Consider the following 57,671-nt stretch of genomic DNA (forward strand, 5'->3'; position numbering starts at 1 on the left):
CAAGGATGTATCAGGAAGTCCATGAAGAACGCTTTTCTTTTCTTGATTCATGGCCAGGATGAACGGAGACGCAAGCACCAGAGTGAGGAGCCAGATAATTCTGTTTCCTCTTAACAGGGCTTTTAACGGAAAAACAAACGGGAAAAGGAAATTCCGGCAATATATAGACATTATCGTAAGCCCCGGAATTCCAGCCATTATTCAGCCCTTCTTCTTTCTCAGGACAGGTTAAAATAGACTGTCACGGAGTATTTGAAAGAAATATCTTTCTGATCCCTGTTATTAATACTGACCACTCTGTTTCTGGGCAGGGGAAATTAATTGAAGGGAGGGAATCTGATTCAAGGCAGGTCGTTTCAATCTGCTGCTCCTGTTTTGGTAAGAAAAGATGGAAAGGGAAGAACATCATGTTAGGAAAAACAGCAGACAAAAGCTTAATCAGCTTTGATACCCATGTTGATACCCATACCCTGTTATCCCGGGAAGCCCGCAAGCTGACCGGTTGCCGTAAGGTTGATGCACTCAGGCTTATAAAAAAAGGCTGGAAAATACCTCCTTTGTCTTTACAGCCTCCCCATGAAGCCCCCAGCCTGAGAACCCGGCGTATTTACCAGCTGTCAGAAACGATGTCATCCAGAGACAGAACCATAGCGGAGCAGGGGCTGGAAGACCTGGTGTTAAATCACCTCAAGGTTTTCTATCTCTCAGGGCAGTATAAAAAAGCCCATGTGCTGGCTCAGGCTCTTAAGCTGATGGCAGATGCTGAACCTGCGCCCCTGTGGAAGAACCTTTTCAGGATGCGCTGTCTGGATGTTGGCAGGGAACTGGGTTGGCTGGGGGTGATGGCCCGTACCGAAATACCTGCCGATGAATTGCTTGCGTCCCTGTTCAGCCTGCTGGGAGGCGTAGAAAACATAAAACACTTCCGTTCCCTGTGGCTGCCAGTAGTACGGAAGATGTTCAAAGCAGGGCTCACCTATCCCCCCGGAATGGAACAGATCTTCAAGCTGCGGTCCGGTGAGATGTATAAAAACCTGACGGCAATCTGCCTGTTTCCCGTGACCTCAGATATGACCAGCGATCAGGCTCGTACCTTTTTCAGGGAATTAATAGCCTGTGCAGGGGAGTGGAGCGATTCGGGGCTGTTGAAGGAAAGTGTTATTACAGACGCGCTGGAAGTTATGGAGGCTGCATATTCCGATGATGAGAGCCGCGCTTTGACCATGGAATTGTATCAGGATGATTTAACCGAACAGCGTATAGCGGAGGGAAGAGGCAGTAGTCGCACATCTCTGGGGACGATATCGCACTTTATTGAACGTAAAAACGGAGCCGCTGCTGCCGGGCTTTTGATTGAGTCTGCCGGGCAACAGCACTTTACCAGTGTTGGAGCTGCCTATCCGGGAGAGTTCAATATACTGTTTCAAAAGGGCGTGAAACTGCTTTTGGAGCAGGCGGATGAGAAGCGACTGGAGCATCTGTGTGAAGAGGTTCTATTTCATTGTCTCCATTGCATGCATCATATGTCACTGCCGAAGATTCTTATGACGATTCGTGCAGCCCGTGGTCAGGAGTGGGCGCATTCCTGTCTGGGGTGGGTGCTGGCAAGGTTAACGCCAGAACATGGAAAACGTCTGGGCGCGCAACAAGCCAGATGGCTGACAGGTCAGAGTCATACCGATGCGAAACTGGACAGCTCCACGCTCCGTCTGCTGGCGGACAGCAGAGCTTATAAAACAACCCTGGCCCGCCCGATGGAGAAGAGCAGGGTTGATCAACAGGCTCGAGAAATTGAAGGTCTTCTTAACGACCTTCTCCGGAACATGGCGATGGGCCATCCAATGCCTCCCCGGGATATTCGGTTGATTAACAGACTTGTGGGTATGGCCTGCCAGCTTCCGGAAGACAAATCTGAAAAAAAAGAATCTGAAAGGCTCAGGATAAAGGCTGAGGAGGATTACATTCTCCAGATGCATCGCAGCAGAACTAAGAAAGCCAGCCCGAAGAAGCCTGTCCCAAAAACACCAGAGCAATTGGTAAAGCAGGTTTCTTCGGATTCCTGTACGACTGGAGAGATGCTCCATGCCTTTTCTGTACAGGCTGAGGGACTCTCCCGGAAAAAAGCCCGGGAGCTTATGTGCCAATGCCTGGAGGCTATGGCAGAGCACAGGGGTAAATTATTCAGCCTGGGGAAAAGGCTGGTGAGAGCTGGTTATCGTCCCGGTCCCCTGGACTTGATTCCGGATGTGCACTTTCCTCCGATTGCCCCTGTGCAGACGAAACACAGGTTGCGCAAGTAAAGAGGATTCGGTATACACCATCAGGTATTTGTGTTCAGGGATGGCTTTATGTCTGCAGGGACGTCTGCCTGGTTTTTGTATCTGATTCGCTGTGCCGACAGCTCCCTTTATTGTGGAATAACTACCGATGTTCCGCGGCGCTTGAAAGAGCATGGGTCCGGTGGACCGAAATCCGCCCGTTACCTGCGGGGACGAGGGCCACTGCAACTGGCGTTTTCTGAAAAGGTTGGGGAGAGATCTACAGCCTTAAAACTGGAATACCGGGTCAAACAGCAGAGCCGGCGCGCCAAGGAAAAGCTGGTGGCCGGTGATATTCTGCTGCCTTCATTGATGGATTATTGATTCAGGGAGCGTTCCAGCTCAGCCACACCCGCCGGTACATCCATCACCGCACCCAGGGACTGCATGCTTGAGCCCAGGGCATGGACGGTACGGAACAGGTGGTGGGAACGGCACTGTTCCCCCATCTGGCCAATACGGACAATATTCGCTCCGAAGGAGCCGGAAATCTCTACCCGGTGCCCTGTAGAAATATACTCCAGCAGCTGCTTGCCAATCACGCCATCCGGGAGATGTATACCAATCACGGAAGGAAGGCGGGCTTCGGGGGGAACAAACAGTTTCAGCCCCATGGCCTCAATGGCATTCTGCAAAGCCCGGGAGCAGGTTGTATGGCGCAGAATACGGTGCTCCAGGGTTTCCTCGCAGATCAGGTGCAGGGCTTCATGGAGGGCCAGCAGTCCGGAAACAGGGGCCGTATAGTGGTAGCCTTTTTCGTTCCAGAACTGCACCGCCAGCCGGGCATCCAGGCACCAGTGGGGCATGGGTTCCGTGCGGGCGGTAATGCGCTCCCAGGCATTGTCAGAAAAGGCAATCAGTGAGACCCCGGGAATGGAAGAGAGGCCTTTCTGTCCGCCGGTAATCACCGCGTCAACGCCCCATTTATCCATTTCCAGGAGCATGGTACTCAGGGTACAAACCGCGTCCACAATCACCAGAGTGCCCTGTTCCCGGGCAATATGACAGATTTCTTCCAGCTCACGGTTCCAGACAGTATTGGAGGTTTCCCCCTGAACTAACGTCAACACATCATAGTGTTGGGTTTTCAGGGCCGTTTCCACGGCAGAGGGGTCGACAGAGTGGCCGTCTTCCACAGGAATGCGGGTGACATCCCCGCCCACTCGTTCTGCCATTTCCGCCAGACGTCCGCTGAAGAAACCGTTCTCCACGCTTAATACCCGGGTACCGGGCCACACCAGATTGGTGATCGCCATCTCCATGGCGGCAGAACCGGGACCGGCCACACCCATAAGATGCTGGCTGCTGGTCTGGAACACATAGCGGGCCATGCTCTTTACCTGTTCCAGCACCTTGCCCATGGTGGGGCCAAGATGGTTGATCACCACGGAGTTGGCCGCCGCCACCCGTGCCGGAACGGGAACCGGGCCGGCTCCCATCAGCAACAGGGGTTCATCGGGCAGAATGCGGTCAAGGCTGGTGACAGTGGGAACAGCTACAGAGGTCATGATTGTCCGGTGCTTGTGATTGTTCTGAGATGTCGAGCATTGTTTCCAGGGATCATACCTTTTCTCTGGGGGGATGGGCCAGCGGCTTAGGGTTTTATAACGTTTTTGCGGCGTTTTGGGGTCCAGGCCCAGGTCATTTCCACTTTGATGGGTTCATTGCCACTGCCATCGGTCACTGTGCAGGGGACAACCACTTCCCCTTTTTCTGTATTACGGATCTGTTCAATCTGCTCGGGAGTCAAATGGGCTTTGGCGGTGATATCGCCTGAGGAGCGTTTTACAAATTCTACATGCATGGTCTTGATTACCGGCAACCGGGTATCCGGCACATTCATGGCAACGATATAGCCGGTGGCGGATTCCGCGCTCAGGGCCATGGCGCAGGCATGGACACTGCCAATATGGTTGCGGTTGCGCTTCAGGTTGCGCATCTTGATCTGGCTTTCACGGTTGGTGAGCTTCTCAATACGCATTTTTGTGGTTCCGGTCAGGCGGACCGCTCGCCCGATAAAAAAGCTGAGCAGAGGGCTGCGCAGGTTTTCCGGGACGCGGTTGCAGAGGTTGATAAGGCGACTCATGCGGTTGGCCATCGGGACTCCTTATGATTGTTATAGGCGGCGTTGGCAGAGTAGCGGGGATGTGGAATATGGGCAACCGTTACAGAGGAGCGATGGAGCTGTCAGATGGGTCAATAACGGACTTTGCCGATGCTCTTTGACTGTTCGCTGGTGGTGTTTTTGGTAAGGGGTGTTGAGGTGTTTTACGAAGCCCGGGTCTGGTTCAATTTGCGGGGGAATGCGTCGATAGGCCTATAGGGCCTGTTGAGATTCGGGCTTGGCCAGGGAGGGGGTTCGATGTTTCGGTTTTTTATACTGCTGTTTATTATTGCGCAAATCACGGTGCTCAGGGCACAACCCCGCAGCATGGATGATATCCGTGATCGGGCGCTGAATATGGCCATGTCCTGTGTCGTGACAGAGCAGCCCCATGAGTGGATGCCGGCGGACAGGTTTACCGGCCCGAAGGATGCCCACCCCGGCTTTTACGGCTGTTTTGACTGGCATTCCTCAGTACACAGTCACTGGCTGATGGTCAGGGTGCTGCGGCTGTGGCCGGATCATCCCCGCCGTAATGAGATGATTCACTTGCTTGATCGCCATCTGAGCGAAGAACTTATCGCTCGGGAAGTTGAGACATTCCGCACCTGGTATCGACATGGTCGGGTAGAGCTGCCTTACGGCCTGGCATGGTTGCTGACCCTGACAGCTGAGTTAAAACTGCTATCGGATGAGAAGGGGCAGCGCTGGTATAAGGCTCTCCGCCCCCTTGAACAGTACGCATCCGACAGCCTGTTAAAATGGATTCAAGAGCTGAAGGAACCCGATACTCAAGGGTTCCACTACTCCACAGCTTTTTCCCTGGCCTTGATGTTGGACTGGAGCCGGATATCTGGTGATGTAAAAACAGAGAATTTATTGAAGAAAGAGGCTGTCAGGCTATTCGGCGAACAGAGTGACTGTCGGGTGGGCTGGAAGCATACGGAGTTCTCCTTTCTTTCCCCCTGCCTGGTGATGGCGGATATGATGCGCCGGGTGTTATCCGGTCAGGAATACTCCCATTGGTTGAACAGCTTTATGCCCCGGATTCCTTTTGATCCGCAAACGGAGTGGTTGCCGATTGTCCCTCCCCGTGATGTCCACCATTACGGTATTGCCCTGAGCCGCGCCTGGATGTTGCTGGGGGTGGCCAATGCCCTGCCGGATTCAGACCGGCGGCTATCGGCTTTATGGGTGGCATCGGATCACCATACCAAGGCCGGAATCGATATGTTCTATGAAGAAATGAATTATGAAATGAGCCACTGGCTGGGGACTTATATGATTACCCTTTTAACCACGCAGCTGTTTTCTGACAATTAAGCAGAAATCTGCTTGCTGGTGGCTAGGCGACTGTCCAGGTACTTATATCCTGCTTTAATTTAGCTGAGCTGTTTTTGTCTTGTTGTTTTTACTAACTCCCGTGTTAATGAACCTTTCAGGAGAGGTGTGTCTATATGCAGGGTCTTATTGTGGCTCTTAAAGTATTCTTTAGCATTATGAGGTTAGTGAAAATGAAACTTATAAAACAAGCTGTTTTTGGATTGTCAATGCTGGTTCTGGCAAGTCAGTCATTCGCAGAATCACCTGCGGGATGTACTCCATTGCCTGGTAATGAAGCAAATGCAAACATAACCGATCCTATGTATTTTGTAATTAAATGTAGAACAGTAGACGGAATAAACCGTGCCGTTGGGGACTCTTTGACTCATGGTTGGGTACCGGCTAATGGTGTAATTGTTTCCAGTTTTGAAACCCCTTATTTCGTCCAGACTTTGGTAAAAAATCTGGATAACGATTTCTCTTATCGTAGAGAAAAATAAGTACAGGCCCTGGCTTGAAAAATACTGGCATGACCTTTAGGACGTCCGGCTTTTTGCCGGACGTTTTTCATATGAGCACTGGTTCTCAAGATCGGCAATAGATCTATTATATGACCTTGAAATACACGTAATTGTCATTAAAGGTCAATGATTGAGCGTTACTTCTATTCAAGGATGGAGCGGCAGTTCTGCTGCTTCGTACCAATACAAGAACAATAACCCTGGACGGATAGCAATAATGTTCAATTATAAGTTTCACACCTTTACCTGTGCCTCTTTGTTTTTAGGGGCTTTGCTGGCTGGCCCAGCCCAGGCTGCTAATGCCCCGGATCAGAACCCTAATCCCATGCCGGATGTTCCGGAAACGGTCGGCAGTTGCCCGGACTATCGTGGTGTATTGAATCTGTCGTCGTTTAATGGCCCGGACCAGAAACGCTTCCGTCGTTGGCAGAGCCGTTACTGGAGCCGTCATCATTCTCCTTACCATATGGTGCATGATGAGATCGTGAATCCAGGGCAATCTGTAACCGTTACCGGTAAGTTTGATTACAGCCGCACCTTTCATAAAGACCTGGAGCATGAGGATGTGCACGCCTATCTGACCGGCACAGGTATGGATAACTGGCAGTACCTTGGCAAGTTCCGCACTGATTCTGATGGTAAAGTCTATGTGCCGGTATCTGGCAAGCCTGCGGGTGAATATATTGTCCGGATGGTGGTGGAAGGGGATCTGACCCAGGCAGATGGTTTTGTTTCCGTTGTGCCAAAAGGCCAGCAAACGGTTCTGTTTGATATAGACGGCACTTTGACCCTGAATGACTTTGAGCAGGTGGGCGATTATCTAGGGGTGTCTACGGCTCAGGCCTACTGGTTTGCGAAAGAGACGGTGCAGGCTTATCTGGACAAAGGCTACCGGGTGATTTTTGTAACTGGTCGTCCTTACTGGATTGCCAGGGACAGTCGGGAATGGTTTATCGACAGTATTGACCTGCCCCAGTGGCATCTGCGCACTAATGGCGACGGCGGCAGCCCTCTTTCCTATGAAACGGAAAAGCATAAGGTTGAGTATCTGAGTGGTTTGATTCAGGACAAAGGCCTGAATATTGTTCAAGCCTACGGTAATGCCACAACAGATATTACCGCTTACGCAGATGCGGGTATTGCCAAGAATAATACCTGGATTATCGGGCCCAATGCCGGACAGCAGGGTACTCGTTCTATTGAAGGTGATTATCGGAACCACTATTTTAATGTGGTGGTTAATGCACCGGAATCTGCCTGCAGAAGTCATTAACCAAAAGAAGCTATTAACCAAAAGAAGCCGGGCAGTCATGTTGCCTGGCTTCTTTGATTCAGGAAACTCATTAATCTGTTGGCAGTCAGGGTGACAGACTGGCCAGTCGTTTCTGTTATTTCATGGGGGGGGCGGGCACATAAAAATGAACCTGGCCCCATGACTCTTCTCTTTCTTTTGTCTGCCTCAGAATGAAGCCGTAACAGTATAAAACCGGATGCCACAGATACCATCAGTCGGTTCAGCCTTGCCCCTTATCAGTCGGGCATACCCCTTTTCACCCCAGCCAGCGCTCCAGGAGTTCTTGATGATCCAGTAAGGGAGGCCGGTGCTCTGGTCTGTATCATAACCAACGACCAGAACCGTATGATTGAGGGCGGACGGTTCTGCAGAGCAGTGGTGTTGAATAATACCGGACTGATATTCCTGTAGCATGAGGCCATTTATCGTAACGGCTACGGGCCCTTTTGACACAGTTGCCATTAACTGTTCATCCGTCAGATGCCAGGCCTCATTAATAGACTTTACAGCGCTACCCGGCACTGGCTTGCAATTGCTGCTTTGGCAAGGGGGGGTAGCAGCGGCATAACTATAGTCCTTTTCAGAACACAGTCCTGTTCTTTGGGACCAGTGCAGGGCCGTGTATGGATCGCCTCCACTACATGTGAATCCGTCGCAGGATAACAGCATCTGCTCGGAGAAACTCACGAGTTTCCCATAGTGAATGGCAAAAGCGCCTTCCAGCACCCCTGTTGCGGCAAAAGCCCAGCAGGCTCCACACTGGCCCTGATCTTTTACCGGCGTCACCATACCTTGCTCAACCCAGTTAACGCGCGCCGGCAGGGTTTCTGTGCTCACCGATAGTGGTAAATGCTTAGCCCCCTCCGGGAAAGTGGGCATACCAGCGACAGACGGGCGCTGGAGTTTGAGTCCAAGTCGTTTTTTAAACTCTTCTTCCGTCAAAGTGGAAAAAGGGCCATCGCCAAACACTGCTCCAGTCTGAGCGCTGAGCTGGACGGAGCGGTCTGTGTTGTGGGCGTATGTGAGTAAACGGTCATAATAATTCTGGGTGTCGGGGAGAGGGCCATATTTTGTCAGCCAGTGGTCAAATTTTGAGATGTAAACTGTTGGTGAATACAGCCAGTGAACCCCGCTGTTTTCCAGGGTGTGCCGGGCTTTTGTATAATCGACAGGCTCATGGGCGACTGCGCTGCTTCCAGGGGGAAAACATAGACAGAGGACTGTCAGCACTGCAGCGGAAGAAGAGACACGAAAGACTTTCAGAAACGATGGGTAGACGTTGAATTTCATTTTGCAGTTACCGGTTTTGCAGAGATGCCTGTCGGGTCAAATCCAATCTGTGAATGCTTCCTTCCACATTTTCTTCCACGCTTCTGGGTATCTATTGGTATTGATATTGGTATGCGTATGCAGCACATTCTGTCCTGATCCTGACAGTGTCGTATAGTATTGTGGCATATTGATTTGTCGTCCAGGTCTGGCTGCCTTTTCTCAATCGACCCATGACCTTTTGAAAAGCTGGCTGATAAACCCCCGCAAAACGGCCGTTCAATAAAAAAAGCCGGACAGCCATGCTGTCCGGCTTTTTACAAAAAGCACTTTTACAAAAAGCGCTACGGATTAGCCGGCTTTAGCGATAATCGCGTCAGCAGCCTTCTGGTAGCTCTCAACTTTGTCAAAGTTCAGGTAGCGGTAAACGTCACCGGACATGCTGTCCAGGTTCTGGGCATATTCCATGTACTCGGAGGCAGTCGGGATCTTGCCCAGGATAGCGCCAACAGCGGCCAGCTCTGCGGAGCAGAGGTAAACGTTGGCCCCATCACCCAGACGGTTGGGGAAGTTACGGGTGGAGGTGGACAGTACAGTCGCGCCTGCGTTCACCCGTGCCTGGTTACCCATGCACAGGGAGCAGCCAGGAACTTCGGTACGCACACCGGCCTTGCCGTAGATGTTGTAGAAGCCTTCTTCCATCAGCTGGTCTTTGTCCATCTTGGTGGGAGGACTCATCCAGAAACGGGTCTTTAGCGGTTCTTTGTTCTGCTCCAGCAGACGACCGGCGGCACGGAAGTGACCGATGTTGGTCATACAGGAACCCAGGAACACTTCATCAACCTTGTCACCGGCCACGTCGGACAGGGTACGGGCGTCGTCAGGATCGTTCGGGGCACACAGGATGGGCTCTTTGATCTCAGCCAGATCAATCTCGATGATTTCAGCGTACTCGGCATCCGGGTCAGCACGCAGCTGCTGGGGGTTAGCCAGCCACTCTTCCATCTTCTGGGCACGACGTTCCAGAGTCCGGGGATCACCGTAACCTTCACTGATCATCCAGCGCAGCATGGTCACGTTGGAGGTCAGGTATTCGGCGACAGACTCATCAGACAGGGTGATGGTACAACCAGCTGCGGAACGTTCGGCTGAAGCATCGGAGAGTTCAAAGGCCTGTTCGGCTGTCAGGCTTTCCAGACCTTCGATTTCCAGTACACGACCGGAGAACGCATTCTTCTTGCCAGCTTTTTCAACGGTCAGCAGGCCCTGCTTGATACCGTACAGGGGAATGGCATGAACCAGGTCACGCAGGGTGATACCGGGCTGCATTTCGCCTTTAAAGCGCACCAGGATGGACTCTGGCATATCCAGTGGCATAACGCCGGTTGCAGCAGCAAAAGCGACCAGACCAGAACCCGCCGGGAAGGAAATACCCAGGGGGAAACGGGTGTGGGAGTCACCACCGGTACCCACGGTATCAGGCAGCAGCATACGGTTCAGCCAGCTGTGGATAATGCCGTCGCCGGGGCGCAGGGCTACACCGCCACGGTTCATGATGAAGTCCGGCAGGGTGTGCTGCATTTCCACGTCAACAGGCTTGGGGTAAGCCGCTGTGTGACAGAAGGACTGCATCACCAGATCGGCAGAGAAACCCAGACAGGCCAGGTCTTTCAGCTCGTCACGGGTCATCGGGCCAGTGGTGTCCTGGGAACCAACGGTGGTCATCTTGGGTTCGCAGTACTGACCGGCACGTACGCCGTCAACGCCACAGGCCTTACCAACCATTTTCTGGGCCAGGGTGTAACCCTTGCCGGAATCGTTGGGAGCCACCGGACGACGGAAGACGTCAGTGGCGGGCAAATCCAGAGACTCACGGGCTTTCTCGGTAAGACCACGACCGATGATCAGGTTGATACGGCCACCGGCCTGGACTTCGTCGAGGATTACGTCGGACTTGTAGCTGAACTCGGAGATGGTTTCACCGGCTTCGTTCAGCACCTTGCCTTCATAAGGACGGATGTCGATGACATCGCCCATGTTCATCTTGTCAACGGGGGCTTCGAAAACCAGAGCGCCGGCATCTTCCATGGTATTGAAGAAGATAGGAGCAACCTTGCCACCGATGCAGACACCGCCGGAGCGCTTGTTGGGTACCCCGGGCATATCGTCGCCGAAGAACCACAGCACAGAGTTAGTGGCGGACTTACGGGAAGAGCCGGTACCGACAACGTCTCCGACAAAGGCAACGGGCAGACCCTTGGCCTTGATCTCTTCGATCTGGCTCATGGGGCCGACTTCACCGTGAACTTCGGGAGTCAGGCCGTCGCGGGTCATCTTGTAGGCGGCGCGGGCGTGCAGGGGAATGTCCGGACGGGACCAGGCATCGGGAGCCGGAGACAGGTCGTCGGTGTTGGTTTCACCAGTGACCTTGAAGACGGTCATCTTGATGCTGTCGGCCACCTTGTTACGCTTGGTGAACCACTCGGCGTCGGCCCAGGATTGGATAACAGCCTTGGCATTGGCATTGCCGGCTTTGGCCTTCTCTTCCACATCGTGGAAGGCATCAAACATCAGCAGGGTGCCTTTCAGCTCGGCAGCAGCCAGTTCGCTCAGCTTGCTGTCGTCCAGCAGCTCAACCAGGGTAGAAATGTTGTAACCACCGTGCATATTGCCCAGCAGTTGAACGGCTTTCTCGGTGTTGACCAGGGAAGAGGTAGCTTCGCCGGATACGATGGCGGCCAGGAAACCGGCTTTTACGTAGGCCGCTTCATCAACACCGGGGGGGATACGGTTTTCCAGCAGATCGAGGATGTACTCTTCTTCGCCGGCGGGAGAGTTCTTCAAAAGTTCAACCAGCCCGGTGACCTGCTCGGCACTCAGGGGTTTGGGCGGCACTCCTTCGGCCGCACGCTCTTCAACGTGTTTACGATACGCTTCTAGCACTTTCTATTCCCTCATCAAATGACCTGCGGACGGGACTGCCTGGCTTGGGAGGGCGCTGCAATGACTATCCGGGTCGTGACAATGATCCGGTCTGCTGCCCTCGGTGGAAACGATGAGTTTGTCTGGCAATCCAGCCGGCAGAGCCACATTACTGAATTTGTCTTGTTCTCGGCGCGCCGAGTATACCCAAGGACCTGATGCAAGTTAAGTAAATGGCGAAATGGCGGGTATATTTTCTGTGAATGAAGAGGGAAAGGGTGTTGTGTGGAGGAATGGGAAGGTTTAGGGCGAGTAGGGCGAGAGTGTAAATGGTTGTGGACCCGGCCTGGATGTTCGTTTTCCCAGGCCGGGCATTGGGTTCGGTTAACCCTCTTCAGAATCGTTCTCTTCTTCGGTCTCGCCTTCTTCCTCAAAGGCATCGACTTCCTCGGTCAGTTGGGTAAATCGTGCCGCGATATTTTTCGCATCCCGGGCTGATTTCGCTATCTGTTTCAACAGGGTTTCATTCAAATATCTTCTCTCTTCGGCTACGGATGAAAGTAGCTGGCGGGCCAGCTCGGTGTTCTTTTCAAGGGTTGAGATAAGGGCTGAGAACAGCCTGTAGGTCATCTGTGAATCCTGGGTGAGGATATCAGGGGCTTTACGCAGATATTCAATAACATGCTGTATATACCCGGCGTCGGGTAACAGCAGCTCTTCGGTATAGGGCGCGCCCTGGGCACAGAGCTCCAGTACAAGGGTGACAGCGGATAGATCCCTGTTTAAAGGCCCGTTAATATGTGCATTAGGCCAGAAAGTTTTCTGTACCTGGCCGGCATAGTGTTGTTCATGGCTTCTGAGTTCAGGGGGGAGAGACGATTCTGATTTCTGCAGGTCGGGCAGCAGTTGTGCCAGCTGTTGTTTTTTCAGCTGGGAGAAGTCGGGGAGTTTTCCAACCCCTGGTCGGCTGGCGTTGACCAGCAGAGATGTTTCCAGATGGGGGCTGGCTGTTTCTTTGGCAACGGCCGCGAACATGGCATTCACGGTGTCCGCAGTTTCTTGAAGGCTATGGCTGACTGGAAATTCTGATGTCTTTGACAGGATATTCGGGTCAAAAACCATAAAACTCTGATCTTCCAGGCGCAAAACCGAGAGGGCGTGGCTGTTGTTATGGATCAGAAAGGCGGCGGGGATATTTGCAGGTATTTGGTCTGACATGGCCTGCAGCACGTTTTTCAGTTGTGCGGGCGTATGGTAAAGGGTGCGATTGTAAACCGTCTCCTTATCCGGGCCTAAGTCAATGTGCATATCAGCGGCTGCCAGGCGTCGGCCCGTCATGTAACTTCTGAAGGGCTCTTTGCTGGTTTGGGTATCTTGGCCACTTCTGCCAACAGCTCTGGTTTTCATGACCCGTGGGTTGAGGTCTGGGTATTGCATCATCAGCAGGTGTTCAGCAAATTCAGTGGCTTTGCTGAGGTAACTGTTTATGGTGGATGAGGTTGATGAGTTAAAACTGCGACTCCAAAGTTGAAGATCCCTGAGGAATCCATGGAACCCCCGTTTATCTGCCGGTGGGGTCAAGGTCGCCGGCATTCTCATATCATCGGAACTGGACATCGGCCCATGGAGATGGGCCAATATGGCCTTGGCAGACAGACCATGGCACAGCCCATTGACAAAAGGAGGCAGCTGTTGCTTCAGACCTTGCCTTTGAGCATATGTCTGAAGGTTATGGTGCAGGTTGTGATAGTTGAGGAAGTAAGTCTGGCCTTCTGTGGCAATATGCTGTTCTTCAAAATAGGGCTGCCAGGTTTTGGGTGGAACGGCCTTTTGGGAGAGTTCCAGGAGGGACGCAGCAGGGTGTTTTTTAGCGCTGTCGTAAAGTTTTATCAGGTCGTTTTTGGAGTGTGCACTGATTTGCGCTTGATAGGAGGCGATAAAGGGCTCCATCATGGCTTCAAACAGTTGTCGTTCTTTTGAACCAGTGGGGATAATGCCACGGGCCAGCGCGGGTTGTTTCTGCAGTAACTCCAGCAGGGGAATAAGAATGGACTCCTGCAATATCGGGTCGTTTTGCCAGAGGCTTTTCTGGATCTGAATTTGCTGCATAACATTGAATCGGCAGCGTGAGTCACCTGCCAGCAGGAAACCGGCAAGATCAGCATTCTCTTTGTAAATCCTTAATAACAGTGGTAACAGTGACGGGTCATCTGCCGCGATTTCGGTACCATTCGAGATCAGGTCAGCATGGCAATAAAGCTGTTCTGTCTCGCGCAGACCGTTTAAGAAATGGAGCATCCGTTCTTTCTTCAACTCAGACAGGTCCGGCAGAAAGTGGCGGCTGTTACCGTTAACAAGAATCTGGGTTGTGCAGTGATGGGGGTTATGTCGGATTCGCCAGAAAAAGAACTGGTAAACTTCTTCGGCTATACGGGATAAGCTGTCATTGGCAAAAAAGTGTGTATCAGTGGTTAACTTTCCTGCGTGAACGACCATGAATTTCCCATTTTTGAGTCTGAGCACTGACAAGACACGTTCGCCGCTACTGATAAGGAATGCGGTATTAGTGGATGGATCAATGGCCTGGGAAGTCAGGCTAAGCACCTGCTCTATGGCCTCAGGGCTTAAGGCGTGATAAATGGTACGCTTGGAGAGAAGTTCTGCTTCTGATTCCAGGGGAACCGGAGGCATATGATCCAGAGCAAGCTTCCAGGAAATGCCCCTTGCTGATATATAACCCCCGTCCTGCAAATTGTCGGGCATTATATCCCGGGCTGTTTTCACCGCATTACTGAGCTCTGGATTTTGCAGGATTGCCAGGACTTCAATAAAGCTTTCATGTTCTTGCAGCAGTTTTAATGGCGTAGCTCCTTTACTTTCGCCAGATACACCTTCGCCAAATGCACCTTCGCCAAATACCTGCGGATTATAAGCAGAAGGTGATGTCCAGATATTAAGTTGCTGAAGAAAACTCGTAAGACCACTGTCCGGGGCGTTCTGTGGTGATCCCAGATGCCTGAGAGCCGCCATGGTACTTAAACCCCTGTCAAAGTTTTCACTTATAGAACTGTCATAGGGGGTGTGAGTCAGTTGCCTCCAGTAAAAGTTTCCGTCTTCTTTCGTTTTCGGGATCGCGGTAAGTTCCTCCAACCCCGCTTCAATCTCGTTAATATCTCTGAGAATTATATCTTTTTCCCTGTTTATTAAGTGTTGACGTTTGCTATATCGAACTTTTCTTTCTTGCCTTGTTTGTGTTTCCTCAAGCTCTCTTTGTGACTGATTCCTGCTTTTATACAGTTTAATGTTTTGAGTAAGATTGGTTGCCATAAGGTGACTGGTTTCTGCCAGTGTTTTTGTATAACCAGTGAACAGATCTTCCTGTAAAGGGGTTATAAGGGAGTGACGGGCTTCCACCATATTCCTGCGGCGGGGATCGGTCATACGTTCTGTAGCTGGAGCTGGCCATCCTTTCCTTGGAACCGGAGCGCTTTCCACTGTGAAGAGGTGCTGGCGGATCTGTTTCCTGTGGAATGTGTACTCCTGAAATCTTTTTTCATTAACATCTGCCATTTCATAGACAACCACGGACGGGCTGAACAGGGAATTTTGTATCCTGGATGATGGTTTCCTGTCGATATTGACTGTTCCGTACCGTTCACGAAAGAAAATATCAAAACCACTGGGGAGGTTTGCCGCTGTTCGTGTCGCGCCTTCAAAGTGAAACGGCAGCCTGAAGGATTCTGCATCGGATGCGGCTCTTGTATTTTTTTGGCCTTTTGGGGTGGCTTTTATTTCGTATTGACCAATAAGGAAAACATCACCGGGACGAATTTTTGTTAAGTTGGGCTGTTTATCTGCGTTCTCTGCTCTTTGGGTGCTCCCCTTGTTTCTGATTCTGGATTTTCTGGGACTTTTATTAACGTGTGAGGAAGTTGTCTGGCTGGGTGATTGAGTATCGTCAATAGTCTGCTGACTGGATAGCTTGAAGGTTCCTGGTACATCAGAATGGTGCAGAAGCAGATTATGCTGGCTATTGTTCTCAACAAATATTTCAACAAGGGTAGGGGAACTCTGGCTGTGCTTCCCGGCCTGTAAGTTCAGCGATAAGGGGAATAACAATATCGGGATACCAAATTGCTTTAACAGGTTCATACGTTGAAACCCTTGTGTTTAAAATATAGTCAATGCTCTGTCGTTTATTTAAGATGTCGTGAAATATTGCTGTGAACACATACCATTAGTTATTTTGAGCCTGTCAGGACGTGAGAAAAATAGACAGGGTATAGATTGTTGTAAATGTTTCTTTTTTGAAAATAAAACAGTTTGCTCAATTATTATTTAAACAATATTGATTATCTTGTGTTTGTGTTTTTATTTAACTTTATTTTTGTCGTTTATATAGCTGTAAACAGGCAGTCATGGATTACTCTTTTCCATCAGATTAGTTATTGATTGTTTTTACAACCGTATTCAGGCCATGTGCTGTGAGCCACCAGAACAGGTTGTGTCCCAGTGTCGCAGCAAACTGTGCTGTTGGTGTGAGATTACGGGGCTGGAACTGGCTGAGTGTTGACAGCTGGCTGATGTTAACGGGATCGTTGAAGTTATTTGTCACCAGGGTTATTCGGGGAAAGAGCCTGTCGCTGGTGGCATCGTTCCAGTCAAACAGAAGCATTCCGGCTTTATGGTTATTGTCGGGAAGGGCCGTATAGTGATCATGGTGACAGCCCCTGACCGGTGAGCGAAGCAGGGGTATCCGCAGAGGTTCTTCTTCGCTCAGACTGTCATCAAGGTAGTCAGGCATGTGACTGATCAGCTCTGTTGCCAGGGGGTTAAGGCTGCCTTTGTGAAAAGGGGCTTTGTGGCGGAGAGATTCTGTCCACCAGGTCTGCTTCTGAGTGTTGCCCTGTGTTTGTGCTCTTGCGATAAGGACTTTCCGTCCGGGACGGTTCCCCTGCCAGGCTTTCAGGTAGAGTGTGCTGTCACCATCTTCTGTTTCCGGGTACAGGCGGATATGTTGAATATCTCTGGCTGCACAATGCTTATATAGCTTCTGCCAGGGAATTTTACCCAGGGCTGTTTCTTTTCCGCTGATGTTGGGTATATCCAGATAGTTTTCAGGCAGTGGTGTCACATATATCTCTATCAGAGCGGGAGAGTGCTGAATAATAGCTGGGCTGCGCAGGCTTATGACGAAAGCGTTGTCGAGCTGTGGATCATCAAACCCGATTTTCTGGATACCTGATATTCTGGGCGCGAAAAGCCGGGTGCCACGGCCACTTAATATAAAGGTCTGGACGTAATAAGCTGCGATATCGGTGAACCATGGATAGGGGCCTTTTTCCGGCCTGTACAGACTGGCCACAACCAGGAATGCCAGAGTCCGGTACAGGGATTCCCCGTGGGTTGGAGCGCTGGCGACCTGTATCAGTACTCTGGCTGATGTCAGGTAGGACAGGAGAGATTCACCACTGGCAGCAATGGCCTTTGAACTCTGGCCAGGGAGCAATAAGCCTGCAGCTACGGCAGTTATTGTTGCAGCCGTTACCTGTTTTGCCGTACCCGCTTCTTCAGTCAGCCAGTCAAGCACACCCTGGGTGAAGGCAGGGGGAGGGAGATCCAGTTTTCGCAGCAGGTAAGGAGGTGTCCAGTCAGGCAGTTTGAGCGGCCTGTCCCTGTGTATCTTCTGTCGTTCTATATGAATGTAGGTATGGTCAGACCATTCTTGCATGCCATTTTCTGACTGGATGGCGGCGAGACTCCAGAAGGGAAGCAGCAGGATTGCCAGCAGGTAGAGGGATGGCTTGAACATCATAATTGCAGTCACCCGAGCCTGGGAATGTATTGCCCTGAACACAAACAGTGCAGAGAGTGTAGGAGGAGATAAAAAAAATGCCCGCTGTTAGTGCAGGCATTTTTACTTAATCTCTTGACCGAAGATTCGCGTCCTGCTGGACCCATCCTCCCGTGGTTGTTCTGACTGATCACTTGACTAGATCATAATGTCACGATGGTTCTAGCAAGGCATCTAAAGAACCCCAGCTATTAGAAATCACAGACCTTACTGGAAGAGTCAGGCTCGGTTATATGGAGCTGATGAATGCTTGCGCAATGCTGCTTTTCATAGCCGGCAACCAATGTGCTCAACTATAGCGTGCTCATGAAAGCTATTCTCTTCAAAATGATGCTTCGGTTGAGAGAGTCAGGGTTCTGGATCAGGAAACGACGTTTTCCAGGGGTTCCATAATGTCCCGGGGTTGTACCGTAAGGACATCGGTATCCACCATACCCAGTATCTGCTCGGCGGTATTGCCCAGCAGCGCACCCTTGAGATTGGTGTTGGCCACGGTGCCCATTACGATCAGGGAGGCACTCAGACGTTTGGCCAGATCGGGAATAAACGTTTCTGCCGGACCGTCTTCCACATGCACCATCTCTTTGGGAATCCCGAATTTCTTCGCAAGGGAAATACAGACGTTTTCATAGCGATCATGGACGGATCTGATGGTGTCCTCGCCGGACAGCATAAGGCCCGGATGGGCGCTGCCTATATGGCATTCTGCATCGGCTACGCCGCTGATGGCGGCGGCATGCTCAAGAATAACGGTATTGAGGATGTCATGCTTAGAGTCAGTGGGGCAGGCATCCACGGCGGCGAGAATCTGGCCTTTCGCCCAGGGGTTATCATGTTTGGTCAGCAACACAGGCACCCGGCACTGGCGCAGCAGGCCCCAGTCTTCCGGAGTAGAAACAATGCTGGTGAGCGGGCTGGTCTTTTTAAATGCTTTGATCACCAGGCTGCAGCGTTCCAGCTGGTGCGCATGAATGATGGTTTCTACGACACCTTTATGCCATTCTTCACGGCCGGATACCGTTAGCCCTTCGTCTTTCAGTGGCTGAAGCATGCTGTCCAGTCTGGCCTGGGAATCTTTATCTGCACGGGGGTTGGGGGCAAGGGCGATAATGGGGGTATCTGTTGCCTTGGCAATATGCCTGGCCCGGTTGAGGGCCACGCTGGTTTCCTTGCGGGTATCCACAACCACCAGCATTTTTGTGAGGGCTCGCATGGTGATCTCCTGATTGGGTTGCAACGTTTTTTATTAGAAGGTCATAAGATAACAGCACCATGGAATCATGGTAGCCGGAGCTGGGAAGCTGTCTATTGATCTATATCAATTTTCACGCCTTATTTATAGACAAACGTCCGTTTTATTTACTGGCGAAAAATAACCAACACAATGAATAATATTGAATCATTGTCGTTTTATCCGGACTGTTATAGTCCGGCCTTTGATATCCGGGGGAATGATGTATGAGCAATAATGCCGAGTGGAGTTTGCCGGAGAGGGATGAGTTCCTGTTGTGTTCCACTCCTGAAGCCTGGCTTAAGGCCGCCCTGCAACAACAGGATGTTCTGTTGATTGACCATGCCCACTGTGAAAAGAAGGCGGCAGCGACAGCCCTTAACCTGATGTTTCGCTATACGGAAAACACCGACCTGCAGAACAAAATGTCCCGCCTTGCTCGGGAGGAATTGCGCCACTTTGAGCAGGTGCTTGCCCTGCTGAAAAAAAGGGGAATAGCCTACTGCCCCCTGAGCGCGTCACGGTACGCGGCGAAAATGCGTGAAGCGGTACGCACCCATGAGCCTGCCAGAATGATTGATACCATGGTGGTGGGTGCCTTTATAGAAGCCCGCAGTTGTGAACGTTTTGAAGCCCTGGCCCCTTTACTGGATGATGAGTTGAAAAACTTTTACCTGTCACTGTTAAAATCCGAAGCACGACACTTTCAGGATTACCTGCGCTTGGCCATTGAAGCGGCCGGTTATGATCTTCAGGATCGTATCCAGGTATTCGCGGAGATTGACCGCAGGGTCATTGAAGACCCTGATGATGAGTTCCGTTTTCACTCGGGCCGCCCGGAATAACTCTTCCCTGAAAATCATGCCTTCCGGTGGGTCTGGCTCGACGTGCCTGACTGGTTTTTTTCAGACTGTTCCGGGGGGATTCTGGCTGGTGATTCCCGGAACAGGACCTGGGTTGTTTCAACAAACTTCAGGGGGTTAACAGGGATTCCCTGCAGGGAAATGCCCCAGTGCAGGTGGGGGCCTGTTACCCGGCCAGTGGCTCCGCTCAGGGCTATCAGCTGGTTAGACTGGACAGTGTCTCCCTCTTTTACCTGCAGTTCTGACAGGTGAAAATAACTGCTGTGAATACCCCAGCCATGTTCGATCAGGACATGCCCTCCGGTATACCAGTTATGCTGGGACATGCGCACAATACCGCTGTGGGGGGCAACCACGGGGGTTCCGCTGGCTGCCCTCAGGTCTACACCGGTATGGCGGCTTTTCAGCTGATTGTTATAAAGCCGTCCAATGCCGAAGGGGCTGGTGACTTTCTTGATGGGAACTGGGGTGAGGAATGCGCCGTTCAGGCATCTTTTCCGATCTGCTTTGGCCAGGGCTTGGCGAATCTGCGCCCTCTCTTTCTTGATGCGGGCAAGGGCATCGTCCGGGGGGGTAATCATATCCGGATCAATCTTCAGTGACTCGGTTGGGTAATTCCCGGTATTTAGTTGAATGGGAATAATCTGTTTCCGGCCATCTGGGCAGGTCATAATGGCATCCCGGATACCTGCCGGAGTGTCCAGGGGGCTGGAAAGCAGGATCAGAGTCTGCCCGGAATACACTGGGTGATCAAAAACCGGAAACTTCAGGTTCATAAATTTCGTGTAACAGCCTTTCATATTGGCCGGTAACACCAAGGGTAAAACTTCACCGGCGGTCAGGGATGGGATTTGTGAGGAGGGCGCGGGCGCGTCGGTACCCAATGCAAGTATCGTGGGAAATAACATCAGCAGGCAGCCCTTTCGGAGTGTCATGGCAAATCCAGAGTCTGGGTAAGCCGGAAAGGGTAGCTGCTAATTCGGAGGAGAAGTGTCAGTCCTGAATGGGAAAACTCACCAGTTTGAACTGCTGGCCTTCAGGCAAATCACTGTTATGGCTCAGGTACCAGCCTTTCACGTCCCAGTCCCCCAGGACGATGCGCTGGTCCGTTCCCTGTAGTTGATGGACTGCGGCTCTGTGGGTATGGCCATGGATCAGGGTACTGACATTGTGACGGGCCATAACTTTTGAGACAGCACCTGGGGTGACATCCATCATCATCATGGTTTTTTCTTTGACAGCGGATTTACTGTTGGCGCGCAGCTTTTGTGCAAGACGTTGCCTGAGGCGGGAAGGAAGGGCAAGAAACAGTGTCTGTACGGTTTTGTTACGCACCACTTTTCTAAAACGCAAATAACCAATATCGCTGGTACAGAGACTGTCACCATGCATCAGCAGCACTTCGTCGCTGCCCAGTTTTATAAGGCTTGGGTCGTCCAGCAGCTGGCAGTTGGCTGTCTGGCAGAAGCCTTTGCCGGTGAGGAAGTCCCGGTTACCTGGCATAAAGGCGACACGAACACCCTGACTGGCAAGGTCATTCAGGGCATTGGCAATGCGGTGATGGAACTCATCCATCAGGTCATCACCAATCCAGTATTCGAAAAAGTCCCCGAGAATATACAGGGCCTGGGCTTTGAGGGCTTCCTGTTCCAGAAAACGCAGAAACGCCCGGATAATATCCGGGCGTTCTGGCGTCAGATGCAGATCGGAGATAAACAGCGATCGCAACAGACTTTACTCCACGATTTCAGCGGATTCGATAATGACTTCTTCCGTGGGAACATCCTGATGGAAGCCATGGCTGCCAGTCTTCACAGCCTTGATTTTGTCAACCACATCCATGCCCTCGGTGATCTTGCCGAATACCGTATAACCCCAGCCCTGCTCGGTTTTGGAAGAGTGGTTGAGGAAGTCGTTGTCGGTGACATTGATAAAAAACTGGGCGGTGGCGGAGTGGGGATCCATTGTTCGGGCCATGGCAATGGTGCCCAGGGCGTTCTTCAGGCCGTTGTCTGCTTCATTCTTGATCGGCGCACGGGTCTGCTTCTCTTCCATGCCGGGGGCCATGCCGCCGCCCTGGATCATAAAGTTGCTGATCACACGGTGAAAAATGGTGTTGTTGTAATGACCGGATTTCACATACTCCAGGAAGTTGGCTACGGTCGCCGGGGCTTTCTCTGCGTCCAGAGTCAGAGTGATGTCACCGTAGTTGGTGTGCAGGATAACAGCCATTGAATAGATTCCGATAAAAACAGGTTAAAGGCTGTCCGCATGAACAGCCGCCAATAATCATAACCTCTTTACAGAAGTTATGCAGTCTTCAGTGATGCGCTATCTTCCTTTACCTGAATACGGATAAGTTCAGGATTGCGGATAGAATCAATCTGCTGCCGTGCCAGAAGCCTGGCATGGCCCTTGATATCGATAAGGTCGTTGTTTACCAGCCAGCTGGTAATCAGACCGTCCATGCTGGTCATAATCAGGGCCGCGGCCATGTCGGCATCGAGGTCGGCGCGCAGCTCACCGTTCTTCTCCGCGATCCTGAGACTGGCGGCAATATCCTTGTGCCATTCACAATGGATACGTTTCAGTCCTTCCGTATAGGGGGGCATATAAACGGCCTGGACAAAGATACGGATGGTCTGCTGACTGATGGTATTGGTGGCGATTTCCAGAAACGTATTCTCCAGGTAACCTTCCAGCGCCCGCAGAGGGGGAATTTCCGGGTTGCCGGTCAGGGTCTCAAAGGAGCGCTCCAGAGGTGCGCAGGCCTCTTCCCAGAGGGCGTTCAGCATTTCATTCTTGTGCTTGAAATGCCAGTAGATTGCTCCCCGGGTTGTGCCTGCATCCCTGGCGATATCCGCAAGGGTCACTTGTGCAAGTCCTTTGCTGCTGAACAGTTTCAGGGCAGAGTCCAGCAGCTGCCGACGGGTTTTTTCCGCCTCTTCTTTGGTTTTGCGGGCCATCAGGTGGTACTCCCTTCTCTGTTCTCTCCGGTCAGCAGGACATAGAGACAGGGAATAATAAACAGGGCGATAACCGTAGAACCCAGCAGGCCGTAAACAATGGCCATGCAAAGTGGGTACCAGCCTGGGTCACTGAGCGCCAGGGGCATCAGGCCAAGAATGGTAGTCAGGGTGGTGCTGATTATAGGCCGTAAACGATCACCGGCGGCTTTGGCGACAGCCTGGGCTTTGGCCATGCCTTTTGCCCTGTTGGTGTTGGCGGTATCCACCATCACGATGGCGTTGTTTACCGCAATACCCGACAGAGACACAATACCGATCAATCCGGTAAACGACAGGGCAATACCGCTCAGGAAATAACCCAGCAGAGTGCCTGTGACCGCCAGGGGCACAATCAGCAGGATAATAAACGGCTGTCTCAGGGAGTTATAGAGCAGCGCCAGCAGGATCAGGATCATAATCATGGCGGCGACAAAGGCTTTGCCCATATCTCCGTAGCTGTCATCGGCCTTGGCGACCTCCCCCCCCAGGGTGTAGTCATAGCCGGCCGGCCAATGCTTTTTCAGATCTTCCAGCTTTGGCTTAAGCACCATCATAATATCTGTGGCGGTCGCGTCCTTGGTTCGGCCCTGGACAGTAACGGCACGCTGGCCATCCTGGTGCAGGTAAACCCTGGGGACGCTGTCAACGGTGAACTCGCTTACGTCCATAAGGGGAATGGCTTTGCCGTCGGGGGTAATAATATCCAGCAGCTGTATTTCGGAAACATGCTTGGGGCCGCCTACATCACCGTTGTTGGAGGGCCAGCGATAACCGATACGCAGCTTCGGGTCATCATCGGTGCCTTCCACCTTAAAGCGACCATAATCATCTTCGCTCATAGCCATGCGAACCTGGGCGGAGGCATCGGCTTCATTAAACTTGTAGAAGTTCAGTTGCTCCCGGTTAAAGGTGTAGCGGGCTTCGGGCAGGGGATACCCCATATTATCCCTTATATCCCGGGTGCCGGGGATTGCAGCCAGTTCTTCCTGAACCTCCCGGGACAGCTGGTTAAGCACCTGGTAGTCCGGGCCGGTAAGAATAATTGCGACCGGAGCCGATGTATCCGGATTGCCACCGACATGGGTCAGCTGCAACCTGAGACCGGGCTCTTCGGACAGTACATCGTTCAGGCCATTCTGGATGTCATCCAGGTAATCAAAGGAGAGCCGGTCCCGCTCATCCTTGGGCAGGAGAATCACAGTAAAGCCCACAAGGTGGGAGTTCTTGTTGGGTAGCAGGGCGTCTTTCAGGTTGGCCGTTGTTACCGGACTGTAAGCACCAGTGTAACTGACAAACTTTTCAATCCAGGGTTGCTGTTGCAGCCACTGTGAGGCTTTGTGAGTGACCTGTGCTGACTGCTCCAGGGTGGCATCCGGAGACAGTTCAATGGCGATACCAATCTTGCGGTCATCGCTTTCCGGGTACATTTCCACCGGCAGAAGTTTGGCAATATTGATACTGACCATGAACAGGGCAAGGGCACCACCTACCCATAGCCATGTACGACGGCGACTGGACAAGGGATTGTTCAACAGGAAGGTTTGTAGTTTAGCGCCATAAGCATAGGTCAGGCGATCTATGGCCAGTTCCTCATCCTGTTTGCGGGCCTCAAGAAGCCAGCGGGACAGGGGAATACAGATAAGGAAGGCAATCACCAGGCTTAACAGCAGGCAAATGGCGATGGTGATAGGCAGAACCCGGATAAACTTACCGTCGATGCCTCCCACCATCATCATCGGAATCATTGCCAGAACAGTGGTCATCTGTCCGGCAATGGCGGGCATGGCATAGGTTTTTACTGTGTTAAGGGCGGCTTCGGCAAAACTCTCCTTTCGGACATAAAGCCCCTCATGCATGCCTTCCATCACCAGGATAAAGACATCCACCAGCAGGCCAAGAGCCAGCACCATGCCAATCATCACCATGGAGTTGAAGCTGTAACCCAGTACTGGCAGCAGGGCAATCATACCCAGCAGGGTGGCGGGTATGGCCAGGCCAGCCACCAGAGCTTCCCGCCAGGTAAGCAGGAACATCAGGATAGCGAAAACAATTAATACTGCCTGGAACATGGAGCTGGAAATATCATTGAAAGCCAACTCAATCATTTCCGCGTCATCGCTGACTTGGGTAATGGTCAGTGAAGCAGGCCAGTCACTTTTCTGCTGTATTTCCTCCATCACTCTGACAGTGGTCTCGATCACCTTAAGGGTGTCCGCGCCAGGACGCTTCATCACATCCAGGGTGATGCCCCGGGTAGCGGCTCTCCCGCCAATACTGAATTCGGTCTGGGAGGTTTCCCGATCCAGGCGCAGGCTGATATCGCCCAGCTCCCCCAGACGTACGACACGGTTTTCGTTTATGCGCAGGACAGGCAGCTGTTTAACGCTTTCAACGGTGTCAAAGCGCCCCTGAAGATACAGGGAGAAGACATTGTTATCGCTTTCAAATTTTTCCCAACCCATATCACGGTTGCTGGTGGTCAGGGCATCCCTGATGGTGACAGGTGAGATACCGAATTTACGCAGCTGTTCAGGATAGAGCTGGACATGAAGGCTTTTTTCCCGCATGCCACCGAGCTCAACCTTTTTTACATCACTGATGCTTTCCAGGGCTTTTTTCAGTCGTTCGGCGGTGTCGGTCAGCAGCAGGTCGTCACTGTCTCCGTGCAGCACCCAGGTTATGATCGGGGTGTTGGTCAGGGACATTTCTTCAATATCGGGTTTTTCGATATTGCCGTCGTTGGGGAACTCGCTTTCTGCCTTGTCCACAGCTGCCCGCAGGCGCTGCATGGCATCCATTACCGGCATGTCCGCATCAAATTCCACGGCGACAATGGAAAAAGAATTGTAGGAACCACTGGTAAAATCTTTCAGTCCCTTGATACTGCGGATTTCATCTTCGAGATACTTGGTGATCTCTTTCTCTATCTGTTCCGGCGAGGCACCGGGCCATTCCGTAGTGATAATAGCCTGGGGGATTTCCAGATCAGGAAAATTCTCCCGGGGCAGGGAGAGCCACGACGCAAGACCCATGGTGACAATCAAGGTGAGCAGCAGGCGGGCCAGCAGTGACTCTACAAACAGCCGTTTGGCCGGCCCTTCAGGTTTCAGCCAGGACATTACTGCTGTTCCTCCCGGCTTTTGTTTACAGCATCCTCAACGCGCCCTTCAGGCGAATTTGCGGCAGAGCTGATCACTTCAACCTTTGTGCCTTTGCCCAGCAGGTGATGACCACGGGTCACTACCCGTTCCCCAGCCGTTAGGCCAGAGGTGATTTCCAGGCTGTTAATACCGGACAGGCCTGTGGTGATACGGCGGCGGCTGGTACTCTGATCTTTGTTGATTACATAAATGTATGGCTCACCCTTCTGGAAAGAGATGGCTTCAAAGGGCAGGGCCAGGGTTTCAGATTTTTCCTGTGCGGCAATCCAGGCGCGAATAAACTGTCCATCTTGCAACTTTGGATTGGCACTGTTGGTGCGCACTTTCACGGTGTGGGCACGATTCTGAAGGCTAAGTGAAGGGCTGACGGACCAGACTGTACCGGTGACTACATTTTCCGCCGGAGTTCCGCTACGGGCGGAGCGGTACAGGCTGTTGTCATCCCCGGACAGCCACACAGTCTGGCCTTCTTTCAACATGGCAGCATGTACTTCCGGCACAAACAGGGTAACTTCAAAACTACTGTCGTCGACCACCACAATGGCTGAGGCCGCTTCCCGCTGGCTGTTACTGGTGATGCCGGCGGGCGGATAATAATAATTACCTTCCCGCAGGTTCATTACCGTGATAAGTCCGTCAAAGGGAGCGAACAGACTGTCTTTATCCAGGGTGGCCAAAGCCCCTTCCAGCTCTGCGGAGATGCTGGCCACCTGGGCGCGGGCAGAGGCCTCCGCGCTGCGGGTTTCATTGACCACAGCTTCAGCGTTCAGCAGGGCTGTACGGTCCCGGTCAAGGGCATCCTGGGAAATAAGGCCATCCCGGTGCAGCTGGCTGGTGCGTTTAAAGGCAATACGGGCCAGGTTAAGGTCGTTTTCGGCCCGGGTGATCTGGGTTTTTGCCTGTTCGTTATTACGGCGGGCCGCCTGAAGACGGGCTGTCAGGCTATGCACTGCCGCCGCAGAGTTGCGTGTATCAAGGCTGGCAAGGCGCTGGCCTCTCTGGCTGCCACCTTTCGGTCCGGCAACTTTCGGTCCGTCAACTCTGGAGCCCTCCCGAAGCTCCAGGTTGTTTTCATCAACCCCAATGGCAACAACCCTGCCGGGGCGCTCAAAATCAAGAAAGGCTTTGCGCTGGGCTTCTGCGGTTCCTTCGGAGAAAACCCAGTTGGTGAGATGGACGGGTTCGACTGTCTGGGCATTCACCTTGATAACCCGTGCAGTGGAAACCACTTCCGGTTCTGTCAGGTAGGTATGCAGACGGTAACCAATCAGTGCTGCAAGAAGCAGGGCAGCGGGAATAATCAGAAGTTTTTTTGATGGTTTCATGGGGAGATAGTTTTCGGGAAAAAAATATACATGCACGAGTGTATGTAAAAGGTGGGGCTGTGTAAATGAGTGAAAGATTAGGGTGTGCCGAAACGGGCTGACGCAGATTATATTTGTTGTTGGGTGTATCTGTTGATGGACCGCAGGTTTCCGTTCGGCGGAGAAACCGTTATTCTTCTCCGGTTTTTTCTGAACAGTTTTCTGAATTGAGCACCCATGCCCCTGTTACGTTTTGATAATGTGTCTGTCGCCTATGGTGATCAGCCCCTGCTGGAGAAGTCCAGTTTTCAGATTGAGCCCGGTGAGCGGGTTTGTCTGATTGGTCGCAACGGCACCGGTAAATCGACCCTGCTGCGACTGGCCTCCGGACAGAGCCAGCCGGATGATGGTGTTATACGTAAGGGTGATGGCGTCAAGATCGGCATACTGAATCAGGACCTGCCCCTGGCCGATGACCAGCGGGTGTACGATGTTGTGGCCGGAGGCCTGGATGATGCTGGTCGTCTAATTGCTGAGTGGCACAATCTGGCCAGCAATATCAAAACCGACGCTGATATGAAGCGCTTTGAGCAGGTGCAGCACGCCCTGGAAGCCCGGGATGGCTGGAAGCTGCAGCAAAGAGTGGAAAAAATATTGGAACGTCTGCAGCTATCGGCGGATAAAACCATGGGTGAACTGTCAGGAGGTTGGCGTCGTCGAGTGGAACTGGCCCGTGCCCTGGTATGTGAGCCGGATATTCTGCTGTTGGATGAGCCTACCAACCACCTCGACATTATTACCATTGCCTGGCTGGAAAAGCAGCTGAAGGATTTCCGTGGTGCATTGCTGTTTATTACCCACGACCGTGCTTTCCTGAAATCCCTGGCGACCCGTATCCTGGAGCTGGACCGTGGTCATCTCACCAGCTGGGACTGTAACTACGACACCTACCTTGAGCGCAAGGCCCATGCCCTGGAAGTGGAGCAGGAGCAGAATGCCCAGTTTGATAAAAAGCTGGCCCAGGAAGAAACCTGGATTCGCCAGGGTATCAAGGCCCGTCGGACCCGTAATGAGGGCAGGGTGCGTGCTCTGAAGGCGTTGCGGGTTGAACGACAGGAGAGGCGTAATCTTCAGGGCAATGCCAATTTTAAGCTGGAGTCGGCGGAACGTTCCGGCAGGCTGGTGGTGGAGGTTACTGGCCTGACCCACGGTTATAAAGATGGCCTGTTGATGAAGGATCTGGACTTTACCTTGATGCGGGGGGATAAGGTTGGTCTGATTGGCGCTAACGGTGTCGGTAAATCCACTCTTTTAAAAATTCTGCTGGGTGATCTTCAGCCCCAAAACGGAAAGGTGAAAAAGGGCACCAAGATGGAGGTGGCCTACTTTGACCAGATGCGCGAGCAGTTGGATCTGGAGAAAACGGTGATTGATAACGTGGCTGAAGGTCGGGAGAAGATCTCCATCAATGGCCGGGAACGCCATATTATCAGTTACCTGGAAGACTTCCTGTTTTCCCCCAAGCGTACCCGTGTACCGGTTAAAGCCCTGTCCGGTGGTGAGCGTAACCGCCTGTTGCTGGCCCGCCTGTTCAGCAAGCCTGCCAATGTTCTTGTTCTCGATGAACCCACAAACGACCTGGATGTGGAAACACTGGAGCTGCTGGAAAGTATTCTGGTGGACTTTAAAGGCACAGTTCTGCTGGTAAGCCACGACCGGGATTTCCTCGATAATGTGGTGGGCAGTTCCCTGGTTTTTGAGGGCAATGGCATTGTTCGGGAATATGTCGGTGGTTTTAAAGACTGGCTGCGCCAGGGGGGCAGTATTGATAAGCTTTCACTAAAAGGCGACGGCGGCAAGGTGGTTGAGGAAAAACCAGCACAGTCCAAAGCCCAGCCTCAGCCTGCGGCCGTTGCCAAACCGGCGAAAAAGAAACTCAGTTATAAGCTTCAGCGGGAGCTGGATACTTTGCCCGCTGAAATCGAAAACCTGGAAGAGGAGCTGGCTGCTTTGGAAGAAGAGACCGGCACAAACAGTTTTTATCAGCAGGATCAGCAGACGGTTCAGACCACTCTGGCCAGGCTGGAAGCCATGAATACGGAGCTGGAAGAGAAGATGGAGCGCTGGGCTGAGCTGGAGGATATGCAGAACGGTTAAAATTGACCAGTTTGGCCGCAGTCTGATCAGTAAAAAAAACCTGTCAGTCGGCCAGCTCGACTTCGTCGATACTGCGACCACTCACGGTTTCACTCACCGGAAGTGCAGGACGCTTAAAGTTAAATGACCTCCGGCAAAGCCGGAGGCTTATTCGGTGACGCCCTCGAAGGGCTATTGTTGCGCCCAAGGGCGCGAATCAACCCCAAGCTTTATTTGCTCGCGATACTCATCATTCTTTTCCTGATTCCGGATGTACTCTCTGACAATGTCCTCATCAAGACCATAGATTACCTTTTGCCGCTTCTTGGGAATGAATACAGCATGGTACATACAATCTCAGCGAGTATGGGTCAGATTTTTGTAGTCTGACATAGGTGTAGCTCTCTTGGTTGGATTCATCGATGCCAGCTATCAAGGCCAGCTATCAAGGCCAGCTATCGATGCATCGGTTTAACCTGTGCGAGTCTCCCCGACATAGCCGGGGATTTACCTAATGATTAATCAGGCGCAAAATTCATACAGCCGCTGAACAGCAGCGCGGTACAAGGAACAATGGCGCACCGGCTAACTTAGCGCATTATGCGTCCCCCGATAAAGTGGGTTGATTCGGCGCGACAGGTGCTTGCTGCGCCTCCAGCTCAGCTTTTGACGGTTGTGCCGGGAAGAATTTGCGAATCAACACGTAAAATACCGGCACAAACAAAACCGCCAAGGCAATCGCGGTGACCATACCGCCCAGGATGCCTGTGCCAATCTCCCGGCGACTGGCCGAGCCGGCACCGGTTGCTATCGCCAGCGGCAGCACACCCAATACAAATGCAAATGATGTCATCAAAATGGGGCGAAAACGCAGCTTACAGGCTTCCACAACAGCATCGTAAGCGCTTTTACCTTCGTGCTGCAAATTACGCGCAAACTCGACAATCATAATAGCGTTCTTAGTCGACAAGCCGGCAATGGTAATCAGGCCCACAGTAAAATACACGTCATTGCTGTAATCACGCAGTGTCACACCCAACACACAACCGAGCACTCCCAGCGGCACCACCAGAATGACCGCCATCGGCACCGACCAGCTTTCATACAGGGCGGATAACACGAGAAACACAAACACGATTGACAAGGCGAATACAATTGGGGCCAGGCCACCGGAAATCTTCTGTTCCAGGGACTGTCCTGACCATGCATAGCCAATGCCTTTCGGTAATTGCTTGACGAAATCCTGCATGGTATCCATTGCTGCACCACTGCTGACTCCGGGCGGCGGATTACCGGTAAAGGGCACTGAAGGTATACCGTTATACCGGTTCAGTTTGGCCGGGCCCTGCACCCATTCAGCCGAGGCAATTTGCTTCAAGTCCACCAAACCACCTTGCGCATTACGCACCTGCAAATCCATGATATCAGCCACTGAGGAACGGGTATCTTTATTAGACTGAACCCAAACCTCGTGCAGCTTGCCGTCATTGACATAATCGTTGACATAGGCAGAACCCAAGGCAATTTGCAGCGTATCGTTCAGCGACTCGATGTTTATGCCCATGGCGCGCGCTTTGATACGGTCCACATTGATTTTAAGCTGCGGCGTAGGCGGCAAGGTATTAGCGCGAAAGCCGACAATCTTTCCCGGGGACTGGGCCACAATGCCCATCAACTGCTCAGCGGCCTGATCCAATAATTCAGGATCATCGCTGCGGTTTTGCAGCCTGAAATCAAAGCCGTTACCGTCACCCATACCAGGAATCGGCGGCACATTAAAGGCAAACACCAGCCCCTCTCCGATCATCGCATCAAAAACGGGCGCTGCATCTGCAATCAGGGTGTCAGCATCACGTTCCCCTTTGGCAGTCCGCTCATCCCATGTGTGCAATTTCGCAAAGGTAATATAGGTGTTTTGGCCTTCACCCAGGAAACCAAAACCAAGCACCGTGGTAACTGCCTTCACCTCTGGTTGGCTTCTTAACCAAGCATCACTTTGCTGGGCCACTTCCGCGGTGCGCTCCTGGGTTGCTCCCGAAGGCAGCAGGCCGCCGACCAGAATAAAACCCTGATCCTCCGACGGCACAAACCCCTTGGGCAAAGTTGCCAGACGCTGGTAATCAATCAGCACAATAGCGAGAAAGGCAACGACCATGACAATAATACCGACAGGGGTCAGCGCTTTACCAACAATCTTCATATAACCGTCGGTCAGCCTGGCAAACGCGGCATTGAATTTACCGCCCGCCGTGGCCAGTGCCCGTATCAACGGGTTCGTGGATGGCTTACTCTTGGCTTTAAGCAATCCTTGCGCCATAGCCGGCGTCAGGGACAAGGCCAAAAAGGCCGAGGTCACCACTGAGACAATAATCGTCAGGGAAAACTGCTTGTAGATTTGACCGACCGAACCGCCCATAAAAGCCATCGGCACAAACACAGCGGTCAACACAGCAGTGGTGCCAACGATTGCCCCGCTAATTTGACGCATGGACTTTTTAGTCGCCTGGTAAGGGCTTAACCCCTCCTCTTCCATTAAACGCTCAACATTTTCCACCACCAAAATAGCGTCATCGACCACGATTCCAATAGCTAACACCATACCGAACATGGTCAACATATTGATTGAGAAGCCGAACAGGTACATGCCGATAACCGCACCGATCAAAGAAATCGGTACGGCGAACAAAGGAATAATCGTAGTGCGCCAGTTTTGCAGGAACACAAACATCACGATGGTGACCAGGATAATTGCAATGATCAGGGTCTCAATGACCTCTTTGACCGAGGCGTCAACAAACAGCGAAGTATCGTAGGATACGCTCCATTCCATATCATCTGGAAAGAACTGTTCCAACTCAGCCATTTTCTGCTTGACTTCCTCAGCCGTAACCAGAGCGTTACCGGTGTTAGACAGCTTCACAGCAAAAGCCGCGATAGGCTGGCCACCGAGGGTTACCTTGACAGCGTATTCCTCGGCACCACGCTCAACCCGGGCCACGTCACGCAAACGCACAACCGCGCCCTGCGTAGAGGAACGCAGGATAATATCGCCGAATTCCTGCTCAGTGGACAGGCGCGATGGCACCAGCACGGTTGCATTGAGCTGCTGGTTTGCAGGCGACGGCAATGACCCCAGTTCGCCAGTAGCCAGTTGCGCATTCTGGTTTTTTATCGCCGCAATAATGTCATCCGGGGCAATACTGTACGCCGCCATTTTTTTCGGATCCAACCAGATGCGCATTGCATACTTTGAACCAAACAACTGCACGGTACCAACACCCGGCAGGCGCCGAATTTCATTGATAATATTCGTCGAAATATAATTACCAAGGGCTGTCTCATTGTGCGTACCCTTTGGCGACGTCAAACCGACAACCATCAAAAAATCCGGCCGCGTTTTATCAATATTGACGCCTTGCTGTCTCACCTCCGGCGGCAACTTGGCTTCAACACTCTTCAGCCGGTTCTGTACAGCAACCCCCGCTATATCAATATCAGTACCGGTTTCAAAGGTCAGCACCAGCGTGCTGTTACCGGAGCGACTGGATTGGGCAGCCATATAACGCATACCCGGGATGCCGTTCATTCCACTTTCAATAACTGAGGTAACAGTGTTCTCAACGGTTTCAGCCGATGCCCCCGGATAGGTTGCGGTAATGGTGATTTGGGGCGGCGCAATACTGGGATAAGCTGAAACCGGCAACTGTTTCAGCGCCAGGATACCGGCCATTGTAAGCAGAATCGCAATCACCCAGGCAAACCTGGGCCTGTCGATAAAAAATTGTGGCATTGCTGGTATTCCCGTTTACTGCTTGCTAAGCGCTGATTGTGATTGTGCTGCTTTCAGCTCGGCAGCCGTCATACCCACAAATTTCAAGCCGGGTTGCGATTTAAGGTGCGAGGTGTCGCTGACAACAACACGATCACCGGCTTCCAGACCCGATTGTATTGTCCATTGTCCATTGTCCATGGAACCCAGCTTGACCTTGACCGGCACCAATTGCTGGTTCCTGATCATATAAACCACTGCCCCGGCAGGGCCGATCACCACCGCTTTTTGCGGCACCTGCAGGGCATTCTTTTCACTGGCGACCGGCACCTTGACCCGCACATACATGCCCGGCAGCAGCTCAAAACCGGGGTTTTCAACCACCGCCCGCAAGGAGACAGAGCCGGTTTCCTGGTTAACAATCAGTGCCGAAAAATCAAGCTGGCCTTTGTATGGATAGACAGTGCCATCATCAAAGACTACCTCGATGTTTTTATCCGGTGTCGCTTTCAGCTGCCCGGACTTCATGGCTCTTCTAATCTTATGGATATCGGAACTGGGGCGGGTAAAATCAACATAGACCTTATCGATCTGCTCAATCATCGCCAGCTGCGTGGTATCTGCCAGCGCCAATGCGCCTTCCGTCACCAGCGCCTTGCCGATTCGTCCTGAAATGGGTGCTTTCACCGTTGCATGTCCCAACCGGATTCCAGCAATCTCCAGGCCGGCTTTTGCCTGTTCCACCCGAGCCGCAGACTGCCGGTTTTGCGCTGCGTAAGTATCATATTCCTGTCGGCTGACGGCACCCTTGGCCAGCAAATCCTTGTATCGCACCAGAGTGTGTTTGGCCAGGCTATACGCGGCCTCAGCGCTGGCCAGGTCGGCTTGCCGTGCCCGGTGACTTGCACTCAGGCTTTTACCGCCAATTTTAAACAGGACATCGCCCGCATTAACCTGGCTGCCCTCGGTAAAAACACGCTGCTCGATAATGCCATTGATCCGTGCCCTGATTTCTGCCAGCCAGTAGGCCGATACCCGGCCCGGTAGATCCTCTACTACCAGCCCTGAGCCGACTTTCACTGCAACCACAGTAAGGGGAATCGGTTGATCAGTTGCATCATCCGCAAACACCTTGGTAAGAGGCAATAGCGGTAACGATAAAACAAACGCAATAACAACAATGGGGGACTTCATTATTATCCTCGAGAAATAAAAAACGTTGATGCAAAACCGATTTTTGAACGCTCCTGCTCATCGATGCTGCAAGATTTACATCGTTCTAGCTGACTTTAAAAATCGCCTGTTTATCACAGCTGGAGTACCTGATCTCCTATCGCTTCACTCTACCTGAGCTGTTCAGCGTTTAGTGACCGGATAGTAAAAAAAATACTAAGGTGGACTCTATCAATTCACAATCGTTCTATGCAACGGCTTATTATTAGCCCAGTGCTTGCCGGGAGGTGGCCATCAGTTGCAGAAGTACCACTTTCAGAGGTTTAAATCCGGGCAGGAGAAGAAGCTGTAGTAAACAGAAAACCGCCAGCAGGCCAGTGGTAACAGGTGTGCCGGTGGCAAAGGGCTTGATGGCTGTGCCAAAGGATTTTTTCAGTCGGGCCCTGGTCAGATCTACTGCGTAAATCTCATCCAGCAGCAAATGGACCAGAAAGCCAACGGCAATAAATAACCCTGCCAAAAAGGCAGTCTGTGGCAGGGTGTTGAGAATATGCACGCTGATATTGGCGGTCAGCAAAGAAAATGTTAATCCCGCCAGCAGTGAATGACAGTTACCACGGTGGATTGTTATACGACGAATCAGGGGCAGAGCCACGCAGTGCTGGCTGAGAATGGCGGTAATTACCAGGGCCATATTCATTACCAGAGAAACCCGGGTAACCAGATAACTGGCCAGACACCCTGCCAGGATAATCGTTAACAGGCCGTGAATAATTCTCAGGGAGGTGGAATTATCGGAATCAATATCCGGCAGCAGGCCACCAAGGGTTCCCACTCCCCAGAGCAGCAGCGCCTGCTGGGCCGTAGCCAGCTCTGCATAGAGGGAGGTGATGGCCAGAGCACCGCTGGTGACACCGGCAACGGCTATATGTGTGGGAAAGTTGGCCATGGTACTACAGGCTAAAAACTACTGGCTAAAAAAACAGTATCTTAATGTTGTTTATAGAAAGGTGAAATAATTTTCTGATTTTTAAAGGTAATTTGGCAAGCTTCAGGTCTGTTGAAGGAGCGGGGCAGAGGTCAGAAGTCTCAAAAGTCAGAGGTGTTTGTCAGGGCACGTTCAGATAAAAATAACCGATAATGCATGCCCTGTGTTTATTGTGAACGTGCCCCGTTGTCTATTTTCCGACCCTTACGGCCAGCACATCACAGCTTGCGCCATGGAGAATGCTGGTAGATGTAGAGCCGAGAATCAGAGCGAGACCATGTCTGCCATGACTGCCGACAACAATCAGGTCAATATCGGATTCTTCCGCGATACGGTGGACTTCCCGTTCCGGGCGTCCGTAAACCACATGCTGCTCCCCTTTATCAACATTGATTTTATCCGCCAGCCTGGAGATGCGCTCCCGGGCCTGCTGGGTGATTTCGTCCTGCAGAGTGGTCAGGTCAAGGGGGATGTCGCTGCCGTAAGCGACACTGAGGGGTTCTACAACATGCACCAGGGTGAGGCGGGCGTTGTTGGCTTCGGCAATTTCGCGGGCCTTATCGAGAACAGCGTCAGCTTCATCGGTAAGGTCAACGGCAACCAGGATATGTTTGTAAACACTCATATTTCTATTCCTTGGGGCTGGTTACTCTTGTTTATCTGTATTGCTCTGTGTTCGTCGTTTTCGTGTATTGCTGCCTGTGATCCATCACGGCGTTCAGCTTTAGTGTGCCTTATGAGTTGTGCTTGATACTGCTGAGCAGGCATGCCCGAGGCTGATGCGCGTCCAGTGGATGCTGAGAACAGTCTAAAACAAATAGCATAGGAATCTATGACATGATTCATAAAATTTGTCATATAAAAGTGAATATTCCCCACGCAAACACATTTGGCCACCTTGTGAAGCTGCCGTCTTATGCCTTCGCATTTCTTTACTTTCCCATTAAGTTCAACGCATAAACCTGGTAAAAACCGGCGTGTCGCATTATTTATGTAGGTATTAACCTTGACTTAATTCGGAAATTGGTTGATCGTTGCGCAGCTTGATTCAAACGTTTGTATGAATTTGTCAGGTGACAGGTCTGAGGAAGCAGACGTGTCAGGGAAGCCGCCTTTCAGGGGCTGGGCTAACAGGCGATAGAAGAAAATTCGTTATCATCGCCAGAGGTTGGGGCGGTGATAACCAACGCAGACCGGTATCCAACAAGCGTGGAGAAACCTTAATGATCTACGAAGGACAGGCCATTACTGTCAAGCTGCTTGACGATGGTATTGCACAGTTTGACTTCGACCTTAAGGGTGAGGCAGTCAACAAGTTTAACGCGGCTACGGTCCAGGAACTGAAGGACGCGACTGAAGCTGTCAAGAACAGCAATGATGTCAAAGGGGTTGTGGTTACCAGCTCCAAGGATGTGTTTATTGTCGGTGCGGATATCACCGAATTCACCGCCGCTTTCGCCAGGCCGGAAGAGGAACTGGTAGAAGATTCCATCGCAACCAACGCAATTTTCAGCGCTTTTGAAGACTTGGAAGTGCCTACCGCAGTGGCCATTAACGGCATCGCCCTGGGTGGCGGTTTCGAGATGTGTCTGGCGGCGGATTACCGTGTTATGTCTACCAAGGCCAAAGTGGGTCTGCCGGAAGTGAAGCTGGGTATCTTTCCCGGCTTTGGCGGTACTGTACGTCTGAGCCGTGTGATTGGCTGTGACAATGCCGTTGAGTGGATCTGCATGGGTAACGAAAACCGCCCGGATGCCGCGCTGAAAGTGGGTGCCGTTGATGCGGTGGTTGAGCCTGAGAAACTGCTGGAAGCCACTGTCGATGTGGTGAAGCGTTCCATCTCCGGGGAACTGGACTATAAGGCTAAGCGTCAGGAAAAACTGGACCCCATCAAACTGCCCATGATGGAGCAGATGATGGCTTTTAACTCCGCTATCGGCTTTGTGGGCGGTAAGGCTGGTCCCCATTACCCGGCACCGGTTGCTGCCATCAAAACCATCCAGAAGCATGCGGGCAAGAAGCGTGATGATGCGCTTGTGATTGAGTCCAGGGGCTTCGTCAAGATGGCCAAGACCAGCGTAGCCCAGAACCTGGTGGGTCTGTTCCTGAATGACCAGGCGCTGAAGAAGACCGCCAAGCAGATTGAGAAGAAAGCCGGCAAGGTTGAGCAGGCGGCCGTACTGGGTGCGGGCATTATGGGTGGCGGTATTGCTTACCAGACTGCCCTGAAAGGCACCCCCATTATCATGAAGGACATCAACCAGGCCGGAATCGACCTGGGTCTGAGTGAAGCTAAAAAGCATCTGGCCAAGCGTGTTGAACGCAAGAAGATGGATGCTGGCAAGATGGGTGATGTACTGAACATCATCAAGCCTGCACTGTCTTACGGTGATTTCAAAACCGTTGATGTTGTGGTTGAAGCGGTTGTTGAAAACATCAACGTGAAGAATGCCGTACTGGCGGAAGTTGAGAAGCAGGTGAAACCCGGTACCGTACTGGCTTCCAATACTTCCAGTATTTCTATCAGCAAGCTGGCGGAATCCCTTGATCGTCCTGAAGATTTTTGCGGCATGCACTTCTTCAATCCTGTGCATATGATGCCCCTGGTGGAAGTTATTCGTGGTGAGAAGACCAGCGAAGAGACCATCGCGACGACCGTGAAGTATGCCCGCCAGATGGGTAAGACTCCGGTTGTTGTTAATGACTGCCCTGGATTCCTGGTCAACCGTGTGCTGTTCCCTTACTTTGGTGGTTTTGCTGCCCTGGTCCGTGACGGCGCCGACTTCCAGCAAGTCGACAAGGTAATGGAACGCTTCGGTATGCCCATGGGGCCCGCTTACCTGACCGATGTGGTGGGTATCGACACCGCCAAGCACGCCCAGGATGTGATGGCAGAAGGTTTCCCCGATCGTATGCAGCCTGACTTTGAAAGTGCCATTGAAGTGCTGTTCAAGGAAGAGCGTTACGGCCAGAAGAACAATGTCGGCTTCTTCAAATACGAGCTGGATCGCAAGGGCAAGCCCAAGAAGGTTGTTGACGAGAAGACCTACGAGCTGTTGGCACCCGTCGTTGCCGAACGTAAGGAGTTTGAAGCGGACGAAATTATCGCCCGTATGATGATTCCCATGTGCCTGGAAGTGGTGCGCTGCCTGGAAGACAAGATTGTAGAAACCCCGGCCGACGCTGATATGGGCCTGATCTATGGTATCGGCTTCCCTCCGTTCCGCGGTGGGGCTATCCGTTATATCGAAGAGATGGGTTTACAGGCCTTTGTTGATCTGTGTGAAAAGTATGCTGATCTCGGTCCGCTGTACGCGCCCACTGAGAACCTGCGGAAGATGGCTGCTGAAGGCAAGACCTTTTATTAACCCGAGAGGGCTCTTTGCGGGTTTGGCCCGAATAGAGGCCCACAGTTTGTCATCTTAATTCAACGGATTAATGGCCAGCTTTAAATAGCTGGCCAGAAAAAGAATTCAGGAGCTAAAACGATGAGTCTGAATCCGAGAGACGCAGTTATTGTTGATGCGGTACGTACCCCCATGGGACGTTCCCGGAACGGTATGTACCGTAATGTGCGTGCAGAAAAACTCTCTTCCGAACTGATCCGCGGCCTGGTGGCCCGCAACCCGAACTGGGATGTGAAGGAGACGGAAGATGTGATCTGGGGCTGTGTAAATCAGACCAAAGAGCAGGGCATGAACATCGCCCGGAATATCGCCATGCTGGCAGACCTGCCCCGTGACGTGGCTGGCCAGACGGTGAACCGTTTGTGTGGCTCTTCCATGCAGGCGCTGCATACTGCGGCCATGAGCATTATGACCGGTAACGGTGATGTGTTTGTGGTAGGTGGTGTTGAGCATATGGGCCACGTAAAAATGGACCACGGTATTGACCTGAATCCAGAAGGTTCCAAGCACTACGCCAAGGCGTCCAATATGATGGGCCTGACCGCGGAAATGCTAGGCCAGATGCAGGGCATCTCCCGCAGTCAGCAGGATGAGTTCGGTGTCCGTTCGCACCAGAAGGCCTGGGAAGCGACTCAGGAAGGTCGCTGGAACAATGAGATCGTTGCCATCGAAGGTCACGACGCCAACGGCTTTAAGGTGAAGTGCGAGATTGACGAAGTGATTCGTCCGGAAACGTCCCTGGAAGGTCTGCAGGGCCTGCGACCTGTATTCGATCCCAAGAACGGTACAGTGACCGCCGGTACTTCTTCTGCGCTGTCTGACGGTGCTTCTGCGCTGCTGGTGATGTCCGCTGAACGTGCCCAGGCCCTTGGCCTGAACATTCGTGCCAAGGTTCGCAGCATGGCTGTGGCAGGCTGTGAAGCGGCTGTTATGGGACGTGGTCCGGTTCCGGCCACCCAGAAGGTACTGAAGCGTGCGGGGCTGTCCATCAACGATATCGATATATTTGAGCTGAACGAAGCCTTTGCGGCCCAGTCCCTGGCTGTGATGAAAGAGCTGAAGATCCTCGATCGTATGGATGACAGAGTCAACCTGAACGGCGGCGCTATCGCCCTGGGTCACCCCCTGGGCTGCTCCGGCGCCCGTATTACCGGTACCCTGCTGAACGTGATGGAAGGTCAGGGCGCAACCCTTGGTCTGGCCACCATGTGTGTAGGCTTGGGTCAGGGTATTGCTACTGTGATTGAGCGGGTATAAACCCTTTTATGGCTCCGGGCAGGTTGAGCTGTCCGGAGTTATGCCTTGTCTGCCATTTCGGCCTGATTGTCTTCTTCAGTCACAACGCTGCCTTCTGGCTGGTTGGAACCAGGGCAGATTAGCTTCAGAACCAGTCTCTGCTTTTCTTCCTCTGTCAGGGTATGGAATCTCTCTCCCGTGCCTGTTGTTTTGATAAGGCTGCTGAGTGACTCGAAAGTATCCGGTTCAGCTATCAACTTAGCGAGCGCCTCCGCGAGCTGGTTCCGCTGTGTTGTCACTTCATCAAGCTTCTGCTCTGTTGCCTGACTGTATTCGGCGAGATCCTGGTTTTCCTGTGTATATGCTTGCTTCATTCTTGTGTTCTGCTGGTAGGCGTAGTCGACTTCCTGCTGCAGATGATCTTGTTGCCGGGCATGCCTTTCCTGGAGAGTGGTTATCTCACTTTCTTGCTGTTTGAGCTGGTTCTCAAGCTCACGCTTTTGTTCAAAGACCTTCTGATACAGGATGTTCAGATCGGTAATCCTGGATTCATACAGTACCTTTCTGGTTCTCAGCTCCTGTTGCAGATGCTCAATTGCGTTGTACAGTCCCTCCTTGAGTTTGTTATGGGCAAACTCACCAGAGGAGAGAGAGTCGCTGTCTTCTGAGGCGTTCGAAAGGGCAATAAGCCGGGGGCCGGAATCACCGAAGCCGCTGTCAGCAGAGGAGCGGGCGGACAGGGCGGAAACACTCTCCCTGTCTGTTTCATTTGCTCCCTTTTTGAAGCTGTTGAAAGGAGGGACTGGATAGTCCTGGGTCAGCTCTGGTGCGGTATGTGGAACGGGTGTGTTAGCCAGCAGTTCCGTGAGTTCTCTGACCTGCTGTTTGAGTTCGAGAATTTCAATCTCAAGCTCTGTAATCTGAACTTCAAGCTCTGTCGTGTTTTGCGCATCAATTTTTGTTTTCTCATGCTCTGTGGACAGGTGCTTATATTTCGCCCGGGTCTCCTTAAGGGTGTTTTTCACCAGAGAGAGGTTGTGGGTGTATTCCTCTTTTTCGTGGCCAAGCATTCGAATCTGGCGATTTTTCTTTGCGAGTTCCATCTTAATTGCGTGAATCTGACTCTCTTTCTCTTCGACTTTTTTCCAGAGAGTCTTGGTCTGCTGACGTCTTCCATTAAGGGCGATAGTCATCAGTGTATGGCGATATTCCTGCTCTTCGGCGATTTGTCCCAGCCGGATAAGGTGGTCGCTGGCCTTAAGCAGTTGTTTGTTATCCTCAATATGCTGTCTGAAATATGAGGCACGGTCCTCTTTGTACTCCTGTGAGAGCTGGCTCATTTGGCCGCTGACTTGCTCAAGTTCCGTTTGTTTCTCGCGAATCTGCTGTTCCAGCTGCTGTTGCTGCTCCAGTTCTTTTATGGATTGCTTCTGGGCCTGGGCGACTTCTTCTGCGCTCAGTTTTTCACGCCTTAATTGGCATATCTGGTGCTTCAACGTTTCCTGGTACGCCTTGCTTGCCTTGTTCTCTTCGCTCCGCTTTCCCATCTCCTTCAGAAGGTCTTCCCGGGCCTCTTGTGCCGCTTGCTTAGCCCGGTAGAGATCCTGTTCGGTGACTGGTATTTCCGGAGTGATTGTTGCCTTCCTGGAGAGGGCATCCCTGGCCAGGCCTGTCAGTATTTCCAGGGCCTTCTTCTGGGGAGAGTAGATTGAAGGTGACCACAGCGCCTGCACCGTCAGACGGGTGCTGTATAACAGTGTGAACATCAGGGTTGCGAAAGGAATGGCCTCGTTTTTAGTTTGAGCGTTGACGCCCATACCAAACCCAAGAAACCAGGAGGTCAGCAACATGGAACCGTCCAGCAGCAGGTGATAGAGCGCTGGCACAAGCAGTGATGGTCCCCGGATCAGGGTTTTACGGCACTCAGCCAGTGTGACGGTGGTTTCGGGGTTGCTGCCCAGAACCTGGGTGCACAGAGAGGTGACCCGGTCTGCGGCCTGTTGTGAGCTATTGCCACGGTAGAGCTGTACGGCAATGGATACCAGAGCTGTCGGCACCAGAACATAGGCGGTCGCCGTGAATATACCAGCGATTATCCCGACACCGGTAAACCCGGACAGCATGGCCGCTGCAGGAATAACAGCGACGCAGAAGCCTGTAGCCTTACGCAGAGGGCCAGGGGTGTGATCACGGCGTATGGTTTCCAGATCATCCTGCAATTCGCCCCATGAATAACTTTCCGGAAGTTGGATAGAGGCATTTGGCGGGCAGCTTGTCACCGCTAGTGGGGTACTTCTGATGTTTCCATTCTGTTGTGTGCCTGCCATACCCTGGAGGCTTTGACTGACTGCATCCATGTCAGTATTCCTTACAAACAGACCTGTTATGGCTGACTTTGCCCTGTTCTCGGCAGGATTACTCTGACAGTGCTGTCAGTATTCCTAACAGCCGGTTAAGGGGCTTTTTCGGGAGGATGGCTTGAAGCCGGGCGAAGGAACTGTGTACCCTGTATAACAATATTTATGTAAAGTTTAAGTCAGGAGCCATGCCTGAAATTGCATGGTCCGGTGGGTAGACGTGTTTTTTTGGAAACAGGGCTATGATAAAAATTGTTCCAAAAGAGCCTTGACCACAGGCACTGTAAAAAATATATAGTTGTTCAAATTTTTGCGAAGCCCCTCTCGGTCTCCTGCCCGGACGGGTGACAATACAGGATGTGAGTTAATCGTATATGGGTAAATCACTGGTCATTGTGGAATCGCCGGCGAAGGCGAAGACCATCAATAAGTACCTGGGCAAGGAGTTTGTCGTCAAATCCAGTGTCGGACATATCCGTGACCTCCCCGTAAGTGGCAGTGGCCAGCGTAAACCTGTTGATGCGAAGGCCAGGGCTAAAGCCGCGGCGGAATCCCGCAAGCTGTCTTCGGAAGAGCGTGAGCGCAGGAAAAAGGCCAAGGCGAAAACCCAGCTGATTGAGCGTATGGGCGTCGATCCGGAAAATGACTGGTCTGCCAAATACGAAGTATTACCGGGTAAGGAAAAGGTGGTTGATGAGCTGCGCCGCCTGGCCGCCAACGCTCCCACTGTCTATCTGGCGACGGATTTGGACCGGGAAGGGGAGGCGATTGCCTGGCATCTGCAGCAGACCATTGGCGAGAATGTCTCCGATTACCGTCGGGTGACTTTTAACGAAATTACCAAAAGCGCTATCCAGGAAGCCTTTAAAGAACCCGGTGAGCTGAATATCGACAGGGTGAATGCCCAGCAGGCCCGTCGTTTTCTGGATCGGGTTGTGGGTTATATGGTTTCTCCCCTGCTCTGGGCCAAGATCGCCCGGGGGCTGTCGGCCGGCCGGGTACAGTCCGTAGCTGTGCGCCTGATCGTTGAGCGTGAGCGGGAAATCCGTAAGTTCGTTCCCGAAGAGTTCTGGGAAGTTTATGTGGATCTGAAAACCTCCGCCGGAGAGAAGGTTCGTTTTCAGGTCGAGAAAGAGAAAGGGAAGAAATTCCGCCCAGGCAGTGGTGAGCAGACAGAGGCCTCTGTGGCCCTGTTGCAGGCCGCAGCCTATGAAGTGCTGAGCAGAGATGACAAACCTACCTCAACCAAGGCTCCGGCACCTTTTATTACTTCTACGCTGCAGCAGGCCGCCAGTACCCGCCTTGGCTTCTCGGTCAAGAAAACCATGACCCTGGCCCAGCGGTTGTATGAAGCCGGTCATATCACCTATATGCGTACGGACTCCACCAACCTCAGTGCCGAGGCTGTGGCCAGTGTACGGGATTATATTGGTGATCAGTTTGGCAAAGACTATCTGCCGGATAATCCCAATGTGTACTCCAGCAAGGATGGAGCCCAGGAAGCCCACGAAGCGATTCGGCCTTCCGATGTTCATGCCGTGCCCGCCAAGATGAGAGGCCTTGAGCGCGATGCAGAGCGGCTGTATGAACTGATCTGGCGTCAGTTTGTGGCTTGTCAGATGCCGCCGGTCCGCTACCTCAGCACTAGCATTGTAGTGAATGCCGGTGATTTCGACCTGAAAATCCGCGGTCGTACCCTTAGGTTTGATGGCTTTACTAAGGTGATGCCACCGGTGGCCGGCAAGGCAGAGGATATTATTTTGCCGGAGATTACCAAGGGTCAGAGTCTTGATCTTGAAGCCCTTGACTCCCGTCAGCTGTTTACCAAGCCGCCGGCTCGTTTCTCGGAAGCGGCTTTGGTGCGGGAGTTGGAAAAAAAGGGTATTGGCCGTCCTTCTACCTATGCCTCTATTATTTCCACCGTTCAGGATCGGGGTTATGTGGCTCTGAAAAATCGCCGTTTCTATGCGGAAAAAATGGGTGATATTGTCACCGACAGACTGGTGGAGAACTTCCATGATCTACTGGATTACAGCTTTACTGCCCGTATGGAAGAGAATCTGGATGAGGTGGCCAATGGCGGTTCCGACTGGAAGGAGCTGCTGAACGGTTTTTACAAGGACTTCAACAGTCGTCTTGAGCATGCGGAGCAGCCGGAAGGGGGCATGCGGGCCAATGAGCCGGTAATGACTGATATTCCCTGTACTGACTGTGGTCGTCCCATGCAGATTCGTACCGCCAGCACAGGCGTGTTCCTGGGATGTTCCGGTTATGCACTGCCGCCGAAAGAGCGCTGCAAGAAGACCATGAACCTGGTGTCCGGTGATGAGGCGATTAATTCCGATGATGAAAATGCGGAAGTGAATGCCCTGCGGGCTATGCATCGCTGCGCCATCTGTGGCACCGCCATGGAAAGCTACCTGCTGGATGAAACCCGCAAGCTGCATATCTGTGGTAATAATCCGGACTGCTCTGGCCATGAAATTGAAGAGGGCCAGTTCAAGATCAAGGGTTATGAAGGCCCCGTGATTGAGTGTGATAAGTGTGGTGCAGAGATGCAGCTGAAGTCTGGTCGTTTCGGCAAGTACTTTGGCTGTACCGGTGAAGATTGTAAGAATACCCGCAAGCTGCTGAAGAGTGGTGAAGCCGCGCCTCCGAAGATGGATCCGGTGCCTATGCCGGAACTCAAGTGTTTGAAGGTGGAAGATCATTATATCCTGCGGGACGGTGCGTCCGGACTGTTTCTGGCAGCCAGCCAGTTCCCCCGCAACCGGGAAACCCGTGCGCCGCTGCTGAAAGAGTTGCTGCCCCACAAGGAAGAGATCGATAAGAAGTACCACTTCTTGATGACCGGACCGGTGGAAGATCCTGATAGCAATCCTTCCATGATCCGATACAGCCGTAAAACCAAACAGCAGTATCTGATGACTGAGGTTGATGGTAAGGCCAGTGGCTGGCAGGCCTTTTATGTGGATGGTGCCTGGGATATTCGGGATAAGCGAAAGAAAAAATAAACAGATCATTCTGTGATCGAGAAAACGGCTGTAGTGCTTTGATTCCGCAGCCGTTTTCTTTTGTATCTAATATTATTTCGACTCTTTGTTTTCCCTGGAAAGACCGTGTACCCTGTCTGCCGGCAGACAGTAGTAAGATTGACTCTATGTCAGAACAATACAGCCAGTACACCAATAGAAAATTGCTGATGGCCCGCACTCTGTGGCAAATGGTCGGGGATGCCCAGGAACCGGGAAGGGAAGGTTTGCGGCAGGGATTCCTGTTTCATATGTATGGGGCGCTTTGTGGGCTGGTGTCTGAAGTGCTGGAAAGCAGTCAGGTGAGGACTGATCGCCCGGTTTCCCTGGAGGAAGCGGAAGCTTTGCTGCGACAGAGAAGTTTGTTCTCCGGCGGAATTCAGCAGATCCGTAATCAGGCAGAGAGTGGCTGGCTTGCAGGGGTTCTGGAAGACTATCGTCAAACGTCACATTTTTCCGATCCCTCAGGAATAAGCGTGGAGCCGGTTCGACCCCAGTCGTCGAATATTATTGCTGTTTCAGTTGAAGGAATTGCTCAACCATCGTGCCGCGGTGAGGAGTTTCTCTGTTTGAAAGCACTGCAAGAGCTGGTGCAGGAGATTCGTGGCCAGCTTCAGGAGTGGTGAGCGATATTTATTTTTCTGTTATCCCTTGCGCTGACGGATAATAACGCCAGCGCTATTTCCCTGACTGGCAGCTTCTTCCAGATTATCCAGAGTTTCCGCAGTCATGGTCTTAACCCAGCTGACAACGGTATGGCTGTTGCCAGTAGACAGCACCCGTCTGCTCAGGGCCTGGCACTCTTCGTCATTGGGGGCTGACAACAGCAGCAGGTTGTTGATACTGACCCCTGTTGTCTTCAGCCATTGGCCGAAATCCCTGGCCTGGGCGGAGCTGCAGATCATGGTCAGCCAGCGCTGGTCTTCGCCACGACTGAGTTGTGTCAGCATGGGAGCCACCAGGGCTGACAGGGAGAAGCCCAGTGAAGGGAGAATCACCTCACTGATACGTTCTTCAGTAACAGCAGTGTACTCTCTGCTTTGTATTGTTTGACTCTCTTCGGTCCAGTCTAAAGCCAAGGGCTGGGTCTGCATGATGTTGTCCTTATGGCTGATTTAGGATTGGCTCAGTGGCGAATAACACCGACACTCAGGCCTTCTATTTCCAGGTGGTCGTGGTTGAGATCGACTTTGATAGGAGCGAACTCTTCGTTTTCCGCATGCAGCCAGACGATATTTTTTTTGCGTTCAAACCGTTTCACCGTTACTTCCTCATCCAGCCGGGCTACAACTATCTGACCATTGTGGACGTCTGTGGTTTTGTGGACGGCTAGCAGGTCACCATCCAGAATGCCGATATCCTTCATGCTCATACCTTTAACACGCAGCAGGTAGTCTGCCTTTGGGTTGAAAAAGTCTGGCGGGAGCTGGCAGTGGGTCTCAATATGTTCCAGGGCAAGAATAGGGGAGCCGGCTGCGACCTGGCCGATAATGGGAAGGCCATATGCCGGTTCAGGTTCTTCGGTTGTAGGAATACGAATACCCCGTGAGGTGCCGGGAATAATCTCAATGGCACCTTTCCTGGCGAGGGCCTTGAGGTGGTCTTCTGCGGCATTGGGCGAACGAAAGCCCAGCTGGCGTGCAATCTCTGCACGAGTAGGAGGAAAGCCTGTGTCATTTATATGAGACTTGATAAAAGCCAGAATCTCGGACTGTCTCGGGGTCAGCTTGATCGGTGTACTGGTCATGGGGCTATCCATACGAGAATGAATCTGTGTTTTTATACAGTAACTGTGATTATATACAGTTTGTTTTTGCCCGCAAGTATTCCGGTGACAACTTTTGCTCTATATAAGGAGGGACGAGAAAACTTGACAGGATGCATGCTTAAGCCAAACAATTGTTTAAAACAGGCGTTTCGGCCTGGAGTTTGGTGAGTCAATGGCACAGTCAGATACAGTAGAACGGATACTTGATGTGGCAGAATCCCTTTTTGCCGAGAAGGGGTTTTCTGAAACATCTCTAAGAACAATAACAAGCCGGGCAGGTGTCAATCTGGCTGCAGTCAATTACCACTTTGGTTCCAAGAAAGTTCTCATTCAAGCTGTTTTTACCCGTTTCCTCGACCCTTTTGCCGAGGGTCTGAAGAAATCTATTGATGAGTTGGAAGCTTCTGGCATGCAACCGGATGTTGAACAGCTGATTCGTATGCTTTTTGATGAAATTCTGCGGGTGAAGCCCCGTGGCGATAATGACCTGAAGGTTTTTATGCGCCTGCTCGCGCTGGCCTATGCTCAGACTCAGGGGCATTTGCGCCGTCATTTAAAAGAAGTCTATGGCCATATATTTTCCCGCTATTTTAAACTGATTATGCAGGCTGCGCCGGATTTGCCTATGTTTGAGTTGGGCTGGCGAATTAACTTTATGATGGGTTCGGTGATTTTCACTATGTCGGACTTTGATACTTTGAATGCTATCAGTGAAGCGGAATATGGCCAGACCATGAGTATTGAGAATGGCCTGCAGCGACTGTCCCGATTCCTGGTGTCCGGTATCAGTTCGGAGCTGACCACCTGAAGGGGATGTTGTGTCGATTATCGTTGATATCAGCAAACAGACACTGGTGCTGGATGCCGGAAGTACTGTACGGGAGTGGCCGGTATCAACGGCTCTTAAGGGAGCGGGGCAAAAAACAGGCAGCTATCAGACCCCCCTAGGACGACACAGTATTCGTGCTCGCATTGGCGAAGGATGCCCATCCAGGGCTGTTTTCCGTGGACGGCGTTTTACCGGCGAATGCTGGACACCTGAGCTGTATGAACAGTACCCCGCCCGTGACTGGATTCTTGGTCGTATTCTCTGGCTCAGTGGTCTGGAACCTGGATTTAACCGGCTGGGTGATGTGGATACGATGGGCCGTTATATCTATATTCACGGAACACCAGACTCTGAACCCTTAAGTGTTCCTCTCTCCCATGGTTGTATTCGCATGAATTGCGATGACCTTGTTGAGCTTTTCCCATTGACCTGCCACGGAATGATCGTCAACATTCTTCCCTGAGTTTGTTCCTTTTCTTCTGAAGGACAACAACGGAGTTGTTATGCCCGAGGTCACTGTATCACCCCAGGTACAGGGTTTTCTGATTATGGATATTGCCGGTACCCATATAACCCCTGACGAACAGAGCAGGCTCGTTCATCCTGCCGTTGCCGGGATCATTCTCTTTTCCCGAAACTTTAAAAGTTGTTCTCAGCTTACTGATCTTGTTAAAGCCATTCGTGGGCTGAATCCGTCTTTGCTGGTAATGACTGACCAGGAAGGAGGGCGAGTTCAAAGATTTAAAGAGGATGGCTTTACCCCAATGCCCGCCATGGGGCAGATTGGTCGTTTATGGCGAAGTCAGCCGGAACAGGCTCTGGGCCTGGCATACGACGCAGGCTGGCTGTTGGCCACAGAGCTTCTGGCAGTGGGAATTGATATTGGCCTGTCTCCGGTGCTTGATCTTGATAGGGGTATCAGCCGTGTTGTTGGCAACCGTAGCTTCTCTTCTGATCCGGAAGCTATTTCCTTGTTGGCCCAGAGTTTTGTTGAGGGGGCAGGTGAGGCCGGTATGGCTTGTGTCGGCAAGCATTTCCCGGGGCATGGTGGTGTGGGTGTTGATTCCCATATCGCTCTTCCGGTGGATAAGCGTTCAAAAAGAGAGCTTCAGGATGATCTGCTGCCTTTCCGGAAGCTTGTTGATTATGGTATCCAGGGAATTATGCCGGCCCATATCCGTTTTCCTGCCTTAGATGAACAGGTTGTTGGTTTTTCCCGTTACTGGTTGCAGGCAGTTCTGCGGAGAAAGCTGGGTTTCCAGGGCGCGATTATCAGTGACTGTCTGAGTATGGCTGGCGCTAAAATAGGTGGCGATGTGCCGGAACGGGTTCTGAAGGCCCTGCAGGCGGGCTGTGATTTAACGCTTGTCTGCAATAACTCCCTGGGTGTGAGCCAGGTTCTTAAAGCTTCTGATAATGGCAGTTTCTCGGATATTGATTTTGATAGGCAGCATATGTCGCGTTTGGGGGCGCTGCGGGGGAGATACTTTCCCGACTGGGAAAGCGTTCAGCAAAGTTCCAGAAGAGCTGATATTCTCAGTCGTTTTTCGGTATTGTCTGATTGAAGTAAAGACATCCAGCTATAACTAATTAATAAAAATTACCAGTATTGAGGTTTGAAGGTTTTTCATGGATGCATTTGAGTCGTTACAGGCATGGGTGGACGCTCAGGGGAGCTGGGTGTTCCAAGTGTTTATTGTGCTGCTGATTACTGCGGCGGGGCACCTTATTGTACGACTGTTAACACGCAAACTGGCCAAAGGGCTGGAGAAGACCCGCAATATCTGGGATGACGCCCTGCTTCATGCAGTCCGCAAACCATCCCTGATCCTGGTATGGTTGTTTGGCCTGTCATGGGTTGCCAATATTGTTCAGGAAGAATCCAAGGCACCTATCTTCAAGGGGTTGGGAGCACTCCATGACCTTGCTATAGTGGTGGTGATTACCTGGTCTGCTATTCGCTTTATTCGAGAGATTGAAGTCAAGATACTGCATCCGGACGGCCAGAGTCGTCTTGATGAAACCACCGCTATGGCCATTACCAAGCTGTTGCGGGCTGTGGTGATTATTATTGCCGCTCTGGTTGTGCTGCAGACCCTGGGATTCAGCGTGTCCGGAATTATGGCGTTTGGTGGTATTGGTGGTGTAGCAGTAGGCTTTGCCGCAAGGGATCTTCTTGCCAACTTCTTTGGTGGCATGATGATCTATCTGGATCGTCCTTTCAAAGTGGGTGACTGGATTCGATCTCCGGACAAGAACATTGAAGGCACTGTGGAATATATTGGCTGGCGCCAGACCCGTATCCGCACCTTCGACAAGCGCCCCCTGTATGTACCCAATTCTACCTTTGCCAGTATTTCTGTTGAGAACCCGTCCCGTATGCAGAACCGACGCATTAAGGAGACAATTGGTCTGCGTTACAGTGATGCCCGCTCATTGCCGCAAGTGTTGGCGGAAGTCAGGGAATATATTGCCTCACACCCCGATATTGATACGAACAAAATCATAATGGTGAACTTCAACAGTTTTGCACCGTCATCACTGGATTTCTTTATTTACTGTTTTACCAGAACCTGCGACTGGGCCACTTATCATAAGGTCAAGGAGCAGGTACTACTGGATATCCTCGGGATTATTCATAAGCATGGCGCTGATGTGGCATTCCCGACCCAGACATTGAACCTGCCTGATACCTTGCCTGTTCAGGTGCCTGCAGAGCAGCCTTCAACTCCCAGAGAGCCTTCAACTCCCAGAGAGCCTTCAGCCCCTTAAGGATGAATAATGACGATTACAGCGATTATCGGTGGTACTGGGCTGACCGCCCTTGAAGGGCTGGATATTACCTCCTCAGATAGAGTGACCACCCGCTGGGGAGATGTATCCTCTGCGCTATTGAGGGGAAAATACTACGGCAGGGAGGTAATCTTTCTTCCCCGTCACGGGGAAAATTATAAGCTGCCCCCCCACAGGATTAATTACCGGGCCAATATTCAGGCGTTAAACGACGCGGGTGTAGACCGGATACTGGCGGTCAATGCCGTAGGTGGTATTACCGAAGGCATGGATAATGGTGTTCTCTGTATTGCAGACCAGATTATTGATTACACCTGGGGCCGTGAATCCACATTTTTCAGTGATGGTCTTGAGCATCCGGTCTTTGCTGATATGTCTGAGCCTTTCAGCAAGACCCTTCGCGAGGCACTGAAAGGTGGAGCTGAGGCTGACAATATCCCGGTCGTGAATGGTGGTGTGTATGGCTGCACCCAGGGCCCAAGGTTGGAAACAGCGGCGGAAATCCGGCGTCTGGAGCGGGACGGATGCGACATCGTAGGTATGACCGCTATGCCGGAGGCTGCCCTGGCCCGTGAGCTGGAGATTGAATACGGTAATCTATCCCTGGTGGTCAATAAAGCCGCCGGAAAAACTGACCGGGAAATCACTATGGAAGAGATTGGTCGCCAGCTCTCCATCGGTATGGACAAAGCCCGGCAGGTGCTGGGAGCAGCTCTGAAGTTCCTGTAATCTGTTTTTCCTTCCTTTCAGCTGATTCGGTGACGGGTAGCTGACACTGCGCCACTGCTATAACTGAATTATTCCTCTGTTCCGGATAAGTTCCGGGTTATCAGAAAGCTGTTCAGGGAGTCAGTGGTAGATGGATGTACTGATTGTTGAGGATGCCCGGGATCAGCGTCACCTGCTGGCCGCCGTTGTACGTAAGCTGGGGCATGTTGTGCACCAGGCTGAAGATGGTATCCAGGCTCTTGCTGTTCTTGAAGAAAATCCCTCCGTCAGCCTGATTATCAGCGACTGGATGATGCCGAATATGGATGGGATCGCCTTATGTGAAGCTGTTCGTGACGGGCGCCTCCAGCGATATATCTATTTTATTCTTTTAACCGGAAAGACTGACAAAAATGCGATGGTTCGTGGCCTCTCTGTGGGTGCGGATGATTTTGTCAGCAAGCCCGTTGATTATCAGGAGCTTGAAGCACGGTTGAAATCGGGGTGTCGTGTAATTTCCCTTGAGCAGACCCTTGAACAGAATAATCAAGAGCTGGCTAAGGCGCTAGACACCGTTGAGCAGGATCTGGCCTCCGCCGCCAAAACCCAGGAGAGCCTGCTGGCCCAGCCTGCGGTGATTCAGGAAGTTGGTTTTGAGTGGTATTTTCAACCCAGTAAAATCCTTGGTGGTGATATGTTCGGCTACCATGCTCTGGATAGTGAACATGTGATGTTCTATCAGCTGGATGTGGCTGGCCACGGTATTCCTTCCGCGCTGTTCTCCTTTGCCCTGAATAATCTGCTGATGGACGGAGACAGTCGGACCACCATCCTGCGGGCTGAAATTGAGCAGCCTCCTTATTATCGAATATTGCCTCCCCACGAAATTCTTGCCCGGCTGAACCATCGTTTTCAGTCCTCCGCTGACAATATGCTTTATTTCACTATGATTTACGGTGTGATCCATACCCCGAGCGGCAAGGTATCTATCAGTCATGGCGGGCATCCTCCGGCGCTCTGGGTCAGGCGGGGAGGCATCTCCCGGGAAGGAGGCGTTCAACCGGTCAATAACAGCGGTATGCCGGTGGGAATGGTATCCAGTGCCGTCTGGCAGAGTTCCGAGCTACAGCTGCAGAAAGGGGATCGGTTGTTCCTGTATTCGGATGGCCTTACGGAATGTGAAAACAGGGAGAAGGAACTGTTTGGCGATCAGCGATTACAGTCTACTCTCCATGATACCCGGAATTTGCCGATGACTGAGGTGATAGGGCAGCTCAAAGAGCGTCTTTGCCAGTGGCGGGGCAGTGAAAGTTTTGATGATGATATGACGTGTCTTGTATTGGAGTACCAGGGAGAGTAGCAGTATGGGATTCAGTAATCGGCAGGAAGCTGAGAAGACAGTGGTGGAAATAGGCGAATCACGGCTTGATGCCAGTCTGGCAACCCCCTTCCGTGACTATATGTTTGCCCTGATCGCTGGTGGGCAGACAGATATTGTGGTTGATCTCTCAAGTGTGGATTTTATGGACAGCAGCGGCCTGGGAGCCATTGTCGCGGCTCTGAAGCAGCTGGAAGGTAAAGGCGGACTTCATTTGGCTTCCCCCAGTAAGGCTGTTAATGACCTGTTTGATCTGACATGCATGGATAAAATTTTCACTATCCACAGTTCCGTGGATGATGCTCTGGGCAGGACAAACATTGACTAAGAGTCATTCCCGGTGCCAAAGCCTGAGGCTGATCATCAATAGCCGGCTCGAAGATACTGTGCTGGTGGCTATGGCTGTCCGTGGAATCTGCGCCATGACCACCCTGACACCTGAAGATATCAATCATATTGAGCTGTGTGTAGTGGAAGTGGTAAATAATGCCATAGAGCATGCCTATGGCGGTGACAGTGGTCATGCCGTGGATGTAGATATTGTCCTGGACCCGGACAAAAGTCTGGAGATAGTGGTCAGTGACAAAGGCAAGACCATGATGGAATCAGGTGCTAGTCAGGTCAAAGATGTTCAGGTGCCGGTTGCGGACAATCCGGACACCTGGATGTCATCGGGACGTGGCCTGCCAATCGTTAACAGACTGATGGACGCCATCCATTACGAGTCCGTGGGAAACCGGAACTCGTTCCATATGATTCGTCAGCTGTCCTGAGCCGGGGGCTGGATTACCTCTGCCCCTGTTTTTACCCCTTCTTCGTTTATAACTTCTTTTTGCTCAGCTTCGGGTCTCTCCCAAGGGGTGACCCTGATTAGAATACCTGCGAGGGGGTTATCCAGATAAATCAGTTTATTCAGGTGCAGGCGTTTGCTGTCCTGAAAAGGTGCGTTGGCGGTGTAAGACAGGGCTTCCGGCCATTTTGGCATATGATAACTGATATGTTGAACCGGGCCGGGAAGATTGGTCATAGTCTTTTTGTTCTGGTTCTGGGGTATAAACAGGGGGGCATCATCGAGAATCTGGTACAGGGGGCGTACAGGGTTCAGTTGATTGATCCAGAGATCTGAGCGGGCATGGATAAAGCGCTGCAGTGACAGGGAGAGAGTCCCCTCAATTTCATAATTGTGGCCCTGACGCCTGCCCGCCTGAATCTGAATAGAGACAGGCTCCCCCTCTCTGATCAGAGGCATGCGCCAGCTGGCCTGCCAGAGCAGTTGGTAATCCTTGGACCATCTTAATCCCTTGGCAGCTTTTTCCAGTGAAGATGTTTCCGTTGGCAGACGGACAAAAGCGTCCCTGTCCAAGTCTGGCTTACGTGCCCTGGGAGAAGAAAGAGGTTCACTTTGTGTTATTAGGGAAGTTGTTGGTGTGGGTTCACCAAGAAACTCATCGGGAGCAGTCAGAGACTGAGCATTGGTGCTATCCACTGTCGAATGCACGGGCTGTTTTCTGAGGGGTAAAGGCAGCAAGGTCGCAGGCACGGTCAACTGTGCCTCAGAGTACAGGCTGATACTGTCCAGAGGAATAAAATGAGGAACAACCTCCGGAGGCTGCTCCTGTTCATCGGACTGGCTATGCTGGCGGAACAGCAAAACATCAAACTGGTACCAGCTGGCCTGTTCTTCCGGTGAGTCCTGGGGCAGGGGTTCAGCGGAAGTTGCAGTTGCGGCGGTCAGCAATAATCCGCTGGCGAAAAAAACGCGCAATATCATATTGTTCCGGAAACACCCTGTGCGTGGAAGTGATAATAAAACCGATAAACCCATGTTCAGGAAAGCCTGTCCAGCAGATTCTGGGTGATTTGGAAACGCTCCTCAACTTTTTCCGTAACTTTTAGCAGCTTCAGGGTTGAAGAGCCGTCCATGCGCCAGATGTCGGGTTGTTGCTGAACCAGACGGATGACCTTCATCGGGTCAACCTGGGTTGAAGCGCTGAAATCGACCCGGCCGCCATTGCTGCCAATATCTATGCGCTCAATGCCGAACTTTTCTGCCCTGTGGCGCAGACTGGTCTGCCGGAACAATTGCTTCAGGGGCTCCGGCAGTAGACCAAAGCGGTCAATCATCTCAATCTGCAGGTCTTTCAACTGCTCTTCCCGTGTGGTTGAGGCAATGCGTTTATACAACACAAGACGACTATGAACATCAGGCACAAAGTCTTCAGGAATCAATGCCGGGGTGCGAAGATTGATTTCTGCGCCATGGGAGAGTGGGCGGTCAAGATCAGGTGTCGTACCATTTTTAATGGATTCAATAGCCTGCTCCAGCATTTCCATAAACAGGGTAAAGCCCACATTCTGGATTTGTCCGGACTGGCCTTCCCCGAGAAGTTCACCGGCACCGCGGATTTCCATATCGTGGGTGGCGAGGGTAAAACCGGCACCAAGATCGTGAGCCTGCTCAATCGCTTCCAGCCTCTTTTTCGCATCTTTAGTGATACTGCGGGGAGAAGGGGTCAGCAGATAAGCATAAGCCTGGTGATGGGAACGACCGACCCGGCCCCGGAGCTGGTGAAGTTGTGCCAGGCCGAATTTGTCTGCCCGGTCGATAATGATAGTGTTGGCGCTGGGAATATCGATACCGGTTTCAATAATTGTTGTGCACACCAGCACGTTATGGCGCTTGTGATAGAAGCCCTGCATCACTCCTTCAAGCTCACGTTCGCGCATCTGGCCATGGCCAACGGCGATACGAGCTTCGGGGATCATTTCTCCCAGACCGGTGGCTACCTTCTCAATGGTTTTCACTTCGTTATGGAGGTAGTACACCTGCCCGCCCCGCATCAGTTCACGGAGAATAGCTTCTTTGATCAGCAGGTCATCGGATTGGCGAACAAATGTCTGCACCGACAGGCGCTGGGCCGGAGGAGTGGCAATAATCGATAGATCCCGAATGCCGGACATGGACATATTCAGGGTTCGGGGAATCGGCGTGGCCGTAAGGGTCAGGATGTCTACTTCGGAACGCAGGGATTTCAAACGATCCTTATGGCGAACACCAAAGCGGTGTTCCTCATCAATAATCAACAGGCCGAGGTTTTTAAACTGGATATCCGGCTGCAACAGCTTGTGGGTACCGATAATAATATCGATAGAGCCATTGCCCAGTTTCTCTTTCATATCCGTAATCTGCTTCGCAGACTTAAAGCGGGATATGACTTCTGTGGTCACCGGCCAGTCAGCAAAGCGATCCCGGAAACTTTCATAATGCTGCTGGGCCAGCAGTGTGGTGGGAACAAGAATGGCGACCTGCTTGCCGCCGTTCACGGCAAGGAATGCTGCCCGCATGGCCACTTCTGTTTTACCAAAGCCCACGTCACCGCATACCAGTCTGTCCATGGGGCGGGGGTTGGTCATATCGGAAAGCACTGCGTTAATGGTGGAGTGCTGATCCGGGGTGGTTTCAAAAGGAAAGGCCGCGGAGAAACTGTCGTAGCTGGTATCTGTGGCGGGAAAAGCAAACCCTTTACGTGCTTCCCGCCGGGCGTAGATATCCAGAAGTTCTGCAGCGCTGTCCCGGGCTTTTTCTGCGGCTTTCCGTCGGGCTTTGGTCCACTGATCGCTGCCCAGCCGGCTCATGGGCGCTAAAGCGTCATCAGCGCCTGTGTATCTGGCGATCAGGTGCAGTGACGAGACGGGCACATAGAGTTTGGCCTCGCCCGCATACTCCAGTTGCAGGAATTCCTGGGGCTGGTCGTCCAGCTCAAAGGTAGTCAGGCCACGGTAGCGGCCTATGCCATGGTCAATATGAACGACAGGTGCCCCTTCCCGTAGTTCGCTCAGGTTGCGGACAACCTGGTCGGTGGTATCGGTTTCGCTTTTACGCCGTCGTCTCTGCATCACCTGTCCGCCGAGCAGCTGACTTTCGGTGATCAGGGAAATATCGGGCTGCTCCAGCCACAGGGGCTGGTCCAGTGGTGCGACGGTTATGGTAATAAGGCTGCTGTTGTTCAGGAACTCCTGCCAGCTGTCACAGGTTTTCGGTCGCAGTCCGGCCCGGGCCAGCATTTCCAGCAGGTTTTCCCGTCGACCCGCTGTTTCGGCGGTAAACAGAACCCGGCTGTTTCCGTTGAGCCGGTTGTTTCCGTTGAGAAAGTCCAGCAGCTTTTGCAGAGGCTGCTCCCGTCGGGGCTCTGCGGCCAGTTCCGGCAGTACTCTGGCAGGAATATTCAAGCGACCGGCTTTATCAGGCTGGGCCTCTGGGCTGAGGGTGATACGGGGATAATCCAGCAGCTGGCTGAACAGTTCATCTTCCCCCAGGAAAACCTGCTCCGGGGGCAGCAGGGGCCGCAGTGGATTGACCCGGTGATTTTCATAACGGCTGCGGGCTTCATTTAAAAACTGCTGCACGGAATTTTGCAGACCGTTATCGGTTATCACCAGTGTTTTGCTGGGCAAGTGGTCGAACAGGGTTTCGGTCTGTTCAAAAAACAGGTTCAGGAAATACTCTATCCCGGGGGCAGCAATACCCTGGCCTATGTCTATATACATAGGGCATTCCCGGTAATCAACATCGAAGTTGTCCCGGTAATTCTGCCGGAAGGTGTCTCGGGCGGGTTTATCCATCGGGAATTCATGGGCGGGCAGTAGCTGGATCTGTTCAATGGAGTCCAGGGAGCGCTGGCTGTCCGGATCAAAAGTGCGCAGGGTATCCACTTCATCATCAAACAGGTCGATGCGATAGGGCTGTTCGCTGCCCATGGGGAAAATATCCAGCAGTGAACCCCGCAGGGCGTACTCGCCATGGGTCAGTACGGTATCCACGCAGGTATAACCGGCGGCTTCCAGGTTCTTCCGGTAATCTTCACGGTCGAGAGTGTCCCCTTTACAGATTATCAGGCTGTTGCCCTGTACCCATTTTCGGGGGC

Annotated in this window: 42 protein-coding genes (1 of these 42 only partly in view); 20 read left to right on the top strand and 22 right to left on the bottom strand. The window is 52.1% G+C overall.

The window, feature by feature from the left end:
- Positions 1–407 precede the first annotated feature (407 nt).
- Complete coding sequence (locus ACY2RQ_RS13055) at positions 408–2,300, top strand: hypothetical protein (protein WP_490113426.1); 1,893 nt, start codon at positions 408–410, stop codon at positions 2,298–2,300.
- A 48-nt stretch (positions 2,301–2,348) separates the two neighbouring features.
- On the top strand, positions 2,349–2,642 hold the full coding sequence (locus ACY2RQ_RS13060; RefSeq protein ID WP_490113427.1) for a GIY-YIG nuclease family protein: 294 nt from the start codon (positions 2,349–2,351) through the stop codon (positions 2,640–2,642).
- Here ACY2RQ_RS13060 and ACY2RQ_RS13065 read toward each other — a convergent pair.
- Together ACY2RQ_RS13065 and ACY2RQ_RS13070 are read right to left on the bottom strand one after the other, a co-directional pair.
- Positions 2,636–3,826: a pyridoxal-phosphate-dependent aminotransferase family protein gene (locus tag ACY2RQ_RS13065; protein WP_490113428.1), complete on the bottom strand. Its 1,191-nt coding sequence runs from the start codon at positions 3,824–3,826 to the stop codon at positions 2,636–2,638. The genes ACY2RQ_RS13060 and ACY2RQ_RS13065 overlap by 7 nt on opposite strands.
- An 86-nt stretch (positions 3,827–3,912) precedes the next feature.
- Positions 3,913–4,416: a DUF4442 domain-containing protein gene (locus ACY2RQ_RS13070; protein ID WP_490113429.1), complete on the bottom strand. Its 504-nt coding sequence runs from the start codon at positions 4,414–4,416 to the stop codon at positions 3,913–3,915.
- A 264-nt stretch (positions 4,417–4,680) separates the two neighbouring features.
- On the opposite strand from ACY2RQ_RS13070, the gene ACY2RQ_RS13075 reads away from it, so the two are divergent.
- The 3 genes from ACY2RQ_RS13075 to ACY2RQ_RS13085 all read left to right on the top strand — a co-directional run bounded on the left by ACY2RQ_RS13075 (position 4,681) and on the right by ACY2RQ_RS13085 (position 7,539).
- Entirely contained in the window at positions 4,681–5,745 is a 1,065-nt protein-coding gene (locus tag ACY2RQ_RS13075; RefSeq protein ID WP_490113430.1) for a DUF2891 family protein, read from the top strand.
- A gap of 134 nt (positions 5,746–5,879) precedes the next feature.
- Positions 5,880–6,245, top strand: a complete 366-nt coding sequence (locus tag ACY2RQ_RS13080) for a hypothetical protein (protein WP_490113431.1) — start codon at positions 5,880–5,882, stop codon at positions 6,243–6,245.
- A gap of 238 nt (positions 6,246–6,483) precedes the next feature.
- A complete protein-coding gene (locus ACY2RQ_RS13085; protein WP_490113432.1) occupies positions 6,484–7,539 on the top strand; it encodes a lipin/Ned1/Smp2 family protein in 1,056 nt (351 codons plus the stop codon).
- Positions 7,540–7,725: 186 nt separating this feature from the next.
- Here ACY2RQ_RS13085 and ACY2RQ_RS13090 read toward each other — a convergent pair whose 3' ends face one another.
- The 5 genes from ACY2RQ_RS13090 to ACY2RQ_RS13110 form a co-directional block, all read right to left on the bottom strand.
- Positions 7,726–8,850 carry a C1 family peptidase gene (locus tag ACY2RQ_RS13090; protein ID WP_490113433.1) on the bottom strand — a complete coding sequence of 375 codons (1,125 nt, stop codon included), beginning with the start codon at positions 8,848–8,850 and terminating at the stop codon, positions 7,726–7,728.
- Between the two features lie 330 nt (positions 8,851–9,180).
- The gene (locus ACY2RQ_RS13095; RefSeq protein WP_490113434.1) at positions 9,181–11,772 is read right to left on the bottom strand and encodes a bifunctional aconitate hydratase 2/2-methylisocitrate dehydratase; all 2,592 of its coding nucleotides are present in this window, start codon (positions 11,770–11,772) and stop codon (positions 9,181–9,183) included.
- A gap of 363 nt (positions 11,773–12,135) precedes the next feature.
- Positions 12,136–15,903 carry a hypothetical protein gene (locus tag ACY2RQ_RS13100; protein WP_490113435.1) on the bottom strand — a complete coding sequence of 1,256 codons (3,768 nt, stop codon included), beginning with the start codon at positions 15,901–15,903 and terminating at the stop codon, positions 12,136–12,138.
- A gap of 289 nt (positions 15,904–16,192) precedes the next feature.
- Positions 16,193–17,566, bottom strand: coding sequence for a hypothetical protein (locus tag ACY2RQ_RS13105; RefSeq protein ID WP_490113436.1), 1,374 nt, complete (start codon positions 17,564–17,566; stop codon positions 16,193–16,195).
- Positions 17,567–17,966: 400 nt separating this feature from the next.
- Complete coding sequence (locus ACY2RQ_RS13110; RefSeq protein WP_490113437.1) at positions 17,967–18,818, bottom strand: universal stress protein; 852 nt, start codon at positions 18,816–18,818, stop codon at positions 17,967–17,969.
- A 245-nt stretch (positions 18,819–19,063) separates the two neighbouring features.
- On the opposite strand from ACY2RQ_RS13110, the gene ACY2RQ_RS13115 reads away from it, so the two are divergent.
- The gene (locus ACY2RQ_RS13115; RefSeq protein ID WP_490113438.1) at positions 19,064–19,681 is read left to right on the top strand and encodes a MiaE family protein; all 618 of its coding nucleotides are present in this window, start codon (positions 19,064–19,066) and stop codon (positions 19,679–19,681) included.
- Positions 19,682–19,695: 14 nt separating this feature from the next.
- Here the strand turns inward: ACY2RQ_RS13115 and ACY2RQ_RS13120 are convergent, their stop codons facing one another.
- The 6 genes from ACY2RQ_RS13120 to ACY2RQ_RS13145 all read right to left on the bottom strand — a co-directional run bounded on the left by ACY2RQ_RS13120 (position 19,696) and on the right by ACY2RQ_RS13145 (position 27,193).
- Positions 19,696–20,634 carry a M23 family metallopeptidase gene (locus ACY2RQ_RS13120; RefSeq protein ID WP_490113439.1) on the bottom strand — a complete coding sequence of 313 codons (939 nt, stop codon included), beginning with the start codon at positions 20,632–20,634 and terminating at the stop codon, positions 19,696–19,698.
- Between the two features lie 58 nt (positions 20,635–20,692).
- On the bottom strand, positions 20,693–21,427 hold the full coding sequence (locus ACY2RQ_RS13125; protein WP_490113440.1) for a UDP-2,3-diacylglucosamine diphosphatase: 735 nt from the start codon (positions 21,425–21,427) through the stop codon (positions 20,693–20,695).
- Between the two features lie 6 nt (positions 21,428–21,433).
- Entirely contained in the window at positions 21,434–21,931 is a 498-nt protein-coding gene (locus ACY2RQ_RS13130; RefSeq protein WP_490113441.1) for a peptidylprolyl isomerase, read from the bottom strand.
- 77 nt (positions 21,932–22,008) lie between these two features.
- Complete coding sequence (locus ACY2RQ_RS13135) at positions 22,009–22,665, bottom strand: TetR family transcriptional regulator (RefSeq protein ID WP_490113442.1); 657 nt, start codon at positions 22,663–22,665, stop codon at positions 22,009–22,011.
- Positions 22,665–25,826 carry an efflux RND transporter permease subunit gene (locus tag ACY2RQ_RS13140; RefSeq protein ID WP_490113443.1) on the bottom strand — a complete coding sequence of 1,054 codons (3,162 nt, stop codon included), beginning with the start codon at positions 25,824–25,826 and terminating at the stop codon, positions 22,665–22,667. The genes ACY2RQ_RS13135 and ACY2RQ_RS13140 overlap by 1 nt, the downstream gene beginning before the upstream one ends.
- Complete coding sequence (locus ACY2RQ_RS13145; RefSeq protein WP_490113444.1) at positions 25,826–27,193, bottom strand: efflux RND transporter periplasmic adaptor subunit; 1,368 nt, start codon at positions 27,191–27,193, stop codon at positions 25,826–25,828. Before ACY2RQ_RS13145 ends, ACY2RQ_RS13140 begins: the two co-directional genes overlap by 1 nt.
- 216 nt (positions 27,194–27,409) lie before the next feature.
- Here ACY2RQ_RS13145 and uup point away from each other — a divergent pair, with 216 nt between their 5' ends.
- A complete protein-coding gene (gene uup / locus ACY2RQ_RS13150; RefSeq protein ID WP_490113445.1) occupies positions 27,410–29,329 on the top strand; it encodes an ATP-binding cassette ATPase Uup in 1,920 nt (639 codons plus the stop codon).
- A gap of 123 nt (positions 29,330–29,452) precedes the next feature.
- A complete protein-coding gene (locus tag ACY2RQ_RS13155) occupies positions 29,453–29,698 on the top strand; it encodes a hypothetical protein (protein WP_490113446.1) in 246 nt (81 codons plus the stop codon).
- A 208-nt stretch (positions 29,699–29,906) separates the two neighbouring features.
- On the opposite strand, the gene ACY2RQ_RS13160 is transcribed toward ACY2RQ_RS13155, so the two are convergent.
- The 4 genes from ACY2RQ_RS13160 to ACY2RQ_RS13175 form a co-directional block, all read right to left on the bottom strand.
- Positions 29,907–33,098 carry a multidrug efflux RND transporter permease subunit gene (locus ACY2RQ_RS13160; RefSeq protein ID WP_490113447.1) on the bottom strand — a complete coding sequence of 1,064 codons (3,192 nt, stop codon included), beginning with the start codon at positions 33,096–33,098 and terminating at the stop codon, positions 29,907–29,909.
- A 15-nt stretch (positions 33,099–33,113) separates the two neighbouring features.
- On the bottom strand, positions 33,114–34,271 hold the full coding sequence (locus ACY2RQ_RS13165; protein ID WP_490113448.1) for an efflux RND transporter periplasmic adaptor subunit: 1,158 nt from the start codon (positions 34,269–34,271) through the stop codon (positions 33,114–33,116).
- Positions 34,272–34,515: 244 nt separating this feature from the next.
- On the bottom strand, positions 34,516–35,199 hold the full coding sequence (locus ACY2RQ_RS13170) for a metal-dependent hydrolase (RefSeq protein ID WP_490113449.1): 684 nt from the start codon (positions 35,197–35,199) through the stop codon (positions 34,516–34,518).
- Between the two features lie 229 nt (positions 35,200–35,428).
- Entirely contained in the window at positions 35,429–35,863 is a 435-nt protein-coding gene (locus ACY2RQ_RS13175) for a universal stress protein (RefSeq protein WP_490113450.1), read from the bottom strand.
- Between the two features lie 598 nt (positions 35,864–36,461).
- Between ACY2RQ_RS13175 and fadB the strand changes: the two genes are divergently transcribed.
- Together fadB and fadA are read left to right on the top strand one after the other, a co-directional pair.
- Positions 36,462–38,606 (top strand): fatty acid oxidation complex subunit alpha FadB, encoded by a 2,145-nt coding sequence (fadB, locus tag ACY2RQ_RS13180; RefSeq protein WP_490113451.1) that lies wholly within the window; start codon positions 36,462–36,464, stop codon positions 38,604–38,606.
- 120 nt (positions 38,607–38,726) lie between these two features.
- Positions 38,727–39,902: an acetyl-CoA C-acyltransferase FadA gene (fadA, locus tag ACY2RQ_RS13185; protein ID WP_490113452.1), complete on the top strand. Its 1,176-nt coding sequence runs from the start codon at positions 38,727–38,729 to the stop codon at positions 39,900–39,902.
- Positions 39,903–39,940: 38 nt separating this feature from the next.
- Here the strand turns inward: fadA and ACY2RQ_RS13190 are convergent, their stop codons facing one another.
- The gene (locus ACY2RQ_RS13190) at positions 39,941–42,238 is read right to left on the bottom strand and encodes a hypothetical protein (RefSeq protein WP_490113453.1); all 2,298 of its coding nucleotides are present in this window, start codon (positions 42,236–42,238) and stop codon (positions 39,941–39,943) included.
- Between the two features lie 374 nt (positions 42,239–42,612).
- Between ACY2RQ_RS13190 and topA the strand changes: the two genes are divergently transcribed.
- Together topA and ACY2RQ_RS13200 are read left to right on the top strand one after the other, a co-directional pair.
- Positions 42,613–45,252, top strand: coding sequence for a type I DNA topoisomerase (topA, locus tag ACY2RQ_RS13195; protein ID WP_490113454.1), 2,640 nt, complete (start codon positions 42,613–42,615; stop codon positions 45,250–45,252).
- A gap of 146 nt (positions 45,253–45,398) precedes the next feature.
- Complete coding sequence (locus ACY2RQ_RS13200; RefSeq protein ID WP_490113455.1) at positions 45,399–45,896, top strand: DUF6586 family protein; 498 nt, start codon at positions 45,399–45,401, stop codon at positions 45,894–45,896.
- 18 nt (positions 45,897–45,914) lie between these two features.
- On the opposite strand, the gene ACY2RQ_RS13205 is transcribed toward ACY2RQ_RS13200, so the two are convergent.
- Positions 45,915–46,364 (bottom strand): SulA-like leucine-rich domain-containing protein, encoded by a 450-nt coding sequence (locus ACY2RQ_RS13205; protein WP_490113456.1) that lies wholly within the window; start codon positions 46,362–46,364, stop codon positions 45,915–45,917.
- A gap of 32 nt (positions 46,365–46,396) precedes the next feature.
- Complete coding sequence (gene lexA, locus ACY2RQ_RS13210) at positions 46,397–47,017, bottom strand: transcriptional repressor LexA (protein ID WP_490113457.1); 621 nt, start codon at positions 47,015–47,017, stop codon at positions 46,397–46,399.
- 193 nt (positions 47,018–47,210) lie between these two features.
- Between lexA and ACY2RQ_RS13215 the strand changes: the two genes are divergently transcribed.
- The 8 genes from ACY2RQ_RS13215 (at position 47,211) to ACY2RQ_RS13250 (ending at position 53,519) form a co-directional block, all read left to right on the top strand.
- Positions 47,211–47,846: a TetR/AcrR family transcriptional regulator gene (locus ACY2RQ_RS13215; protein WP_490113458.1), complete on the top strand. Its 636-nt coding sequence runs from the start codon at positions 47,211–47,213 to the stop codon at positions 47,844–47,846.
- A gap of 10 nt (positions 47,847–47,856) precedes the next feature.
- A complete protein-coding gene (locus ACY2RQ_RS13220; protein ID WP_490113459.1) occupies positions 47,857–48,330 on the top strand; it encodes a L,D-transpeptidase family protein in 474 nt (157 codons plus the stop codon).
- 40 nt (positions 48,331–48,370) lie between these two features.
- Positions 48,371–49,432, top strand: a complete 1,062-nt coding sequence (nagZ, locus tag ACY2RQ_RS13225) for a beta-N-acetylhexosaminidase (RefSeq protein ID WP_490113460.1) — start codon at positions 48,371–48,373, stop codon at positions 49,430–49,432.
- A gap of 64 nt (positions 49,433–49,496) precedes the next feature.
- Positions 49,497–50,639: a mechanosensitive ion channel family protein gene (locus ACY2RQ_RS13230; RefSeq protein ID WP_490113461.1), complete on the top strand. Its 1,143-nt coding sequence runs from the start codon at positions 49,497–49,499 to the stop codon at positions 50,637–50,639.
- A gap of 9 nt (positions 50,640–50,648) precedes the next feature.
- The gene (locus ACY2RQ_RS13235; RefSeq protein WP_490113462.1) at positions 50,649–51,389 is read left to right on the top strand and encodes an S-methyl-5'-thioinosine phosphorylase; all 741 of its coding nucleotides are present in this window, start codon (positions 50,649–50,651) and stop codon (positions 51,387–51,389) included.
- A gap of 130 nt (positions 51,390–51,519) precedes the next feature.
- Complete coding sequence (locus ACY2RQ_RS13240) at positions 51,520–52,728, top strand: PP2C family protein-serine/threonine phosphatase (protein WP_490113463.1); 1,209 nt, start codon at positions 51,520–51,522, stop codon at positions 52,726–52,728.
- 4 nt (positions 52,729–52,732) lie between these two features.
- Positions 52,733–53,074 (top strand): STAS domain-containing protein, encoded by a 342-nt coding sequence (locus ACY2RQ_RS13245; RefSeq protein WP_490113464.1) that lies wholly within the window; start codon positions 52,733–52,735, stop codon positions 53,072–53,074.
- Positions 53,067–53,519 (top strand): ATP-binding protein, encoded by a 453-nt coding sequence (locus ACY2RQ_RS13250; protein WP_490113465.1) that lies wholly within the window; start codon positions 53,067–53,069, stop codon positions 53,517–53,519. Before ACY2RQ_RS13245 ends, ACY2RQ_RS13250 begins: the two co-directional genes overlap by 8 nt.
- Here the strand turns inward: ACY2RQ_RS13250 and ACY2RQ_RS13255 are convergent.
- Positions 53,507–54,517 (bottom strand): CsiV family protein, encoded by a 1,011-nt coding sequence (locus ACY2RQ_RS13255; RefSeq protein WP_490113466.1) that lies wholly within the window; start codon positions 54,515–54,517, stop codon positions 53,507–53,509. The genes ACY2RQ_RS13250 and ACY2RQ_RS13255 overlap by 13 nt on opposite strands.
- 56 nt (positions 54,518–54,573) lie before the next feature.
- Positions 54,574–57,671 carry the 3' portion of a transcription-repair coupling factor gene (mfd, locus tag ACY2RQ_RS13260; RefSeq protein ID WP_490113467.1) on the bottom strand. Its footprint extends 364 nt past the window's final position, so 3,098 of the gene's 3,462 nt are visible here — the last part of the coding sequence; the start codon falls outside the window, past its right edge — the gene reads right to left on this strand; it ends in the stop codon at positions 54,574–54,576.

The sequence above is a fragment of the Parendozoicomonas sp. 209JJ7-1 genome, from assembly GCF_058147085.1.

Excerpts from the sequence above, each read along its gene's own strand:
- ACY2RQ_RS13055 (WP_490113426.1), top strand. The coding sequence starts at position 408 with ATGTTAGGAAAAACAGCAGACAAAAGCTTAATCAGCTTTGATACCCAT.
- ACY2RQ_RS13060 (WP_490113427.1), top strand. The coding sequence starts at position 2,349 with ATGTCTGCAGGGACGTCTGCCTGGTTTTTGTATCTGATTCGCTGTGCC.
- ACY2RQ_RS13065 (WP_490113428.1), bottom strand. The coding sequence starts at position 3,826 with ATGACCTCTGTAGCTGTTCCCACTGTCACCAGCCTTGACCGCATTCTG.
- ACY2RQ_RS13070 (WP_490113429.1), bottom strand. The coding sequence starts at position 4,416 with ATGGCCAACCGCATGAGTCGCCTTATCAACCTCTGCAACCGCGTCCCG.
- ACY2RQ_RS13075 (WP_490113430.1), top strand. The coding sequence starts at position 4,681 with ATGTTTCGGTTTTTTATACTGCTGTTTATTATTGCGCAAATCACGGTG.
- ACY2RQ_RS13080 (WP_490113431.1), top strand. The coding sequence starts at position 5,880 with ATGCAGGGTCTTATTGTGGCTCTTAAAGTATTCTTTAGCATTATGAGG.
- ACY2RQ_RS13085 (WP_490113432.1), top strand. The coding sequence starts at position 6,484 with ATGTTCAATTATAAGTTTCACACCTTTACCTGTGCCTCTTTGTTTTTA.
- ACY2RQ_RS13090 (WP_490113433.1), bottom strand. The coding sequence starts at position 8,850 with ATGAAATTCAACGTCTACCCATCGTTTCTGAAAGTCTTTCGTGTCTCT.
- ACY2RQ_RS13100 (WP_490113435.1), bottom strand. The coding sequence starts at position 15,903 with ATGAACCTGTTAAAGCAATTTGGTATCCCGATATTGTTATTCCCCTTA.
- ACY2RQ_RS13105 (WP_490113436.1), bottom strand. The coding sequence starts at position 17,566 with ATGATGTTCAAGCCATCCCTCTACCTGCTGGCAATCCTGCTGCTTCCC.
- ACY2RQ_RS13110 (WP_490113437.1), bottom strand. The coding sequence starts at position 18,818 with ATGCGAGCCCTCACAAAAATGCTGGTGGTTGTGGATACCCGCAAGGAA.
- ACY2RQ_RS13115 (WP_490113438.1), top strand. The coding sequence starts at position 19,064 with ATGAGCAATAATGCCGAGTGGAGTTTGCCGGAGAGGGATGAGTTCCTG.
- ACY2RQ_RS13120 (WP_490113439.1), bottom strand. The coding sequence starts at position 20,634 with ATGACACTCCGAAAGGGCTGCCTGCTGATGTTATTTCCCACGATACTT.
- ACY2RQ_RS13130 (WP_490113441.1), bottom strand. The coding sequence starts at position 21,931 with ATGGCTGTTATCCTGCACACCAACTACGGTGACATCACTCTGACTCTG.
- ACY2RQ_RS13135 (WP_490113442.1), bottom strand. The coding sequence starts at position 22,665 with ATGGCCCGCAAAACCAAAGAAGAGGCGGAAAAAACCCGTCGGCAGCTG.
- ACY2RQ_RS13140 (WP_490113443.1), bottom strand. The coding sequence starts at position 25,826 with ATGTCCTGGCTGAAACCTGAAGGGCCGGCCAAACGGCTGTTTGTAGAG.
- ACY2RQ_RS13145 (WP_490113444.1), bottom strand. The coding sequence starts at position 27,193 with ATGAAACCATCAAAAAAACTTCTGATTATTCCCGCTGCCCTGCTTCTT.
- uup (WP_490113445.1), top strand. The coding sequence starts at position 27,410 with ATGCCCCTGTTACGTTTTGATAATGTGTCTGTCGCCTATGGTGATCAG.
- ACY2RQ_RS13155 (WP_490113446.1), top strand. The coding sequence starts at position 29,453 with ATGACCTCCGGCAAAGCCGGAGGCTTATTCGGTGACGCCCTCGAAGGG.
- ACY2RQ_RS13160 (WP_490113447.1), bottom strand. The coding sequence starts at position 33,098 with ATGCCACAATTTTTTATCGACAGGCCCAGGTTTGCCTGGGTGATTGCG.
- ACY2RQ_RS13165 (WP_490113448.1), bottom strand. The coding sequence starts at position 34,271 with ATGAAGTCCCCCATTGTTGTTATTGCGTTTGTTTTATCGTTACCGCTA.
- ACY2RQ_RS13170 (WP_490113449.1), bottom strand. The coding sequence starts at position 35,199 with ATGGCCAACTTTCCCACACATATAGCCGTTGCCGGTGTCACCAGCGGT.
- ACY2RQ_RS13175 (WP_490113450.1), bottom strand. The coding sequence starts at position 35,863 with ATGAGTGTTTACAAACATATCCTGGTTGCCGTTGACCTTACCGATGAA.
- fadB (WP_490113451.1), top strand. The coding sequence starts at position 36,462 with ATGATCTACGAAGGACAGGCCATTACTGTCAAGCTGCTTGACGATGGT.
- fadA (WP_490113452.1), top strand. The coding sequence starts at position 38,727 with ATGAGTCTGAATCCGAGAGACGCAGTTATTGTTGATGCGGTACGTACC.
- ACY2RQ_RS13190 (WP_490113453.1), bottom strand. The coding sequence starts at position 42,238 with ATGGATGCAGTCAGTCAAAGCCTCCAGGGTATGGCAGGCACACAACAG.
- topA (WP_490113454.1), top strand. The coding sequence starts at position 42,613 with ATGGGTAAATCACTGGTCATTGTGGAATCGCCGGCGAAGGCGAAGACC.
- ACY2RQ_RS13200 (WP_490113455.1), top strand. The coding sequence starts at position 45,399 with ATGTCAGAACAATACAGCCAGTACACCAATAGAAAATTGCTGATGGCC.
- ACY2RQ_RS13205 (WP_490113456.1), bottom strand. The coding sequence starts at position 46,364 with ATGCAGACCCAGCCCTTGGCTTTAGACTGGACCGAAGAGAGTCAAACA.
- lexA (WP_490113457.1), bottom strand. The coding sequence starts at position 47,017 with ATGACCAGTACACCGATCAAGCTGACCCCGAGACAGTCCGAGATTCTG.
- ACY2RQ_RS13215 (WP_490113458.1), top strand. The coding sequence starts at position 47,211 with ATGGCACAGTCAGATACAGTAGAACGGATACTTGATGTGGCAGAATCC.
- nagZ (WP_490113460.1), top strand. The coding sequence starts at position 48,371 with ATGCCCGAGGTCACTGTATCACCCCAGGTACAGGGTTTTCTGATTATG.
- ACY2RQ_RS13230 (WP_490113461.1), top strand. The coding sequence starts at position 49,497 with ATGGATGCATTTGAGTCGTTACAGGCATGGGTGGACGCTCAGGGGAGC.
- ACY2RQ_RS13235 (WP_490113462.1), top strand. The coding sequence starts at position 50,649 with ATGACGATTACAGCGATTATCGGTGGTACTGGGCTGACCGCCCTTGAA.
- ACY2RQ_RS13240 (WP_490113463.1), top strand. The coding sequence starts at position 51,520 with ATGGATGTACTGATTGTTGAGGATGCCCGGGATCAGCGTCACCTGCTG.
- ACY2RQ_RS13245 (WP_490113464.1), top strand. The coding sequence starts at position 52,733 with ATGGGATTCAGTAATCGGCAGGAAGCTGAGAAGACAGTGGTGGAAATA.
- ACY2RQ_RS13255 (WP_490113466.1), bottom strand. The coding sequence starts at position 54,517 with ATGATATTGCGCGTTTTTTTCGCCAGCGGATTATTGCTGACCGCCGCA.